This is a genomic window from Allomuricauda sp. ARW1Y1 (genome assembly GCF_013407935.1).
Classification (GTDB): domain Bacteria; phylum Bacteroidota; class Bacteroidia; order Flavobacteriales; family Flavobacteriaceae; genus Flagellimonas.
Map to the genome: position 1 here is coordinate 1 of NZ_JACBZU010000002.1, position 57,671 is coordinate 57,671.

Below are 57,671 nucleotides of genomic sequence, written 5' to 3' on the forward strand. Positions count from 1 at the left end.
GGCTCTCGGTAAACTTGCTTTTTTTCATGTGACAGTTAAAATTTAAAGTTAGAAAATCTGAATTTTAAACTGTCCTATTTTTAGGGAAGGCTACATTTTTAGGGAAGGCTACAATTTCAACGCACGGAATAGTGAAGAAAGTGAGCAAAGTTCCAAAGGCTGAAATTGAAAAAGCAATGAAAATCAAAACCGATTTTTTCAAACAAAAAGACTAAGATTATGGCAGCAAAAAAAGGAAAAATGAAAATGATGACCCTCGACCAACTCAAAGACCAAGACATTGGAAAAGTTGGAACGCCAGAACGTGACAAATATGAATTTGACTTGAGAATGGAATTGCTTGGCGAAATGATAAAATCCGTTCGAAAAGAACGTAACCTTACTCAAGAGCAACTTGGCGAATTAATTGGAGTTCAAAAATCCCAAATCTCAAAACTGGAAAGAAATACCAAAAACGTAACTATAGAAACGATCTTAAAAGTATTCCGAGCATTAAAAACTAACGTCCGATTTAGTGTTGAAATGAACGAATCAGAATTTAAAGTAGCATAGAACACTAACAACACCCCTTTTCCCTTCATGTAACAATTTTGGATTTCATCAGTCTACAAGTAAAACGAACATTCATGAAATCCATCAAAATCCTAGCGCTATGTGTTCTATATAGCGTCATTGCCAGTTGTAACCATCCCCCTAACAAAACGGTGCAAGCCAGCTCGGTAGTAACTTTTACCGAAGGTAAATCGCGCTTTACGCCCGCACAGGAAGAACTCATCCAAGATATTGTACAAACATCGGAACTAAAGGTCAGGGAACTGTTGCCCAACCTGCCCGATAGCATCAACGTAGCGTTGGAAATCGTGGATTGGAACATCGATGTGGTCGGTGGGGTTACCGGCCGAACGGAGACCAACTCCCCTCCCCAAGTGGTGATCCAAATATCCGAGACCTACCCCGGTGGGGTTGTCAAAGCGGCCGAAACGGCCTTGGAGCATACCATTTTTCATGAATTTCACCACCTATACCGAGGTTGGGCCATACAGGACAATAAATTTGGACCAGGTATCGATATCGCGTCGGTGAACGAGGGGCTTGCCGTGGTGTTTTCGGAAGTGTATACCGTCGCCATGGAAGCTGATAGCCCTCCCGAAGCCACAGTGGCCGAGAAATGGGTGACCGAAATTTTGGCCCTGCCCATCAATGCCAATTACCAGCACTGGATGTTCCAGCATCCCGACGGTAGGGAATCCGTGGGTTACCGAACAGGGAATTATATCGTGCGCAAGGCCTTGGCTGCATCGGGCAAGAACATCCTTGAACTCAGCGAGCTCCCTCCCAACGAGATTTTAACATTGGCCGGCTATTAGAAATCGCTAGGCTTTGAGGGTATTGCTGCGTATCTTTGGGATATGTAATGCAAAGATTCCCGACTTCTCGGGAATACAAAATTATGATAGAAGATAAAAAGATAATCCTGTTCGATGGCGTTTGCAATTTGTGCAACAACGCGGTCCAATTTGTCATTAAAAGGGACAAAAAGGATATTTTTCGCTATGCGGCGCTCCAAAGTGAGATTGGACAGGAGTTGGTGGCCCAACGCCAAATCGATACCAGTAAAATCGATTCCATTATTTTGATTGAGCCCGGAGTGGCCTATTATACCAAATCCGATGCTGCCTTGGAAATTGCCCAAGATTTAGGCGGAATCTGGAGACTTTCGGCCATTTTTACTTGGATTCCAACCCCCATCCGCGACCGGATTTATGACTTTGTGGCAAAAAACCGGTACAAGTGGTTCGGCAAGCAAGATGCCTGCATGATCCCGACCCCTGAACTTAAAGCCAAGTTTTTGGATTAACTCTCTTTTTGTTTGCGATAGTTGTCGTCCCAATTCTTCACCTTGGGCTCTCCCAATTTATCTACGGATTTGGCAACCAATAAAGAAACGGTGGCATCACCGGAAACATTCACCACGGTACGGCACATATCCAAAGGTCTATCCACCGCAAAAATCAGCGCAAGTCCCGCTTCGGGAATCCCTGCTTGTGCCAATACGATGACCAACATTACCATTCCGGCACCGGGAACAGCTGCACTCCCTATGGAAGCCAAGGTTGCCGTAACAATGATGCCCAACTGAGCGGAAAGACTCAGGTCCATACCAAAGGCTTGGGCGATAAAAACGGCCGCTACCGCCTGGTACAAACTGGTTCCGTCCATATTGATAGTGGCACCAATGGGCAGCACAAAACTGGTGACCTCTTCCTCAACGCCCAAATGCTCTTCTACCCTTTCCATGGTCACTGGCAAGGTAGCGGCACTCGAACTGGTCGAAAAAGCCAATAATTGTGCAGGGGACATTCCTTTCATAAAAAAGGCGGGGTTGGTTTTGGTGAAAATCCATGCAATCAGCAGATATACACATAGCATAAGCGCCAAACCAAGCAGTACACAGAAGGCATACCATGCCAGGGCTTGGAAAAGGTCCAAACTTGGCGACTCCACCACCAAGGCCGCCAACAGCGCAAATACACCATAAGGTGCGGCCAACATAATAATATCTATCAATTTTAAAATGACCTCGTTAAAGCCATCGAAGAATTTTTTGACGGGTTCTGCGGTTTTCTCTGGAATCAAAATGAGCCCAATCCCAAAGAAAATGGCAAAGAAAATCACCTGAAGCATGTTTCCATTGTCACTCGCGGCCTTAAATATGTTGCTCGGAACCAAATCTTCCAGCGCCTGCAAGGGGCCCGCCTCCTTTTGTTTGTCGGCGGCAGTTTTGATGTTGTCGGCATCTCCTTTGTAGTTCTCCACGAGCTCGTTCCGGGTATCCTCTGTAATGGAACCGCCGGGCTTTACCACGTTCACGACCAGTAAACCTATGGTAACCGCAATAATGGTGGTGACGATGTAAATCCCTATCGTCCGACCGCCCATTTTGGAGAGCTTCGAAATGTCCTTTAAGTCGGACACTCCCTTGATCAACGATGCCAAAATCAAGGGCACCGCAATCAATTTTAGTGAGTTGATGAAAATATTACCAAAAGGTTTGATCCAATCCGAAACAATTTTGGGACCCCAATCAAATTGAACCATTAACAACGCAAACAAAACACCCAAGGCCATCCCGATAAGGATTTGCCAGTGTAATTCCAATTTCTTCATAAAATAAAATTATGGACGGAAAGATACTTTATTGCATGGAAACCACCTAACGGCTCATCAGATTTTGTTGGTACGGGCCAGCAACGTATAGTCTGCCAACACCAATGCCGTCATGGCCTCCACAATGGGTACAGCCCTTGGCACCACGCATGGGTCATGTCTTCCCTTACCTTGGGTGGTCACCTGCTCCCCTTCTTTGTTGATGGTGTCATAGGCTTGCAAAACAGTGGCCACAGGCTTAAAGGCAACACTAAAATAAATGTCCATACCATTGCTGATACCCCCTTGGACACCTCCACTGCGATTGGTCTTTGTGGTGCCATCGGGGTTAAAGGCATCGTTGTGCTCGCTACCCTTCATGGCGACACCAGCGAAGCCGCTTCCGTACTCAAAGCCCTTAACGGCATTGATGGACAGCATGGCTTCCCCCAAACGGGCGTGCAATTTATCAAAAACAGGTTCCCCAAGACCAATGGGAACATTTTGGGCCACACAAGTGATAACCCCGCCAATGGTATCCCCCTGTTTTTTGATGGATTTGATGTATGCTTCCATCTGTTTGGCCATTTCGGTATCCGGACAGCGCACTGCGTTGGATTCTATGTTGGAAAAATCCAATTCTTGATAGGGTTTCTCCAGCTTCATTTCGCCTACTTGAGAAACAAAGGCGTTGATCTTGATATCGTTCAGAAACTGTTTGGCGATGGCTCCCGCCACCACTCGACTGGCCGTTTCCCGTGCGGAACTCCTGCCTCCTCCTCGGTAATCACGGAAACCGTACTTTTTATCGTACACATAGTCCGCATGGGAAGGTCGGTACGAATCCTTGATATGGGAATAGTCCTTGGACTTCTGATTGGTATTGTGAATGGCAAAACCAATGGGCGTTCCCGTAGTTTTTCCCTCGAACACCCCGGAATAGATCTCCACGGTATCCGGCTCCTTGCGTTGCGTGACGATGGCAGATTGCCCCGGCTTTCTGCGGTTCAGTTCTTCTTGTACTTTTTCGAGGTCCAACGTTATCCCAGCGGGACAACCATCAATAATGCCGCCCAGAGCCTTTCCATGGGATTCACCAAAGGTGGTGAGCCTAAAAAGTTGTCCAAAGGAATTTCCTGCCATTCGGTATAAAATTAGATTGCCCCCAAAGGTAGCGGATACAAAGCTAATTCAAAAACAGGCTTTTGGCTTAATGTTATTGTAACATAATTCACTTTAAGGTGATATTATTTTAACAATATCCTCATGAATTAATGATTTGGAATTGATTTCTATTTTATTCTTACCAGTTTATTTTGTACTAAACCCTATTCGATTGAAAAGAAGGAAGATAGAATTGGCAGTTATCTCGGATGTTCACCTAGGAACCTATGGCTGCCATGCGGACGAACTGATCACATACCTCAACAGTATTCAGCCCAAAAAACTGATTTTAAACGGGGACATTATCGATATTTGGCAGTTTAGCAAACGATACTTCCCTCCTTCCCATTTAAAAGTGTTAAGAAAGATCATTGGAATGGCATCGAGAGGTACCGAAGTGTACTATATTACTGGAAATCATGATGAAATGCTCCGTAAGTTCAGTGATACTTCAATGGGCAACTTTAAGATCATGAACAAATTGGTCTTGAACCTCGACGGAAAAAAAGCATGGATCTTTCATGGTGATGTGTTCGATGTCTCCATTCAGAATGCAAAGTGGTTGGCCAAATTGGGAGGATATGGCTATGACCTACTTATTTTGATCAATAGTTTCCTTAATTGGTGCTTGGCCAAGATGGGACGGGAAAAATATTCCTTGTCCAAAAAAATTAAGAACAGCGTAAAGGGCGCGGTCAAATATATCAATGACTTTGAAAAAACCGCTGCAGAACTCGCCATAGAAAACGAGTACGATTATGTGGTCTGTGGACACATCCATCAACCCAAAAAAGAAATCTACGAAAACAAATATGGTCGATGCACCTACCTAAATTCCGGGGATTGGGTGGAAAACCTTACCGCTCTCGAATATTCCTTTAAGCGTTGGAAAATTTACCACTACAATCACGACCGACTCTCCCCTTTCTTTATGGACGAAGACCTAAAGGAAATGGATATGAACGACCTTATTGCATCCATTACGGACAAGGAAGTGAAGATGGAAGACCTTACCGAACAACAATTCAGTGAGAGCGAAGAACACGTCGACCCTGATTTCTTAGACAACAAGGGCCTGTCTCAAGATTGAGACCGGGTGCAATGCCTCCCTTTTCGTCCCATCCTTGATTTGATGCCTACAACTGGTTCCATTGGCAGCGATTATGGTGTCCGTTGAACTTTTCTTCACCGCTGGAAACAATTTGAGCTTCCCAACCTGCATACTCACCTCATAATGTTCCTTTTCGTATCCAAAGGAACCCGCCATGCCACAACAGCCCGATGGGATGATGGTTACTTTGTAATTTTCGGGCAAGTTGAGCACATCAAAGGTCACTTTTTGGTTGCTCAATGCTTTTTGATGGCAATGCCCGTGGATTTTTATGGTCCGTTCCTCTTTGGTGAAACTTTCCGAAGTAATTTGTTTTGCTGCTATTTCCGAAGCCAAAAATTCTTCGATCAAAAAGGATTGCGAAGCCAGTTTGGTCAATTGGCCCTTATCCTCGTGCAACCGTTGGTACTCGTCCCTAAAAGAGAGTATGGCAGAAGGCTCCAGTCCCACAATGGGCGTTCCGGCATCCAAAATGGGCTTGAGACGTTCCAAATTACGGGAGACCAGTTTTTTGGCCTGTTTTAAAAATCCCTTCGATAGATAGGTTCTCCCACTCTCCCCATAAAATAGTTCCACATCGTAACCCAGTCTGCACAGCAATTCGATGGCATCCTTACCGATCTGGATATCCAAATATTGGACAAACTCGTCGATATATAGCACCACCTGCTTTTTGGATAGGTCCGTACGCTCTGCACGCTGCTTTTTAAGGTGATTGTTAAAATTAAAGCGCCCTACTTGAGGCAAACTCCTTTCTGGCGCCACTCCAGCAGCTTTTTTAAGCAAATTCCCAAAAATATTGGACTCGTACATCCAATTGGTTACTCCTGAAACCTTGCTGCCCAAGGCATTCAGTTGGGTGTTGTGAGCAAACAGCTTGCTGCGCAAGGAATAGCCGTTCGCTTCCTGATAATGGTACAAAAACTCCGCCTTCAAGGTAGCCACGTCCACATTGCTGGGACATTCGCTGGCACAGGCCTTACAGCTCAGGCAAAGGTCAAAGACCTCCTTTAGCTCTTGATGGTCGAAGCGGTTCGGTTTTTCGGAATTGGTCAAAAACTCTCGTAGTGCATTGGCCCTGGCCCTTGTCGTATCTTTCTCATTTTTGGTCGCCTGATAACTGGGGCACATGGCACCGCTCATGTGGTGGCTTTTGCGGCAATCACCACTTCCGTTGCATTTTTCCGCAGCCTTTAAGATACCCTCACTATCCGAAAAATCCATTATAGTGGAAACTTCGGGCTCTTTTCGGTCTACCTCGTACCGCAAGGACTCATCCATGGGGTACGCATCCACTATCTTGCCAGGATTCAGGACTCCATTGGGGTCGAAAATCGTTTTTACGCGTTTCAGGAGTTCATAATTGGCCTCTCCAATCATCAATGGAATGAATTCAGCGCGGACGATGCCATCTCCATGTTCGCCACTAAAACTGCCTTGGTATTTTTTGGTGAGTTGGGCCACATCGGTGGTGATGCGCCGGAACAAGACCACATCTTCTGCCTTTTTTAGATTCAGAATGGGCCTCAAATGCAATTCTCCAGCCCCTGCATGGGCGTAGTACACGGCATCCTGCCCATATTCTTTCATGATCTGGGTAAACTCCCCGATAAAATCCTTCAAATCCTCCAAGGCCACTGCAGTATCTTCGATACAGGCTACGGCTTTACGGTCTCCCACCATATTGCCCAGCAATCCCAATCCGGCCTTACGAAGTTCGATGGCCTTGTTGATATCGTCCCCGTACAAAACAGGACTGGCATAGCTCAATCCCGACTTTTCAATGGTTTTGAGCAGGGCTTCCAACTGCTTTTCTAGATCTTCCTTGGAATCGGCCTTTACCTCCAGCATCAATATTCCGGCTGGGTCGCCCTCCACGAAAAAACGGTTGGCCAATTGTGCACGGTTGTTCTTGGTACAGTCCAGAATTACCTTATCCATCATCTCGCATAGGTGCAGGCTGTGCTGCATCACGGGAGCCACATCGCTCAAGCAATCCTCCAAGGTATGGTAATGGGTAGCTACCATGGCCGCAAAGGGAGGCGGTACATCATCAAGCTGAAGGGTCACTTCGGTGGTAAAGGCCAACGTCCCCTCACTGCCCGATAAAAGCTTGCACAAATTGAAATCCTCCTTGTCATCCCCAAAAATCCGGTTATTCAACAGTTCGTCCACCGCATAACCCGTATTGCGTCTGTGAATGCTCGGTTTCGGGAATTCATCGGCAATTTGTTGCTGCGTTTCCGGATTGGAAAGTTCTTCGTAAAGTTTTTGGTATATGTTAGCTTCCAAAGAATCCCCAATCCGCTTTTGGTCAAATGTTTCTTTGGATATATCCGTAAAGTGTGCATCGCTCCCATCGGACAGAATACATTGCATGGCAACCACCTTATCCCGGGTAACACCATATTGTATGGAAGTGGTTCCCGAAGAATTGTTCCCAACCATCCCGCCTATCATACATCGGTTCGACGTAGAGGTGTTTGGGCCAAAAAAGAGGCCAAAAGGTTGTAGGTACTGATTGAGCTCGTCACGAACCATACCGGGCTGAACGGTCACCTGCTTTTTCTCCTTGTCCAAATGGATAATTTTGGTGAAGTGTCGACTCATATCCACCACAATGCCCTCCCCTACGCACTGTCCGGCCAAAGAAGTTCCTGCTGTCCGCGGAATCAGTCCAACCCTATTTTTGTTGGCGAAGGCCAATAATGTTTTAATATCCTGTGGATTTTTGGGATAGGCCACCGCTAAGGGCAGTTTGCGATATACCGAAGCATCTGTAGCGTATATCGCCTTGCTCAATTCGTCGAACAACAACTCCCCTTCCAAGGATTCAGAGAGGTCTTTTAACAATTTTTTATCCAACTTGGAATACTTTTTGGGAACTAAATTGGTTTTTAGAACGTAAATGTATTACAAAACTATCTCTATTTTTTAACTTAACGAGAACCTCATGAAGATTACCACATTATTATCCGTTTTATTTTTGTTTGCAACAGTGAGCTTAAGCGCGCAGAACATCTCAGAGCATGCTTTGGGACTACGATTGGGCGACAGTGACGGCTTTGGGGCCGAGATTTCCTATCAAAAATCGATTGGACGTTACAACCGTGCAGAATTCAACCTAGGCTGGAGGGACAGCCGCGAGTTTGATGCCTTTAAATTGGCAGGGGTTTACCAATGGGTACGACCTTTGGATGGCAACTTTAACTGGTACTACGGCGTCGGTGGTGGACTGGGAAGCGTTGATTTTGATAGGCCAGAACCCGATTTTAACGATGATAACGATGGCTTGTTCGTGTTTGCGGCAGGTAATATCGGTATAGAATACGATTTTGATATTCCACTGCTCCTCTCCTTGGACTTCCGACCTGAATTAGGCCTAGTAGGGTACGACGGTTTCGATAACGATTTTGATTTTGATATCGCATTGGGTATCCGATACCAATTCTAACGATACGATTTTTAAAGACAAGCCCTTAGCTTTTCAATAAGCTAAGGGTTTTTTTATGCCATAAACATTGAATACCTTAGCGTCTTAAACATATTGAAATGAAAAAACTATTTGCCATATCCCTAGGTGCACTTTTGATAAGTGCCTGTAATTCTGAACCCAAAGGATACGTATTGAGCGGAACCATTACCGGAGAACCCGAAAATGGAACCCAAATATTTTTGAAGACCACCGATTCCCTGAACCAATTGGTGGATATCGACACTACCGCCGTCCAAGATGGACTTTTCAGCTTTAGCGGAAACCAAGTGGAGCCCAAAATGTACTATCTTTTTGTGGATAAAATGCGTGGAAACGTTCCGGTAATCGTCGAGAACGGAACAATCGATGTAGAATTCCAAAAAGATAGCATTGGATACGCAAAGCTCAAAGGAACCGAGCAAAACGAAGTCTTCATGGACTTTTTGGAAGAGTCCCGCAGGTTTTCTGAAAGAGCGCAATCTATGCAGAACGATATGCGTACCGCAGCCCAGCAGCAAGATACTGCCACTGTGGCCGCACTTCGCGAGGAATTCATGGAATTTCAGGAAGATGCCAAAAATTTCAACCTTGATTTTGCGAAGAGCCATCCAGATGCCTACATCTCCGTTTTGGTCATCGGTAACCTGTTGGCCACAAAGTCAGCTACCATAGATGAAATCAAAACCATGTTCGAAGCACTTTCACCCGAAATGAAGGAAACCGAACCTGCAAAAAAGATTGCGGAGCAGCTTGAAAATTTAAAGTCTACCGAAGTGGGAGCCACAGCGCCCGACTTTTCAGCACCTACACCTTCTGGTGATGTGCTTGCATTGAGCGATGTGACCAGTAACGCCAAACTTACCTTGGTCGACTTTTGGGCCGCATGGTGCAGACCATGTCGTGCCGAAAACCCGAACATTGTATCGGTCTATAAAAAATACCACGAAAAAGGTTTCGACGTTTTGGGCGTTTCTTTGGATACCCAAGTCGAACAATGGACCGGCGCTATTGAAGCCGATGGATTGGAATGGAACCATATTTCCAACCTTCAGCGTTTTCAGGACCCGATTGCCCGTTTGTACAATATCAACGCTATTCCTGCTGCATTTTTATTGGATGAGAATGGAGTTATCGTAGCAAGAGACCTTAGAGGACCTGCTTTGGAAGAAAAAGTGGCCGAAATACTGGGGAAGAGCTAAGTCAGCCATACCTAATAATATATAAAGGTCTTGAAGTTTCAAGGCCTTTTTTAATGGATTGGGCTGAAACTAGCATGGATGATTGTCATTCCGCGCTTGACAAGCCATTTATACGTATCAAGAAACTGTCATTGCTTATACGAAACAGAGCACACCCTACTAGAGCAACTGTCATTCCGTGCTTGACACGGAATCCATACGAATTGAAAATAATACTTCTAAAAGAAGTATCCATTGCATTTTAGCTTACCAACTCAAGCTAAATCTTGCCCATCTTATCGAGAACAAAAAGGATGATGATGGGAATGGCCAAGAGCACCACAATCAGAGTATCGGTAACAAAAAGCTCCGGTTTGAACAATAAAGTGGTCGCATAACCTCCTATGGCACCTCCAAAGTGCGCGGTGTGTCCAATATTGCCCATTCGGCTTTTCATCCCCCAAATGGAATACAACAAGTAAGCAATCCCCAACACATAGGCCGGTAATGGAATGGGAATGAACATAATGCCCAATTGCATATCAGGGTTGAGCAATATGGCGGCGTACAACACGCCCATAACCGCACCACTGGCCCCTACGGCACTGTAAAATGGCTCATCTTTATGAAAAACCAAGGCCAAAAGGCTTCCTGCCAGCAGACTCACAAAATAGATGATCAAAAATTTGATGGAGCCGAACCAACCAATCACTACCGGAGCAAAAAAATACAGCGTGAACATGTTAAGGAACAGATGGGAGAAATCCACGTGCAAAAAGCCCGAAGTGGCCATCCGCTCCCGCTGGCCAGCTTGTATGGCACTGATACTGAACTTGTATCGGTCAAAAAACGCCATATTATTGAAACCACGTAGTGAAACCAGCACATTGGCAGCCATGATGGCTATCGTAGCGATATGTAAATTGAGCATGTAAATAAAGGTTTGGGTTCAAATATAGCTATATTTGCACACAAGAATAGTCTATGCAGCTGGTAGTTTATATCCTTGTTTATCCTTTGCTCTGGTTGGTTTCCAGACTCCCTTTTAAAATCATTTATTTTATCTCCGATGGAGTCTACATACTCCTGTACTACCTTATTGGGTACCGCAAAAAGGTGGTGCGCAACAATTTGGCCCTTGTTTTTCCTGAAAAATCAGAAGAGGAACGGTTGATAATAGAGAAAAAGTTCTTCAGGCATATGTGCGATATCTTTCTGGAGATGATCAAGACCCTGGGGATTAGCAATAAGGAAGTCCAAAAAAGATTTACGGTCACCAACATGGAGGTGCTTCACGAGCTTGAAGCAAAGGGCATCAACACCATGCTGATGCTGCCACATTATGCCAGCTGGGAGTGGGTGGTTTCCCTTAATCTTCAAATTAAGTCCAAAGGCTACGGCATCTACCAAAAAATACAGAACAAGTATTTCGATAAACTGGTACGGGACCTCAGGGGCAGGTTCAACACCCAACTGATTTCCACACGGGAGTCCCGAAAAATTTTGAAGGACGCCAAGGAAAGTAAACAACTGCTCATGGTGGGTATCATTAGCGATCAATCGCCCATGGTCATCAAAGCCAAATACTGGACAGATTTTATGGGCATAGTGGTACCTGTGCATGTGGGGGGCGAGGAAATTTGCAAAGCAAACGATATTATTCCCGTCTACCTCAAGACACGTAAAATTGGAAGGGGCTATTATGAGGGTACGGTCAAGGTACTTTCCGAAAACCCATCAGAGGTAGAAGACTACAAAATCACCGACGCCTTTTTACGGGAGACCGAAAAGTCCATCCGGGAAGCGCCAGAATATTACTTCTGGACTCATAAACGTTGGAAACACAAGGACAAAGTGCCCGCGGAATTTCAAAAACAACCATTAAAAACGGTCAATTCCTAGATTCCAGCCACTTCCTTGATTTCGGCAATTATCCTATCTGCCAAACTATCGGCCTCTGCCTGTGATTTCGCTTCGGTATAAATTCGGATAATGGGTTCTGTATTTGATTTCCTTAAATGCACCCAATTCTCTGGAAAATCAATCTTTACCCCATCAATGGTCGACACCTCCTCATCCTTGTATTTGAGGTGCATGGCCTCCAACAGCGCATCTACATCCAAGTCGGGCGTCAATTCTATCTTCTTTTTGCTCATAAAATAGCTGGGGTAACTAGCACGAAGTTCGGCCACTGTTCCACCCCGCTCGGCCATCAGCATCAAAAATAAAGCCGTCCCTACCAAGGCATCCCGTCCATAATGGCTCTCAGGATAAATGATACCGCCATTGCCCTCACCGCCAATAATGGTATTATTGGCCTTCATCTTGGTCACTACATTCACCTCCCCCACTGCAGCAGCTTCGTAAGTGCCGCCGTGTTTTTCCGTAATATCGCGCAAAGCACGGGAGGAGGAAAGATTGGATACCGTATTTCCTTTGGTCTTGGATAGCACATAATCGGCGCAAGCCACTAGCGTATATTCTTCACCGAACATTTCCCCATCATTGCTAATAAATGCCAATCGGTCCACGTCCGGGTCCACTACAATGCCAAAATCGGCCTTTTCCTCCACTACTTTCTTGCAAATGTCCCCCAAATGTTCCTTCAAGGGTTCTGGGTTGTGTGGAAAGTGCCCTGTAGGGTCGCAGTATAACTTCACGACTTCAACCCCCAATTCTTCCAGTAATTTGGGAATGGCAATCCCCCCTGTCGAGTTGACGCCATCAACCACTACCTTAAAATTCGCTTTTTTAATGGTGTCGGCATCTACCAACGATAATTCCAGCACTTCATCTATATGGATATCGATGTAGGAATCGTTCTTAATGATTTCACCCAAATCATCGACCTCGGCGAATTCAAAATCCTCTTTCTCGGCCAAGGCCAAAATCTTAGCGCCTTGCTCCGCATCCAAAAACTCCCCTTTTTCGTTCAATAATTTAAGGGCGTTCCACTGTTTGGGGTTATGGCTGGCCGTTAAAATAATGCCTCCATCCGCTTTTTCCAAAGGAACCGCAATCTCTACGGTGGGGGTTGTGGACAATCCCAAATCGATAACATCAATTCCCAATCCCACCAAGGTGGAGACCACCAAATTTTGTATCATCTCTCCAGACAGACGGGCATCTCGACCAATGACTACCTTCAACTTATCCTTAGCAGCGTACGATTGTAACCAAGTACCATAAGCGGCAGCGAATTTTACCGCGTCAACAGGCGTTAAGTTATCGTTTGTGCGCCCTCCGATGGTGCCTCGTATGCCGGAAATGGATTTGATGAGTGTCATAATTGTTAAAAAAGTTTTTGCAAATATAATGGGGTATCCTCGATTCCATGTTTTGAATTTGTAAATTTCGATGGAAAAGGAATTTGCCCCGATGAACTTCTTAGCGCATATTTATTTATCGTTCGATGATAAGGAAATCACTTTGGGCAATTTCTTTGCCGACCATATCCGTGGAAACAAGTACCATCATTTTCCCGACAGAATACAAAAAGGTATCCTGCTGCATCGGGAAATAGACACTTTTACTGATGCCCATCCCATTGCAAGACAAAGCAGCAAACGTTTACACAAAAACTACAGTCACTACAGCCGTGTGATCGTCGATATTTATTATGACCACTTTTTGGCCAAGAATTGGGCGGATTATTCCGATGTTCCCTTGGCCGATTATGTAGAAAACTTCTATGATTTGCTGGAAGACAATTACGATATCCTGCCCATGGCCACCAAACGGATGATGCCCTACATGATTGCCGATAACTGGCTGCTCAACTATGCCAATCTAGCGGGAATCCAACGCGTGCTCAATGGCATGAACCGACGGACCAAGAACAAATCCCGTATGAATTTTGCCATTTTGGACCTGGAGGAACATTACGAGGAATTTGAAAATGAGTTCACCGACTTTTTTAAAGAATTGATTACCTTTTCTAACCAAAAATTTATTGCCCTATGCGAAGACTGATACTCTTTTTGCCCTTGCTCCTATTCATCAATTGTAAGCAGCAACCCGCAACGCCGACCGGACTGGTCACTGAAAAAGCCATGGTCGTTTCCGCACGGGAGGAAGCCTCCCAATTGGCCGCGGACATCATGAAAAAAGGAGGAAATGCCTTTGATGCCATGGTAGCCACCGAACTTAGCTTGGTCATAGCCTACCCTTTTGCCGGTAGTGTTGGCGGAGGCGGTTTTATGGTCTATCGCAAAAGCAATGGCGAAGTCGGCGGTATCGATTATCGGGAAAAAGCACCCCTTGCCGCCCACAAGGATATGTATTTGGACTCCTTGGGCAACGTTATCCCCGGGTTGAGCACGTCGGGCGGCACCGCCGTAGGCGTACCCGGAACCGTAGCAGGTGTGTTGGAAGTCCATAGAAAATTTGGAAAATTACCGCTAAAGGAAATCATTGAACCTATCATTGCATTGGCCAATAAAGGCGTTGTGGTTACGGAGAAGCAGGCAGAACGTCTTGCGGGTTATCGTGAGGATTTCATCAAGGCAAATAGCGATAGTACCAAATTTGCGGGACCTTTTACCGCAGGCGACACCATCAAATATCCGACCTACGCGAAAACACTTCAAAAAATTATGGAAGAAGGGCGCGATGGATTTTATAAAGGTGAAGTGGCCCAAAAATTGGCCAATTTCGTGCAAAAAAACGGTGGTTTGATTACCACTGAAGACCTAGAAAAATATGAGGCCGTTTGGCGCGACCCCATCGTTTTTAACTACAAGGACATTAAGGTGATTTCCATGAGTCCACCGAGCAGCGGTGGCGTCACCATCAATCAAATATTCAAAATGATGGAGCCCTACGAAGTGGCCAAGTACGGGCATAACTCGGCGAAGACCATCCAATTGTTTACCGAGGCCTCACGAAGAGCCTACGCCGACCGTAACTTCTATTTGGGGGACCCTGATTTTGTGGAGATTCCTTACGATATGTTGTTGAACGATGAATATATTCAGGAACGGATGGCCAATTTCTCTTTTGACAAGGCTACCCTGTCCTCTGAGGTAAGCCATGGCGAGGTCGAAATTGTTGAGAGCGCACAGACCACCCATTTTTCCATTGTGGATAGCGAAGGTAATGCGGTCTCGGTCACCTCTACCCTAAACGGAGGCTATGGTTCCAAGCTGTATTGCGAAGAACTTGGTTTCTTTTTGAATAACGAAATGGACGATTTTAGTGCCAAACCAGGGGTTCCGAATATGTTTGGACTCATTGGTGCCGAAGCGAACAGTATTCAACCCGAAAAACGCATGCTCAGCAGCATGACGCCAACCATTGTGGAAAAGGATGGCAAACTGTACATGGTAGTCGGAACTCCAGGAGGTTCCACGATTATTACAGCGGTCGCACAGACCATTCTTAATGTGTACGAATTCAACCTGAGCATGCAAGAAGCCGTAAACGCACCTCGTTTTCACCATCAATGGCTGCCCGATATGGTGATTTTTGAACCCGAAGGTTTTTCGGATGAACTCAAGGAACAACTAAAGTCCAAAGGGTACATCATCAACGAGGAACGTACTCCAATCATTGGTAAGGTAGATGCTATCCGGGTGCTTCCCGATGGAAGACTGGAAGGCGGGGCGGACAAACGTGGCGATGACACCGCCGTAGGATTCTAAATTTCAGCCCTATGCAATTTGATGTTGTGGTATTGACGGACCATAGATATGTGTCCCCAACAAAAAAGACTCCTTACATTGAAAATGTACTTTTGGAGGACCGATTGGTCGTGGAAGCTATGCAAAATGAAGGGTTGACCGTAGGCCGAAAAGCTTGGGACGACCCCGATTTTGATTGGTCCACTACCCGATTTGCGCTATTTCGCACCACTTGGGACTATTTTGACCGCTTCGCTGAATTTTCCAAATGGCTCGAGCACGCTTCACAACAAACACAGTTCATCAACTCCAAGGAACTCATCCATTGGAACATCGATAAGCACTATTTGCAAGACCTGTCCAAGGCCGGGGTGACCATTCCCAAAACGCTTTTCATTGAAAAAGATTCAAGCATTACCCTTTCCGAAGCCGTTGCCAAAGCACAGCTGGAGTATGGATTCGCATCGGGTAGTTTTATTCTAAAGCCTTGTGTTTCGGGGGCTGCCCGCCATACCTATAAAATAGGGAAAGACGAAATTGGCAAACATGAATCCATTTTTAAGGAATTGATTGCGGAAGAAGCATTAATGCTTCAAGAATTTCAGCACCATATTGTATCCGAAGGAGAGATTTCCATGATGCTATTCAACGGAACCTTCACTCATGCCGTATTAAAAATAGCCAAAGCAGGTGATTTTAGGGTACAGGACGATTTTGGGGGAACCGTGCACGAATACCAACCTACTGAAGAGCAGATTGCCTTCGCGCAAACTGTGGTTCACGCGGCTCCACAATTGCCCATGTATGCACGGGTGGATATCTTTAAGGACAATGATGGAAATTGGGCCTTGGCCGAGCTGGAAATTTTTGAACCCGAACTGTGGTTCCGCTTAAAACCTGGAGCTGCAGGTCTGCTGGCAAAAACCATAAAAAATAGCTGTTTGATGCAACAGACCTGATTGGAAAGCCTGATTGAACATGACCTGTGAAAAACAATTTTAAAATGAAAATCCTACAATACGCATTGATGTTTGTGGTATTGGGCTGCATGGCCCAACGGCAAACGACAGGTGAATTGGTGGCTCTGGACGAAGCCTTTTATGATTATGTTGATCAACATGCAACCATTGAAGTGCTGGCCGATGGCTACATCTGGTCCGAAGGACCTGTATGGGTGAAAGATGGCGGCTTCCTACTGTTTTCAGATGTACCACAGAATACCATTTTTAAATGGAAAGAGGGCGAAGGGATTTCGGAATTTTTGAAACCCTCAGGATATACGGGCGTTTTGCCTTATAGTCATGAGCCCGGCAGTAACGGACTCATCATAAACCAACAAGGCGAGTTGGTATCCTGCGAACATGGCGACCGTAGAGTTTCTCGAATGCCTTTGTTAAATGGAGGGAAAATAACCATTGCTGACCATTGGGAAGGCAAGCGGTTCAATAGTCCCAACGATATTGTACAAAGCTCAAATGGCACCTATTATTTTACCGACCCTCCCTATGGACTCCCCGAGCAACAAAATTCCAAAATCCGTGAAATGGATGACTGTGGGGTGTATAAAATTGATACGAATGGGCAGGTGGATAGGGTTGTTGGGAATCTTTCCCGTCCCAATGGGATTGCCTTCTCCCCTGATGAAAAAATTCTATACGTCAATCAATCCGATAATGCAGCACCATATATTATGGCCTACAGGGTTCAGCCTGATGGCACTTTAAAGGAGGGTCGTATATTTTTTGATGCATCTCCCTTGCTGGAAGAAGGATTGATCGGGTCCTTGGATGGTCTCAAAGTTGCCAAAGATGGGACTATATTTTCGACCGGACCGGGAGGTGTATTGATTATCGCGGAAAGCGGTAAGCTTTTGGGGCGCATCGCCACCGGACAACGCACCGCTAACTGTGCTTGGGGCGACGATGGTTCGGTACTGTACATGACCGCCCACTCCTATTTGATGCGAATTCAAACGAAAACCACCGGGGTAGGCTTCTAATTTTACTTGGCAATTTGTCTCTTGAGCTCTTCCATGGACTGCTGTAACTGCTTCAACAAGCCGGTTTCTGTAGTGGCATCCACGTTGAAAGTCAATTTGCTGCTTACCTCCCAAATTTCTTGGATTTGGAAAGGTTTGATTTCGTAGGGCGGATACGTCTCGTTGAGGGAAACCAAGGTAATGTTATTGGAGTTTGGTTTTCGTTCAATCTTTTTCACCATTACCGAATCCTGAAGCACGACAACGTACATTTTATTGGGACTCACATGGTCAATGTGCTCGATGGCGCGTGCCAACACCCAATCGTTAGGCCTTAGATTGGGGAGCATACTATCGCCCTCCACCTGAAAGCCACGATAGGTCGCATTGCGAAATTCAGGAATGGGCATATCAAAAGCTGGTAATTGTCGGTACCAGCTGGTATCGGAAATATTTTGTGGATACCCTGCTGCAGCCTTGGCATTCACCATCACCATGTTGTCGTTATCGGAATTATCCACGGTGACCACCTTGGGAATGACACTGGTTTTTGAAGTGTCCAAATGCTTTTGGTCGCTTTCACCAAATAACCACAATGGGTTGATTTTGAACTGCTTCAAAAGCTCAGTAACCACCTTGCCCGATAACTTGGTCCTCCCCCGCTCGATATCGGCAGTTGTATTTTTCACGCCCAACAATTGGGCGAACTCCGTTTGGGTGTATCCGAGTTCCCTTCGGATATCGGTAAATCGTTTTAGGGTTATTTCATTTTCCATCATCTAGTCAATAATGTCCTGTCGAGCGCAGTCGAGACATTATGCAGTATTTTAATCTCGAAAGCAATGATAAAGACAATCTATTCTCAAATATAGGGTATTTGGATTATTTCCAAAACTTTTTATGGATTATTTCCAATATTTGGATTTTTTCCATATTTTTGATTGGAATATTTCCAAGTTATGAATTTCGACCGATTACGCGAAAAACTGAACATTTTGGCAGACGCTGCTAAATACGATGTGTCCTGTGCCAGTAGTGGAAGTAATAGGACCAACGCAAACAAGGGGTTGGGTAATGCTTCCAAAATGGGAATTTGCCACAGCTATACCGCGGATGGGCGCTGCGTGTCGCTTTTAAAGATTCTGCTCACCAACCATTGCATTTTTGATTGTGCCTATTGTGTAACACGGAAAAGCAATGATGTCCCAAGGGCAGCCTTCAAGGTACAGGAGGTAGTTGACCTAACCATTAATTTTTACAGAAGAAACTATATCGAAGGGCTTTTTTTGAGTTCCGGGATATTTAAAAGTCCCGACCACACCATGGAGCGCTTGATTACGGTGGCCAAAAAGCTTCGCGAAGAGGAAAACTTCAACGGTTACATTCATTTAAAGTCCATTCCAGGGGCAAGTGACGAATTGATGTACGAGGCGGGACTCTATGCAGATAGACTTTCCGTAAATATTGAAGTGCCAACGGTTTCAGGACTTAAACTGTTGGCTCCCGACAAAAAGCACGAGGATTTTACCAAACCCATGGAAAAGGTGAAAAATGAAATCGTTCGCTACACTTCGGAACGTAAAATCATTAAAAGTACACCAAAGTATGCCCCAGCTGGTCAGAGCACCCAAATGATTGTAGGTGCATCAGGTGAATCGGATAAGGACATCATGTATTCGGCCACCTATTATTACAAAACATACAACATGAAACGGGTCTATTATTCGGGTTATGTGCCGGTGACCCACGATTCACGTTTGCCAGCCATTGGGACCCAAGTGCCCATGTTGCGGGAGAACCGACTATATCAAACGGATTGGCTATTGCGCTTTTATGGCTTTTCGGTAAAGGAGTTGCTGAACAAGCAGCATCCTAATCTGGATATGGACGTGGACCCAAAGCTTTCATGGGCCTTGCGCAACCTGCACCACTTTCCTGTGGATGTAAATTCAGCAGATAAACGCTTGCTGGCAAGGATACCCGGTATCGGACTGCAGTCCGTGGACAAAATTGTAAAGGCTAGAAAGTTTCGAAAATTGAACTGGGACCATCTCAAAAAAATGGGAGTGGCCCTCAACCGTGCCCAATATTTTATGGTGTGCGACTCCCGCTACTGGGAACGCCGTGATTTGGATGCGGAGAAGATAAAAGGTATGATTCTGCAACATTCCACGGGGAAATTTCGGAATCAGTACAGTACACAATTGTCCCTATTTAATTAGAAATGGACAATTGATAAATGAGTCAGTTAAAATGACTTCAAAAAACCAAAAAAAGTAGGTGTTATGAACGCTTCAACAACCTTAGTGTACGATGGCAGTTTCAACGGATTCCTGACCGCCGTCTTTGTTGCCTTTGATGAAAAAATCAATGTGGCCGACATTCAAAAGAACCATCAGACCCAAAGCGGGCTGTTTTCGGAAACCGAAACGGTGTTTACCCACGTGGAAAAGGCGAAACGGGTCTGGAACGGTATCCGAAACAAGAGTCACAATGCCATTTCCAATGTGTATTTTGCCTTTTTGAGCGAAACCGAAGGGATAGAGCTGCTGTTGTACAACTATATCCAAAAATTGATGCGCGACAAAAACGGAAAATATATGGATTACTCAGATTCCACGGTGTTGTACATTGCCCAATTGGCCAAAAAAGTAGGGCGCGAAAAGCATCGCATGGAGGCCTTTGTACGGTTTCAGTTGACCAAAGATGGCATCTACTTCGCCAATATTGAACCCGATTTTGACGTATTGCCCTTAATCTCCAAGCACTTTCGTGACCGCTACGCGGACCAAAAGTGGTTGATTTATGACGTAAAGCGCAGCTACGGAATTTATTATGATTTGGATCATATGGAAATGGTATCCCTAAACCTAAAGGACATCCATCACAACAGAACGGTGAAAAGTGCTGCCTTTGCGGATGAAGAATATGAATACCAAACCCTTTGGAACGATTATTTTAAGAGCACCAATATTGCATCGCGCATCAATCCTAAATTGCATGTGCAACATGTGCCCAAAAGGTATTGGAAGTATTTAAGTGAGAAGAAGGAGGCAGTTTGATCAGCCCTTCCCCTTCTCCCCCACAAAATGGTCGCTTTTGGCTTTGAACATCACATTAAAACTGGTCAAGCTACCGTAAATTCGGGTAATGTATTGCTGTAGGTCCACCTTTTCTTGGTCGTCCAAGTTTTTGCTACTATTGATTTTCTGCTCCATCACCCGGATGCGATCGCGCACCATTACAATCTTATGAAAAAAGGTATCTATGGGCATTTCTTTGCTGGCCGTTCCATCCCCAGGGTCCAAAATAAGCTTGCCGCCTTTCCACTTATCCGCCATCGGCACCTTTTCGTGGGTATCGCTCCATTTTTCCAAAATCTTGACCAAGGAGCGTTCCACATCAAAAAAACTGACGCTGTCCACTTCGTCTTCCACACCGTCAATCACTTCAAAATCCGCATCCAAATCAATGGTTTCCAATCCATTTTCCATAAAAGTGACCCAATAGTGCTTGGATGATACATTGGTGACTACACCTTTGCCGTACTCGGGATGCTCTATTCTGGAGCCAATAGCTAGTAATTTCATATTTGTTTCTTTTGATTCTGTCAGGTCGAGCGCAGTCGAGACCCAACATTGGATAAATTAGCACCTCTTGACTGCGCTCAAGGTGATAATGTACACGGTAAAAATAAACCAACTAGGCACAAAAACGAAACCAAAAGGCTACTTCATTTTTACATCCCAAATCGCTACATTTGAAGTTTGCTATGATTTATGATCAATTACGAAGAACATATTGAGGTTAAGGGTGCTCGGGTCCATAACCTTAAAAATATAGATGTCACCATTCCCCGGGAAAAATTAGTAGTGATTACAGGGCTTTCGGGGAGCGGAAAATCATCATTGGCCTTTGATACCATTTATGCGGAGGGACAGCGCCGATACATCGAAACCTTTTCGGCCTACGCCCGTCAGTTCTTGGGTGGACTGGAGCGTCCCGATGTGGACAAAATTGACGGGCTATCGCCTGTTATTGCCATAGAACAAAAGACCACCTCCAAATCCCCGCGCTCCACCGTCGGCACCATCACCGAAGTCTACGATTTTTTAAGATTGCTTTTTGCACGTGCCGGGGACGCCTACAGTTACAACACGGGCGAAAAAATGGTAAGCTACAGCGATGAACAAATCAAGGATTTGATCATTGAGACCTACAAGGACAAAAAAATCAATGTGCTCGCCCCGGTCATCAAATCCAGAAAAGGACATTACCGAGAACTTTTTGAACAGATTGCAAAGCAAGGTTTCGTTAAGGTAAGGGTCGATGGCGAAATAGTGGACATCACCAAAGGCATGAAGGTCGACCGGTACAAAACGCATGATATTGAGATTGTCATCGACCGATTGAAAGTCGGCGACAGTGAGGATTTTCACAAGCGATTGAGCGAAACTATCAACACGGCCATGTACAGCGGCGATAATGTGCTGATGGTCTTGGAAGAGGGCGAAAAAGTGCCACGGTATTTTAGTCGGGATTTAATGTGCCCCACTTCGGGCATCTCCTACCCCACTCCTGAGCCCAACACCTTTTCGTTCAATTCACCCAAGGGAATGTGCCCCGAATGTAGCGGATTGGGTCATGTGTATCAGGTAAATGAGAACAAAATCATCCCCAACAAAAAAATATCCATCAAAGCTGGTGGACTTGCCCCGCTGGGGGAATACAAAAAGTCTTGGGCCTTTAAGCAGTTGGAAACCATAGCCCAACGTTACAATTTTGATCTATCGGATGCCATTGAAAAGATTCCGCAGGAAGCCATGGACGTTATACTGAACGGCGGAAAGGAAAGTTTTGAGGTCGATTCCAAAAGTTTGGGCGTCAAACGGCAGTACAAAATCGATTACGAAGGGATTTCCAATTTCATCAAAACCCAATATGAGGAAGCGAACTCCACTTCCATAAAACGATGGGCCAAAGATTATATGGACAAAGTGAAATGCCCTTCCTGTGAAGGTTCCCGTTTGCGCAAGGAGTCCCTCTATTTTAAAGTGGATGGAAAGAACATTGCGGAGCTGGCCCAAATGGATATCAACGAGTTGGCGGATTTCTTTCAGCATTTGGAGGATACCTTGGAAGGCAACCAGAAAAAAATCGCAGAGGAAATCATCAAGGAAATCAAAGCCCGTGTTGGTTTTTTGTTGGATGTTGGATTGGATTACCTATCGCTCAACCGTAGTTCTAAATCATTATCGGGAGGTGAGGCCCAACGCATACGATTGGCTACACAAATAGGCTCCCAATTGGTGGGAGTACTCTACATTCTGGACGAACCCAGTATTGGTCTGCACCAACGGGACAATGAACGTTTGATCCATTCCTTGGAGTCCTTGCGTGATATTGGCAATTCGGTTATCGTGGTAGAGCATGACCGTGATATGATCGAAAGTGCCGATCACGTCATCGATATTGGCCCCAAAGCGGGAAAGCATGGCGGTGAAATCATATCACAAGGAAAACCAAAGGAACTCATAGACCAACATACGCTCACCGCACAATACATCACCGGAGAATTGGAAATTCAGGTTCCAGAAAAGAGGCGCAAGGGAACGGGCAAAAAAATTACCCTTTCCGGATGCACAGGGAACAATCTTAAGAATGTGACCGTAGATTTCCCTTTGGGAAAACTCATTGGGGTCACGGGTGTTTCGGGAAGTGGAAAATCCACCTTGGTCAACGAAACTCTCTATCCCATTATGAACGCCCACTACTTTAATGGGGTCAAAAAACCGATGCCCTACAAAAAAATCATGGGGCTGGAGCATATCGATAAGGTCATCGATATCAACCAATCCCCTATCGGACGTACCCCGAGGTCCAACCCCGCTACGTATACCGGGGTTTTTGGTGAAATACGATCGCTTTTCGCCAAAACTACGGAGGCCACCATCCGTGGTTATAAACCGGGCCGATTCAGTTTTAATGTGGCCGGTGGTAGGTGCGAAACCTGCCAAGGTGGAGGGCTTAAAGTGATTGAAATGAACTTTTTGCCCGATGTATATGTGGAATGTGAAACCTGCAACGGTAAAAGATTCAACCGGGAAACACTAGAAATCCGTTACAAAGGAAAGTCCATTGCCGACGTGCTGGAAATGACCATTAATGAGGCTGTTGATTTTTTTGAGAACATTCCAAAAATTCATCGTAAGCTCAAAACAATAAAAGATGTAGGTTTGGGTTATATATCATTGGGACAACAGTCCACTACTCTATCCGGAGGAGAAGCACAACGGGTCAAATTGGCCACGGAGCTTTCCAAACGGGATACCGGGAACACGTTTTATATCCTCGACGAACCTACAACCGGCTTGCACTTTGAAGACATTAGGGTACTTATGGAAGTACTCGACCGACTGGTGGACAAAGGAAACACCATTTTGGTCATTGAACACAACATGGATGTCATTAAAATGATGGACCATATTATCGATATTGGATACGAAGGCGGTAAAGGAGGTGGCGAAGTGGTTGCGACCGGTACCCCTGAAGAGGTGGCCAAAGACAAGAAAAGTTACACGGCTCGATTTTTGAAGAAAGAATTGGAGAGCACAAAACAGAACATAAAAAGCGCAGTTTAAACAATAGAAGTACTATGCAAATGCGAAAAGAACAACATTCCAAAGGATGGAATGAGATAAAGACGAACGATTCGTGGGCCATATTTAAGATTATGGGCGAGTTCGTCAATGGATTTGAAAAAATGAGCGTTATTGGGCCATGCGTCTCCATTTTTGGGTCGGCAAGGGTGCGCGAAGGCCATCCTTACTATGATTTGGCCGTGAAAATTGCCAAACGGATTGCCGAAGCAGGCTACGGCGTTATTACCGGTGGAGGGCCTGGAATTATGGAAGCTGGCAACAAAGGGGCCAATTTGGCGGGCGGCACCTCGGTCGGGTTGAACATTGACCTGCCTTTTGAGCAGCATGACAATCCATTCATTGATAGTGATAAAAGTTTGGATTTTGATTACTTTTTCGTCAGAAAGGTAATGTTTGTTAAATATTCGCAAGGTTTTGTGGTAATGCCGGGAGGTTTTGGCACCTTGGATGAGTTTTTTGAGGCTCTTACCCTTATCCAAACACATAAAATCCATACGTTTCCTATTATTTTGGTCGGTACTGAATTCTGGAAAGGATTGATGGACTGGATCAAAAACACCTTGGTCGAAGAGGGCAACATCAGCCCCAAGGATTTGGACTTGATCAAATTGGTGGATACCGAGGATGAAGTTATCGAAATCATTGATGCCTTCTACAAAGGCCGAACGTTAAGTCCCAACTTTTAATCCCGTTTGGTATTGGTCCCATCTAGAATACTATTTTGCGTTTCACTCGTTTTATCACTCCTGTGCCCCCAACTTTGGGGACAGCACACCAACGAGATAGTGGCCACCTTGGACGGCCCAACCAACCAAATACGTATTCGGCAACACTTTACCTACCACAACCAATCGGACAAAGGACTGTCCACCCTTTATTTCAACGATTGGAACCATGCCTACTCCAATAAAAACACGGCCCTTGCCAAACGTTTTGGGGAGGAGTTCAACAGAAGTTTGCACTTGGCAAAGGATAGGGAAAGAGGCTATACCACCATCAAGACCATAGTGGACAACAACTATGTTGGATTGGACTGGAAAAGGGAAGGCAATTCGGATTATATCACCGTCAACCTGAACGAAGTCCTAAAACCCAATGAATCCATACAACTCTTTTTCACCTACACCATCAAACTGCCGAGCGCCAAATTTACCGGGTACGGACATCGGGATGATGGGGGTTACCATTTAAAGGATTGGTATTTTTCCCCTGCTGTTTTTGACGGGGAATGGCATCTGTACAACAACATCAACCTGAACGATATCTATACTGATGTGACCAATACCCGAATCAACTTCACCTTTCCGGAAAACCTGTTTTTGGTGTCAAATTATAGAAAGTCGAGCGTTTCAGGGTTTCCAAATGGGCAATACACGCAATTGATCGGGGACAATCGAAAGAATTGTGAAATCATTCTAAACAGGGATGACCGTTTCACCAAGCACGTCACCGACTTCGTCACCGTTTCCACGGATATCGAATCGAACAAATATGAGGAAATTGCACAGGGCATCTCCATTTTAAAAATTGCGCAGTTCCTTCAAGAAAATTTGGGTTCCTATCCGCACGGAAACCTGTTGGTTTCTGAATTTGACTACAACCGCTCGCCGCTCTACGGCATCAATCAGTTGCCTTCTTTCATCAGACCTTACGAAGAACAGTTCCAGTTTGAGATGAAGTTTCTCAAAACGGCTATCCGAAGCTACTTGAAAGAATCGCTCTATTTGAATCCGAGAAAGGAACGCTGGGTAAACGATGCCATTGGGTATTACTTGATGATCAAATACGTGGAAGAGTTCTATCCCGACCAAAAACTGATAGGGAAGCTTTCCAGAATTTGGGGCGTGAGGAGCTTTCATTTGGCTAAAATGGATTTTAACGAGCAATATGCACTTTTCAGCATGCTTTCGGCCCGAAAGAACATCGACCAGGCATTGACCACTTCGAATGACTCCTTGATCAAGTTCAACGAACGTATTGCCAACGGCTACAAGGCTGGATTGGGAATGTCCTACCTATCGGCCTATTTGGGCGAAAAGAAGATAGACAGTACGGTGTTGGACTTTTATAAAAACTACAAACAACAGCAAAGAGTAAGTGCTGCGGACTTTAGAAAAACCATTGAAAAATATGCGGATAAGGAGGTGGATTGGTTTTTTGAGGAATATGTAGGCTCGGATAAAAAGATTGATTTCAAGATCAAGAGTGTTGAAAAGACCGACGATTCCATCACCTTTATGCTCAAGAACAAGCGGGGAACCAATGTGCCGATATCGCTTTTTGGACTGGAGAACGACTCTGTAGTCTCCCAATACTGGTTTAGCAATATTGACTCTACCAAGAGCTTTACCATTCCGCGAGGAAGTGAAGACCGTTTGGTGTTGAACTACGACCAAAAAATCCCGGAATTCAACCAACGGGATAATTGGAAAACTTTGAATGGATGGTTTTCCAGCAATAAAAAACTAAAGTTTCAATTTTTTAAGGATACCGAAGACCCTTATTACAATCAGGTGTTTTATGTGCCCATCATGAACTTTAACTTGTATGATGGTGTAACCCCAGGGTTGCGATTGTACAACAAAACCTTCTTGGAGCGCCCATTTGAATATGATATAGCCCCCACCTATTCCTTTTTGGAGCGCACCATGGTGGGTAAAGTGGGATTCCGATATCGGAAATACCATAACAAAACAGGTCTTTTTGTGACCAACTACTCCTTCTCGGCCTCCACTTCACATTTTGAGCAAAATTCAAGGTTTTCTACGGTAACGCCGGCCATTAGTTTTGGATGGCGCCCCAACGATTTATTGTCCAACCGAAGGCAATATCTCCTTCTAAGGTACCGGAATGTGTTTAGGAGCATTGATGAGAGTTTACAGGGAGAACTGGAGACCGACCCTGATTATGGGGTGTTGAATGCACGCTTTACCGATGTGGACAACAGCATAATCAATTACTCCTCTTGGTCCATAGATGCACAACATTCCAGTGAGTTCAGCAAGCTGGCGTTCGAATGGGAATACCGAAAACTCTTCCAGAGCAATAGGCAGTTGAACCTTCGCTTCTACGCAGGAAAGTTTTTGCGCAATACCACGAATTCCAACTTTTTTAGCTTTGCACTGGACAGACCTACGGATTATATGTTCGACCTTGCCTATTTGGGTAGGTCGGAAGATTCCGGGATCTACAGTCAACAGGTAATCATTGCTGAAGGAGGATTCAAATCAAAGTTAGAGAATCCATTTGCGAACGATTGGATTGCCACCACCAATGCCAGCACCAACATTTGGCGTTGGATCGAGGCTTATGGGGATCTTGGCTTTATCAAAAACAAAGGAGAGAACACCCGTTTTGTTTACGACTCCGGTATCCGTCTCAACTTGGTCACGGATTACTTTGAACTTTACTTTCCCGTGTATTCCAACAGAGGTTGGGAAATTGCGCAAAACGACTATGGACAACGTATCCGATTTATTGTTACCTTAAGTCCTAGAACACTTACCGGGCTATTTACCCGAAAGTGGTTTTAATTATCAATTTGACAATGCAGTCGCTTATTTTGGGGTGTTTTTTACAAAAAAACCATTTATTGTGATAAATTATTGAGGGTATTTAATTTTATTAACACCGTTCGATATTGCTATTTAGACGGATTTTTAGTAATTTCGCAGAAATCTTAATCAGTCCATGAAACCTAATCCTAGTACAAGCAGCGATATTTCTTTTGACGATTTTAAGTCCCAGATTCTTCAAGATTATGAGACAGCCGTCACCAGCAGGGAATGTAGTGTTCTAGGACGAAGGGAAGTACTTTCAGGCAAAGCCAAATTTGGAATTTTTGGAGACGGAAAAGAACTTCCGCAACTGGCAATGGCCCGTGCATTCCAGGATGGCGATTTTAGGAGCGGATACTACCGCGACCAGACCTTTATGATGGCGTTGGGGCACTTGACACCAAAAGCTTTCTTTCATGGATTGTATGCCACTACCGACCTTGAAAAGGAACCCATGAGTGCTGGAAGGCAAATGGGCGGGCACTTTGTAACGCACAGTTTGAACGAGGACGGGACTTGGAAAAACCTTACCGAACAAAAAAATAGCAGTGCGGATATTTCCTGCACCGCAGGGCAGATGCCACGATTGTTGGGATTGGCCCAAGCCTCCAAAATATATCGCCACGTAGAGGGCATTGACCAGACCAACTTTTCCAAAAACGGAAATGAAGTGGCCTGGGGCACCATTGGAAACGCAAGTACCAGCGAGGGTCATTTTTTTGAGACCTTGAACGCCGCAGGAGTCATGCAGGTTCCCATGGTGATAAGTGTTTGGGACGATGACTACGGTATTTCCGTGCCTTCTGAGTTCCATACCACCAAAGGTGATATCTCAGAAGCACTGAGCGGACTGCAACGGGACGATGAAAACAACGGCTACGAAATCCTCAAGGTGAAGGGATGGGATTATACCGCCCTTATCCATACGTTCGAGAACGCATCGGATATTGCACGTGAAAACCATGTGCCGGTACTCATCCATGTTACTGAACTCACTCAGCCACAGGGCCACTCAACATCTGGGTCCCATGAAAGATATAAATCGGCGGAACGTTTGGAATGGGAACGCGAAAACGATTGTAACAAACGGTTCAGGGAATGGATTCTGGAAAACGGCATCAGTACCGAAGAGGATTTGAAAAAACTGGAACGAGACATCAAACACAAAGTCCGTTCTGCCAAAAAAGAAGCTTGGTCCGAATTTTTAAAGCCGCAACTCGCTGCCAAAAAAGAATTGGTCGCATTGCTCGAAAAAGTCGCCAATCAAAGTGCCAATAGGGCGTTCATCAACAAATTGAAAAATGATTTGATCGCAATTGAAGAGCCCTTAAAAAAGGATTTGGCATCTAAATCCAGACAGGCACTCCGTTATTTGCTGGGTGAATCCTTCGCAGAAAAAAAACAACTTCAACAGTGGGTCAACCAATTTTTGGCCACCAACGAACCACAATACAGCTCACACCTATATAATGAAGTAGGTAACAAGGCTACCAACATTGCCCCTATTCCTCCATCATACGCTGATGATGCCGAAGAAGTGGATGGCAGGATCATATTAAGGGACAATTTTGACTCCCTTTTCTCCCAATATCCAGAAGCTTTGATTTTTGGTGAGGATACGGGTAATATTGGGGACGTTAACCAAGGGCTCGAAGGACTTCAGAAAAAATATGGTGAATTGCGAATTGCCGATACCGGAATCCGTGAAACTACCATTATTGGCCAAGGGATTGGAATGGCCATGCGCGGACTGCGACCCATTGCCGAAATACAATATTTGGATTACATTCTGTATGCCGTACAAACCTTAAGCGATGACCTTGCGACCTTGATGTACCGGACCGTTGGCAAGCAAAAAGCCCCTCTCATCGTTCGTACACGAGGGCACCGCTTGGAAGGTATCTGGCATTCAGGCTCACCTATGGGCGGACTGATTCATTTACTGCGCGGAATGTACATTTTGACGCCAAGGAACATGACGCAGGCCGCAGGTTTTTACAATACCTTGATGAAAAGTGATGAACCAGCCTTGGTCATCGAAAGCCTGAACGGTTACCGCCTCAAAGAAAAGAAACCTTCCAATCTGGGTGAATTTTGCACACCTATCGGAAAGGTGGAAACCTTGAAGGAAGGAAACGATATTACACTGTTATCCTATGGTTCCACACTTCGTATTGTGGAAAAAGTAGCCCAAGACTTGCTGGAGGTTGGTATTGACGCCGAAGTCATCGACGCCCAGTCACTGCTCCCTTTTGATTTGGACCATGATGTGGTAAAAAGCCTCCAAAAAACAAACCGACTGTTGGTCATCGACGAAGATGTACCGGGTGGATGCTCCGCATATCTGCTTCAAGAAGTAGTGGAGAAACAAGGCGGGTATCGTTATTTGGACAGCGCACCACAAACCCTTTCCGCTAAGGCGCACAGACCTGCCTATGCTTCGGATGGGGATTATTTTTCCAAACCCAATGCAGAGGATATTTTTGAGAAAGTGTACCAAATCATGCACGAAGTGGACCCAAAATCATACCCTGAATTGAGGTGATTTTTCTACATCCGTCAACTCAAAGCACCTTTTCATTAATTTATGTTGTTCTATTTAAAACATAATTTATATTTTCACGTGGATTAAATTTCCCCACATGAAAAATAACACTCTGATTCACCTTGGGCTGGCCATACTTCGGATTGTACCATCTGCTTTTATGCTGACCCACGGTTATCCCAAATTGATGAACCTTATCAACGGGAATACGGAATTCGCCAATCCTTTTGGTATTGGACAGGCTCCCTCCCTATTTTTGACGGTTGTAGCCGAATTTGTGTGCCCGTTACTTATCATTATTGGATTTAAAACCAGATGGGCAGCTATTCCAACCGCAATCACCATGTTCGTTGCAGGCTTTATGATCCATGGAGCAGACCCCTTTGGCAAAAAGGAAATGGCATTGCTTTACCTTACCATTTTTGTGGTGATCATACTGCTGGGGCCTGGTAAATACAGTGTGGATAAAAAGTAAGCTTAGAGTATTTCGGACAAGAGTTCTTTCAGCAAATCCGCCTGTGCCATATTGCTGGCTCCCACACCTTTGCCCTTTAAATCCAATTTTCTTAGGCTGGAGATAACCCCGCTCACCCTTTTCATGGGATAGTTTCGCGCCGCTACCACATACTCATTTACAAAGTAAGGGCTCACGCCCAATACCTTGGCCACATTGCCCGGGGAATGATCCTTTAGGCCATGGTACTGTAGCAATTGCGTAAAAAAGGTGTTCAACAAGGTAACCGTCACTATAAAGGGATTGTCCTTAGGGTTTTGTGCAAAATAGTCTATGATTCGCGAGGCCTTTTTAACATCCCGCTCTCCAATGGCCTTTTTCAATTCAAAGTTGTTGAAATCCTTACTGATGCCAATATGCTCCTCGACCAATTCTGGGGTAACCTCTACATTCGGCGGTACGATCAAAGTCAACTTGTCCAGTTCATTGCTGATTTTACTGAGATCTGTTCCCAAAAACTCCACAAGCATAATGCACGCCTTGGGGGAAATTCTGTATTGCTTGCCGCCAAGGGTTCTTCGAATCCAGTCGGCCACCTGATTCTCATAAAGCTTTTTGCTCTCAAACAGCTCTCCCTTTTTCTGAATGGCCTTGTAAAGCTTTTTTCGCTTGTCGAGCTTTTTGTATTTGTAACAGAGTACCAAAATCGTGGTCTGTTGGGGGTTTTCGGCATAAGGTACCAACTGCTCAATGGTACGGGATAGGTGTTGCGCTTCTTTAACGATTACCACCTGATACTGTGCCATCATGGGAAAACGCTTGGCATTGGCCACCACTTCATCGACCGAGGTATCCTTCCCATAAAGCACCATTTGGTTAAAACCACGCTCATCCTCCGTTAGCACGTTTTCGGAAATGAACTGCGAAATACGATCAATGTAATAGGGCTCCTCCCCCATTAAAAAATAAATGGGTTTGGGATTTCCCCGTTTAATTTCCGATACGATCTCCTTTACTTTGTCCATTCAAAATATTTCACCAGTTTTGTCTTATGCAAGACCTTAACTTTCCACCTTATTCATTTCGAATCAAAAATAGCCAAAATAGACAGTACATTTTTGACGGTATCCGTAAAAAGTTTGTGGTACTCCAACCCGAAGAATGGGTAAGGCAGCATGTTTTGCGTTATCTGGTATTTACAAAAAACTACCCCAAGAGCCTTATCAACGTGGAAAAGCAACTGACGGTAAACGAGTTAAGAAAGCGGTATGATGTGGTTGTCTTTAACTCTGACGGTTCCATTTTTTTGTTGATCGAATGCAAGGCCCCAGAAGTAAAGATTACCCAAGCTACCTTTGATCAAATAGCGCGATACAATTACCAATTGAAGGCTAAGCATCTTATGGTTACCAATGGCCTGGACCATTACTACTGCGAAATGGACCATGTGAATGAAAAGTATAGGTTTTTAGAGGATATTCCTGATTTTAGCCGTTAATTTGCCTCCGTTTTGAAAATCGCCGTAGTCATACTCAACTGGAATGGAGAGGCCTTGCTCGAAAGGTTCCTCCCTTCGGTTCTTGAATATTCCAAAGGAACGGATGTTTATGTGGTGGACAATGCCAGCACCGATGGTTCGGTGGACTTTCTGAGAGAACATTACCCAACGATCAAAATTGTTGAGAACAGTTCCAATGGCGGATTTGCCAAAGGGTACAACGAAGGTTTGCAGCACGTAAAGGCAGATGTGTATTGTCTATTGAATTCGGATGTTGAAGTGACCCCTGATTGGCTGGAACCTATCCAAAATACCTTTAGTACCCAACCAGAGGCGGCCATCATTCAACCCAAAATATTGGACTTGATGCGAAAGGATCACTTTGAATATGCCGGGGCCGCAGGCGGGTTTCTGGATAAATTTGGGTATCCGTTCTGTCGGGGACGTATATTTCAGACCATTGAAAAGGATGAGGGGCAATATGACGACATCAGGGAAGTGTTTTGGGCCACAGGAGCTTGCATGTTCATCAAAAGTGATGTGTTTTGGTCACTAGGCGGTTTTGATCAGGATTATTTTGCCCATCAAGAGGAAATCGACCTTTGTTGGCGTGCACAGAATGCCGGGCAAAAAGTGTTTTATGTAGGGCATAGCCATGTATATCACTTAGGGGGCAGCACCCTATCCAACATGAACCCGAAAAAAACCTTCCTCAATTTTAGGAACTCGTTGTATTCCATCACAAAAAATCTACCGAGGAGACAGGCATGGCCCATTGTGTTTATCCGCCTATTGTTAGATGCCATCGCTGCCCTCCGTTTTATCTTCCAATTAAAATTCGACCATTGCTTTGCCATCTTAAGGGCACATTTCAGTTTTTATGGTAACTTTATCAAAATGTACAGAAAGCGGGAAAAAGCTAATTTTATATTAAAATATTATGTGGCGACATCCATAGTGTGGTCCTATTTCGTACATCAAATAAAGAATTTTAACATTTTAGTAAAAGATTAACGATACCGAAATAAGCGAGCCTTGCTTTTTATCTAATTTTGGTTGAGTTTTTCAAATTTGATATATCTAACAATCCTTAAATTATATTCTGAACTATGAAAAAATTTCTTTTAGGAACATTGGCAATGACCGTTCTTTTATCCTCTTGCGTATCGCAGAAGAAATACGCCGAACTGGAGGCCAAACACAAAGAAACCCAAGACCTATTGAACTCTGCAACCGTTAAATTGAACGATTGCTTGGAAGAAAAAGCTACTGCTGACTCTAGGTTGAAAACCCTCGAAGACCAAAACGCATTCCTTAAGGCAAATAACCAAGAGCTCATCAACAACATGGGCAACTTGACCACTTTGACCACAAAAGGTGCCGAAAACCTTGAAAAGTCATTGGAAAGCCTACGTGAAAAAGACCTTACCATCAGAAAGTTGCAAGATGCCGTTACCCGCAGAGACTCTGTCAACCTTGCATTGGTACAGAGCTTGAAAGGTGTATTGGGCAATTTGGACGACGACGATATCGAAATCAGTGTTGAAAAAGGTGTGGTATTCGTTTCCATTTCCGATAAATTGTTGTTCAGAAGCGGAAGCTACAACGTAACCAGCGCTGCAAAAGAAGTACTTGGAAAAGTTGCCAAAGTGGTGAACAACAAACCAGACTTTGAGTTTATGGTAGAAGGTCATACAGACAACGTACCATACAGAAGCGGTGTTTTATTGGACAATTGGGATTTGAGTGCCAAAAGAGCCACATCCGTTGTTCGTATCCTACAAAACGATTTTGGTGTAGATCCTGCTAGAATGACTGCTGCCGGACGTAGCTACTACGTACCATTGGTAAGCAACGATACCTCTGCAAACAGAGCCAAAAACAGAAGAACAAGAATCGTTGTACTTCCAAAAATCGATCAGTTCTATAACATGATCGAAGAAGGAATGAAAGATCCTGCCATCGGAGGTACCGGTAAATAAGTTATAGCAATAGCTAAAAAAGAAAAGCGGCCAATTAGGCCGCTTTTTTTATATACAGTTATCAATAAATTTCCAGACTGCCCTTGCCCTCCCGTATCACTTCGGGTGTATCACCAGAAAGGTCGATTACTGTGGAGGCCACATTGTCGCCATATCCTCCATCGATCACAACATCCACAAGGTTCTGCCATTTTTCAAAGATGAGCTCAGGATCTGTGGTATACTCCAAAATATCATCGTCATCTCGAATAGAAGTGGAAACAATCGGGTGTCCCAGCCCAGTTACCAAAGCTCTGGCAATGGAATTGTCCGGTACACGGATACCCACCGTTTTCTTTTTCTTGAAATCTTTGGGAAGATTATTGTTTCCCGGAAGAATAAACGTATAAGGACCGGGTAGAGTTCTTTTAAGAATCTTGAAAGTAGCGCTATCAATTTGTCGCACATAATCTGACAAATTGCTCAAATCTGCACAAATAAAGGACCAATTTGCTTTTTCCAGTTTCACTCCCTTTATCCGGGCAATGCGTTGTAATGCCTTGGAGTTGGTAATATCGCAACCCAATCCATACACGGTATCTGTTGGATAAATGACCAAGCCGCCCTGCCGAAGCACGTCTACCACCTTCTCAACCTGCTTTGGGTTGGGGTTTTCCTCATAAAGTTTGATCAATTCAGCCATAAAAGCAAAAAATATCCAATCGATTGATAACAAAGATACTACATCTTTCAACTAAATCGGTACCACAAAACTATCAGTTAAACCTTTTATAAGACACCCAACCCAGCAGCATTTAATGCATCCGTCAATTCAAAAGGGGCATTCGTCAATTCAAAAGGGGCATTGATCAATTGGCACCCAAAATATTGATGGAATTGTCACACCTTTAAACCAAAAATTGAACAACAATGAAATCCGTAACAATTAATATCCTTTCCATTGCCATAGTCCTTTCCATGATCAGTTCAAGTTGTGATTTTTCCAAAAAGTCAAAAGAAAACGACTTTAACGCCAGTAATACTTTAGATGAATTGGAGGTGCTATTGACTCAATTAAACCAATTGGACACGATTGATTGCAGAAACATGGATCAAATCGTCAGCATCAACGAAAGTATGCGGAGAATCGTAGAAAACATTCGTTCCGCCGAAAAGTTCGATAAACTGGTAAAAGCCTACAAAACACATCGACCCAATGTCAAATTCGCCATTTCGGAGGATGGGACTTTTGGTGTTTTCTCGTGGCGTACCAAAATGGACTGTTTAGGAAATCAAATCAAGAATATTGCCCTTTATAAAACGGATAATGGCGTGTTGACCTCCTCCTTGTACGGCACGCCCATGATATACCATAGGGTGAGCAGCAATCCAATGAAAAAAGGAAACTACCTTCTGCATTCCAATAGCACCATAAAAGGATATTCCATTTCCAATGGCTATTTGGAAGAGACTTCAATAGACTTAAAAGATGCATCTTTCGCAGACAATCAGCCCTTTGAGGACGAGTAACATTTATTCCTCTGCAGACCTGTTTTTTGAATAAAATCCGATATCATCCAGAACAACAACGCCCAAGCTGTCTTTATCAAACACCAAATTGATGCTCTGCAATTTACCCAATTGCAAACTGTAATTTTGGGACCTAAAGGCAGAAACGGGAATATAACAACTTTTCAACTGAACTTCGGAAGGTTCGCCAACCATATCCTTATCCAGGAACTTGAACTTGGTGAACCTTGTTTTGATAATCCCCGGGAGTCTATTGTTTTGGTCCAATGCAACCGATGCCGAATTTCCCAAACTATCCTTGAGCATAATGCTAAAATTGAACCCTTTTTCCGGTGATTCCAATTGTTCATCATCATCGTTGGATTTCAATTCGGAAATATCGCCCATCGCCATCGAAAGGGCCAGCGTATCGGCCTCGCTAAAATTCTTTAGTGAATCTAAAAGCACTATTTGATAGACGGGAATGGAATCGACAGATGTTGACTTGTCGTATTTCCATCCCAGCACCAAAGCATTGTTTTGCTGACTTCCCCCATCCCTTGATTCCAATTCCGTTTCTCGCCAAACTTTAAAGTTCTTGGCATTCAATGCTATACTATTCGATGCCTTGGTCACATCGATATCCCCTTCAAAATCGACCAATACTTTTTTATGATTGTCCGCATACTGACTGCGATAGGTTTCCTTTGGTAGCCAATTGTTCACCACATCCACGTTTTTGAACATGGGGCGATAATCCGTGTTACCCTTGAGCACGGCCACCGCAAAAGCACTCACATACACCTGGGCCACTTGACGCTGCTCTTCACCTGTGACCAAGGGGTCAAGATTGAGCAACCACTTCATGGGAGCTCCAAAATCCGAACGTCCCCATGTGGAATTGAATTGGCCATGGTTGGCATGGTTCATATATAATCCTGCTTTAAAGCCCTCAAAACCCTCTGAGAACTCCAAACGATGGTATGGCCGCATTCCCCAAAAACTGGTCTCATCCGAATCGAAGGCTCCTTGAATGGACAAATAGTTGATATCCTTAAGGCTTATCTCCCGATTATACCGATAGTCTGTTGGCGCAATCGTCACAATGCCCTTGATCCCAAAACCAAAATCAAAAGTTTCATTGCCATCATCCGGGAACCTGTCCAGTTGGTTAAAGGCAGCCGCAATAGATACGGCCTCTCCTCCTCTTGAGTGTCCCACCAGAACAACATTGTCCAAATCCACTTTTCCATTTAATTCAGGTGAAACGCCATTGTTCCATTCCCTCCATTGTTCCAAATGTTTCAATAACAGCCAACCCCGTGTTGGCATTTCCTTTCCCATAAAATCGCCAGACCAGTGCCCGTTGATAAAGTTCTCATCCACCGAAACCCCAATAATGCCCCTACTTGCCAAGAGCTCTCCTAAATAGGCGTAACCACCATCGGAATAATCGAGCATGCTGTGGTTTCCATGAACCATCATCACCATTGGGAAGGGTCCTTTGCCTTTAGGCATGTACACACGCGCATTCAACGGAAAACTATCCACGCCAAAGCCCCAATATTTTTCGCGCCACTTTTTCTTTTTTCCTTTCCACTCGGGAAGCAATCGTGTTGCATCCACAGTGGGTGTTTTCAGTTTGATAGCTGTGGCATATTCCGAACGTTTTTTATCGGTTCCGCTACCATACGTAAATACCTCCACTTCAAAATTGCCCTTATTGGAGGGATTTTGAACTCCCATATCGGCTAGAGTGGTTACATCTATGTTTTCCTGTTTTGATAAATCAGGTGCAGAAGGGTCACCGTCGAGACCGTTAAAACCATAAAACCCGAAAACTGTTAGCAAAACACCCACTACAGCGAGGACAGCCCCCAATGTTTTTTTGTTATTTAGAAAGATGTTCCACATACCGAAAACCAATAATGCCGTACAGATAAATCCGAATACTACCAAGGCATAAAACAGCTGTGAAGGCCACCTAAAGGCAAATTCCCTCAATAAATAGAATGAAATTAAACCGCCCAATAGCGAAGTAAGCAGCGGTAATGGTATTTTTTTGATAATAGGAAGAATCCATGTGAGCAACAACTTAAGGGCAATCACCAAAATTGAACCAATCAGGATTCCAGTCGCCATCATTACCCATGCAGGATAACCGACATCATAATGATATCCAGCTACACCAAAAAGAATGATGACAAGAATGGCAACGGCAATAAAAACAGGTTTGAGCAGAAGATTTTTCATAAAGGGAGGTTGGTTTGGTCAAAATTTCTAAATCTAGCTCTGAATTTAAACAATTTTGTCCACCCAAACCGACTTACTCCTTTTATTTAGGGAGTTCTCAAAACAGCTAGGTTTCAATTATTGGAAAATAAAAATTAGCCTAGGCATTGTCCAAAACCTCCAGCTTGGCGAAACGCAACAACAGTTTTTTTATCCCCCCTTGGTCAAAATGGATTTCTGCCTTTTTGTCGTTGCCCGCTCCTTCTATGTTGAGTATTTTCCCAATCCCAAATCGTGTGTGGTTTACTCGTGCCCCAATAGTAATGCCAGGATCGAGCTCCATAGGTTTGTCGGGGGCAGACATCTCAGGTTTTAGCTTTCTCAATTTCCGTAGCTGATTTTCATTAGGTTGATGCACACTGGGAGGTGTCCCGTTTTTGGGCTTCACTTGCCTGAGTTTGCTTTTGTCCACTTCACCAAAGATGTTTTTATCGATTATCGATTTGTAACGATAGCCATCATTTACCGGGGTAAGGTTCTCCACATATCGCTCTTCAATTTCCTCCAAAAAACGGCTGGGTTCGGCATCAATCAATTTTCCCCAACGATATCTGTTTTGGGTATAGGTGAGGTATGCCTGTTTTTCGGCCCGGGTCAGGGCAACATAAAACAGTCTTCGCTCCTCCTCCAGTTCGCTTCGGGTGTTCATGCTCATGGCCGATGGGAACAAATCCTCTTCCATACCCACGATATATACATACGGAAACTCGAGGCCCTTGGCCAAGTGAATGGTCATCAAAGCGACCCTGTCATCATCGCCAACATCCTTATCCATGTCCGTGGCAAGCGCCACATCTTCCAAAAATTCCGTCAAACTGCCCGTTGCATCCACAACCTCTTTTTGACCTTCCACAAAGTCCTTGATACCGTTCAAGAGTTCCTCAATATTCTCCATGCGGGCTATCCCTTCTGGAGTACCATCTTTTTTGAACTCCAATAAAAGTCCCGTTTTCTTGGCCACGTGCTCCGCTAGGGTAAAGGCATCCGAACCTTCGTTCATGATTTGGAAACTCTTGATCATAGTAACGAAGTCCGCGAGTTTGCGTTTGGTCCCTGCATTGATGTTCAAATTGAGTTTGTCCAGATTGTCCATTACCTCATAAATGGAGCGGCCATAATGGTTCGCTGCCACCACTAGCCTATCAATGGTCGTCTGGCCAATTCCCCTGGTTGGGAAGTTGATCACCCGCTTTAGTGCCTCTTCATCTTTCGGGTTGATAATCAAACGCAAATAGGCCAAGACATCCTTTATTTCCTTTCTTTGGTAGAAGGACAAACCTCCATAAATCCGATAAGGAATATCCCGTTTACGAAGTGCATCCTCAATGGCTCTGGATTGGGAGTTGGTGCGGTACAACACGGCAAAATCCCCGTTCTGCATCTGCTGTTGCATCTTGTTCTCAAAAATGGAACCCGCCACATAACGCCCTTCCTCTGCATCGGTTACGCTTCGATGTATTTTTATAAGTCCCCCATCGTCGTTTGAAGTCCAAACATTTTTCTCCAGCTGATTTTTGTTGTTGGCAATGATGGAATTGGCTGCGTTTACAATATTCTTGGTGGAACGATAATTTTGTTCCAAACGGTAAACGGCCACATCGTCGTAATCCCTTTGAAAATTGAGGATATTGCTGATGTTCGCCCCTCGGAAGGAATAGATACTTTGGGCATCGTCACCCACCACACAAATGTTTTGGTAGCGGTCGGACAATGCCTTCACAATCAAATACTGGGAATGATTGGTATCCTGATACTCATCCACCAAAATATATCGGAAACGGTCCTGATATTTCATCAACACCTCAGGAAATCGGGTCAAAAGCTCATTGGTGCGCAACAAAAGGTCGTCAAAATCCATCGCACCTGCCTTAAAGCAGCGGTCCACGTAGTTTTGATAGATTTCACCCAATCGAGGTCGCTTGGCCATGGCATCGGCCTCCATCAATTCTGGATTTTGAAAATATGCCTTAACGGTAATCAAACTGTTTTTGTAGGATGAAATTCGGTTCTGCACCTGTTTATACTTGTACACATCCTTGTCCAGTCCCATTTCCTTGATGATGGATGCAATCAAGCGTTGCGAATCTTGGGTGTCGTAAATCGTAAAGTTGCTCGGAAACCCCAGTTTATCGCCATCAAAACGAAGCAATTTGGCAAAAACGGAGTGGAACGTACCCATCCAAAGATTTTTCGCTTCGGAATTCCCAACAATAGTGGCAATACGCTTTTTCATCTCGCGCGCCGCCTTATTGGTAAAGGTAAGGGCCAAAATATTGAAGGAATCCACGCCCTGTTCCATCAAATGGGCAATCCTGTAGGTCAAAACACGGGTCTTGCCAGAACCGGCACCGGCAATCACCATTAGGGGTCCATCCTTGTGCAGCACGGGAGCGCGCTGCGCATCATTCAATTCATCCAAAAAAGTACTCAAGGGCTCGAAGCTTTTAAAGTAGGCGTGAAATTAGCCATTATTGCTCTTTTGTTGAAATCAAGCTTTCAATATTTATAAACAGCGAAGGTGGAATTAGCCTGTTTTTTAAATATATTTAACATCTCAACTAAAATAACCAATGAAATTTCAACAATTTTCGGTATTCCTTCTTTTTTTTACAGGATTTTATGCGTTTTCGCAGCAGACCCAAACAGGTCCCATTATTCAGGACTATGGTGCCGTTTGGGAAATTGAAAATCCCGACTTTGCAACGGACAAATCGCAGGAGTTCAAAGTGGTTTTTGATGTAAAGGTTGGTCCGGAATCCGATACCGAGGTCAACAGAAACCTAAACACCGTTGCCCGCTTTTTAAACATGCATGCACAGCATGGTGTGCCAGCCTCTCAACTAAAGGTAGCCCTAATCGTTCATGGGACGGCTGCCAGAAACCTGTTGACCGATGAAGGCCATCAACAACGTTATGGTGTTCCCAATCCCAACCGCGAGCTTGTGGAGCAATTAATGGAAGCCAATGTGGAGGTGATCATGTGCGGGCAGTCCTCAAAAACCAGGGACCTACCCAAGGAAGAACTCATTCCAGGGGTGAAAATAGCCCTATCGGCCATGACGGCCAACATTCAGCTACAAAACCAAGGATACCGACCTATTAACCTTTAAACCAACACAATTATGAAGAAATTTTTAGCACTTGCCTTATGTTTCGCAAGTATGGGTATATATGCCCAAGACCATGGACTTGAAAATGATATTGCCGCCGTGGAATCGAAAGTCATCGAATGGCGACGCGACATCCACCAACATCCAGAGCTCAGTAACCGCGAGTTCAAGACCGCTGAAAAAATTGCAGCTCACCTAAAATCTTTGGGGATGGAAGTGCAAACAGGAGTTGCACATACCGGCGTGGTAGGTTTGCTCAAGGGAGACCATCCTGGAAAAGTGGTTGCACTAAGGGCTGACATTGATGCGCTACCCGTTACCGAACGTAACGATTTGCCATTTAAATCAGAAGTGAAATCTGAATACTTGGGTGAAGAGGTGGGCGTTATGCACGCCTGTGGGCATGATACCCATATCGCCATTTTGATGGGCACTGCCGAGGTATTGGCCAAAAACAAGGACAAAATCCATGGAACCGTCAAATTCATTTTCCAGCCTGCCGAGGAAGGCGCACCTCCTGGAGAGGAAGGCGGTGCTGCACTCATGGTCAAGGAAGGAGTGCTTGAAAATCCCAAAGTGGATGCCATTTATGGGCTTCATATTGGTTCCTATCTTCCTGTGGGACATATTGCCTATAAACCAGGGGGTGCTCTGGCAGCTGCCCAGCGGTTTGTGGTAAAAATCAAAGGAAAGCAGTCGCACGGTTCCCAACCTTGGGGCGGTGTTGACCCGATTTACGTAGCTTCCAAAATTGTGGATGGATTCCAGTCCATCATTAGTCGTGAATTGGAACTGACCAAGGAGGCCGCAGTAATCACCGTTGGAAAAATAAGTGGAGGGGTCCGAAACAATATCATTCCGGAAAGTGCCGAACTCATCGGAACCATTCGAACCTTGGATTACGATATGCAAAAGCAGGTTAACGAGCGAATGAAAGAAATGGCATCCACCATTGCCAAAGCTTACCGTGCCGAGGCCACTGTGGAAATCGACAAAGGGGTGCCTATCACTTACAATGATGTAGACCTTACAGCTGCTTCACTGCCCAGTTTACAACAAGTGGCAGGAGAAGACAATGTGCATTTGATCAAGGCCATAACCGGAGCAGAGGATTTTTCGTTTTATCAGGAGAAAATTCCGGGCTTCTTTTATATTTTGGGGGGAAAGGACCCCAATGCTGGCCCAGATGACCATTTTCCGCACCATACTCCTGACTTTAAAATTGATGATAGTGGCCTGCAGCTAGGGGTAAAAGCCATGACGGAAATCGCATTGGATTATCTGGATAGAAGCAAATAGACCAACTTTAAGATACCTAATGAGCCCCAATATCCCTATCCGTTTGGAATTTGGATATTGGGGCTTGATATTTGTAGGTAATCCTTCAAACCATATAAATGCATTCATTCCTTGATTTTATCGGTTACATTCCCTGGTGGGCCTGGGTTTTGATTTTTTTGTTCTCGGTCGCCATACGTGATATCTTTTTTCAAAAGGCACATACGATATCACATAATTATCCTATTGTGGGACATCTTAGGTACTGGCTGGAAAGTATAGGCCCCGAAATGCGCCAGTACTTCGTAGCTAATAATCGGGAGGAGCTTCCATTCAACCGTATTGAGCGAAGTTGGATTTATGCATCAGCAAAAAAAGAGAACAATTATGAAGGTTTCGGAACGGATAGGGATATTTACAAGCACCAGCATATTTTTATAAAAAATGCAATGATCGGATTCCAAATGCCCGAAACGCACCCTAACAAAAAGAAACCTTATTTCTTGCCCTGCGCCAAAGTAATGGGTGCTTATAACCAGCGTAGAAAACCATATCGCCCGGCTTCTATTATCAATGTTTCGGCCATGAGTTTTGGGTCGCTATCCGCTGCTGCCATTGAATCGTTGAACAAAGGGGTAGAACAATGTGGAGCTTATCACAATACAGGAGAAGGAGGACTTTCTCCTTACCACAAACAAGGCGGTGACGTTATTTTTCATTTTGGTACAGGCTATTTTGGTGTTCGCTCAAGGGAAGGTGGCTTTTCCATGGACAAATTAAAAGTGCTGGTAGATGAAAATCCTTGTATCAAGGCCATTGAGATCAAACTTTCCCAAGGTGCAAAACCGGGTAAGGGCGGAGTACTTCCCGGTTCCAAAATCACCCATGAACTCGCTGAGATACGAGGAGTAGAGGTAGGTAAAGATGTAATCTCCCCTCCTACCCACAAAGCATTTAGCAATATTCCCGAGCTTTTGGAATTGATTGAATCCATTGCCGAAGAAACTGGTCTTCCAGTTGGAATAAAGGCGGCTATTGGTAAAATTGAGCAATGGGAGGAGCTAGCAGATTTGATGAAAAAGAAAGGGAAAGGACCTGATTTCATCACGATTGATGGTGGCGAAGGAGGAACCGGAGCCGCACCTCCAAGCTTTGCAGACCATGTCTCATTACCGTGGACGTACGGGTTTTCCAAAGTGTACAGCCTTTTCATGGAGCATGGACTAACGGAGCGCATCGTATTTATAGGTAGCGGTAAATTGGGGTTCCCAGGGAAAGCCGCAATGGCGTTTGCCATGGGAGCAGATTGTATCAATGTAGCACGAGAGGCCATGATGAGCATTGGCTGTATTCAGGCGCAAGTATGCCATACCAATAGATGCCCCACCGGTGTTGCGACCCAAAACAAATGGCTGCAAAAGGGCATCAATGTACCTCTAAAATCCGATAGGTTGGCGCAATACTTCAAAACCTTTCGAAAGGAGTTGTTGGAGATTACCCATGCCGCAGGTTATGAACATCCCTGCCAATTTAATATGGATGATGTGCAAGTAAATGTGGATGATGATTATCTTAGCAGCGATTTAAAGTCTGTTTATGGTTATCAAAAGGAAAAAGTGAATTTTAATTCAATGCAACAACTTTTTGATTGCGAACATTTAGGCGGAAAAAAAGCTTTGGAAAAAACGTTTTAATTTAAACCCAAATATTCAACAAGTAACTATACTACTTATGAAAAGAAATTTACTCCTACTCCTATGTTTGACAATGGTCACAAGTGCTTTTGCGCAGCGTAAAAGCGAGCTTTTTGCTGAGATAGACACCTTAAAATCCAGGATTTCGCAAGTGGAGCAAGAATTGGCCAAGGCCAAACGTGAAATATCTTCCAGCAGTGCGGAGGCAGAAGCGCTAAGGGCCGAAAATGTGAGCCTACGCGATGCCAACGCTACGCTTTTGGGGAATTTGAGCAACTTCTCGGAACTCTCCAAACAGAATTCCGAAAACGTCAATAAGGCGATGGCAGCTTTGGCCCGAAAAGAAAAACAGTTGAGCGGAATCAACGATATGATTTCGGCCAACGATTCCACTGCCATTGTGTCCTTAACACGTATTAAACAGACGTTGGGAGAAAACGCCAATGTTGCCGTGGAAGGTGGAGTCATTGTCATCAGCAATAGCTTGAACGGACTATTTGGTTCGGATACGGCTACCGAACTCACCGAAGAGGGCAAGACATGGTTGGCAGGAGTAGCAAAAGTGATCAAATCCAATCCGAATTTTAAGACAGAAGTCCAAGGTTTGAACATCACTGGTGAATTTGGTCCTACATTCAATCAAGTTGTTTCCGTAGCATCGGAATTGGTCACCAATTTGGAAATTCCTGCGGAGCGTATCGCGGTTTCGGCCAAGGATGGGAACTTTAAGGAAGGGGTAAACATCAGACTACAGCCCGATTATAAAGGTTTTTATGCACAAGCCAAAGAAAGTGCCAAAGCGGCCCAATAAGGCAAAAGTCAATATACTTTTTGCGGTTTTGATGCGTTCTTGGTAGTGTAAAATCAACAAAAAAAACCAGACTACCTTATGAGTGGAGATCAAATCCTTCAGCTATTTGCCTTTTTATTGCCAGCCGTAGTTACCGGAGCAGTGGCCTTTTATTTTTTCAGACTGCATACGCGCAACGAAGATGGCCGCAGACGTTTTTTATTGCACAAAGATTCGCAAAAGGAAACCCTGCCCATTCGGTTGCAAGCCTATGAGCGCATGGCCCTGTTCTTGGAACGCATTACACTGAACAATCTTGTAGTTCGTGTGGCTCCTACCAGCAAAAATAAAAGTGACTACGAAAATTTGTTGATCAAACAGATTGAAACGGAATTTGAACATAATCTTTCCCAGCAGATTTATATGTCGGATGCTTGTTGGAGCATCATCAAAACAGCCAAGAACACCACCATACAGATTATTCGTTCGGCCGGCATGAGCGAAACGGATTCGCCCGATAAATTGCGAGAGGACATCCTGAACCAAACCATGGAGCGGGAGTCGCCATCGAGCGCGGCCCTAGCGTATGTTAAAAAAGAGGTGAGCGAACTCTGGAAGTAGGCTATTCCTGCTTTTCGGGCTCAATGGGGCTTGTTTCCTCATTTTTGTTTTTGGCGTACAAATAGCCCCGTTTCCACCACAGCGTCATGCGTTCCTTATTAAAAATGAGGGAATTGGTCGTGAGCACCGTTGGGGTGTAATAAAAATTAATGATGGCATCCTTTTGGTTGGCCACCAGTTTTCCGATTCGGATATTTTGGTTTTCGATACGGTCCAGCATAAAGCCAAATATCGTTGTAATCAAATCAAACGGGTTTTTGGAAGACAGCCGGTTCAGGTGGTTGACTTCGGTATGGAGCACCACTACGTCCACTTCGGTCGCCCCTCTTAAAAGTGCTTCCTCAATGGGCACCAAAGTTCCCAGTCCACCGTCGGCATACTCGCAACCGTTCCTTTTGGCCAAACTCATAAATGGGGTATAGTTGGACGAAATCCATATCCAATCGCAGAACTCCTCATAGGTGCAATCGTTGATGGACTTGTATTCCACTTGGTTCAAAGAGAGATTGGAGACCGTGACCACCACATCCATTTTGCTTTCTTTCAACTCGTTGAACTCCTCAACAGTAATGGAGTTTCGAATGAGTTTCCGGAGGTTTTCGCTCTCCCCAAAGGTCTTTTTCCCTTTCAAAAAGTTTCGAAGCACATTCCAGTGATTGATGGCAATGGTTTCAACACCATGCTTCTTTTTGATGATGAAAGGACAGTTATTGAAAATGCTATCCTGATTCACATTGGAGTAAATATCCTTGATCTTGTCCAATTTATTTAAGGCCAAGTGGGAAATCAAAAGGCTTCCCGTAGAGGTTCCCACAAACAAATCGTAGTCCCGTTTGGCTTCTTGTATCAAAAATTGGGCAACGCCGCCCGCAAAGGCACCCTTGCTACCTCCTCCCGAAATGACCAATGCCCTCATTCACCTAAAGTTTTCTCCAAATATTGTTTTTCTTCCTGACTTAACAAAGGGTAAAGTCCCCTAATACGGGCTGTGTTCCCTTCGGATTGCAAAAAGCCATTCAATATTTCCCGGGCCGATTTTTTAAAGTGCCATACATGATGCCTACAGGCTTCCACTAGGTTTTTTAAGGTGGTATCGGTAAAGCCACCTATATTTTTGAGGTATTCAAATGCGAGCAATCGGGTTTCAAAATGATGTTCGGAGCTGGTGTAACCGCTCAGTTCATCAAAATACGAAGCTTTGAAATCAGGATTGTACTCTGGGGTCACCAAAGCCAATGTCAACCAAAGCAAGCGAATATTCTTGTTGGGAAAACCAGTGATATTATCTGTTTCATTGAGATACCTGCTTCTGTTCTGTGGAAAATCCGACCATAACCGGTATAAAGCAGCTTCGATGGTTGTATAGCTGTCATCCCTCAATAGGCTTTCCATTTGTAATCTTAGCTCAGCTGGAATTTTAGCTTGGGAAAGCACCACGGCCTGCCTTACCTTTACATCTTCAGAATCAAGGATAGAACTTAGAAACTCCGACGATAACTTGGAGCCATAATCCAAAACCAGATTTTCCTTTAGTTGGGTGGACTTCAATTTTTTCCAGGCTCTCTTCAAAACGGACTCCACTTGTTCCGGCTCCTCCCCAATCCTATCCTTTAGCTCGAAATAGGTTTTAATGGAAGTGTTTTTCTTCTTTAAAAAGGAAACGACCTCGTCATACGGAAAATGGGTGCTTTCCAGCCAGACTGTTTCAAAATCGGCAAGAGCCATATTCGAAGCCTTCTCCATTTCATCCATAAAATAGGGAATGGTCACATTTTTAAAGGCGTAGGTGTTCAAATAGTTCTGAATCCCTTTTTTAAAAGCTTCCTCCCCTATCCTATCCTCGAGCATCACTAAGGCCCATGCCCCTTTTTCGTAGAAGGTCAGGCTCCCGGCATTGGGATTGCGCAATGCCTCGCCATTATCATCCCCCGAAAAACGTTCCAAAGCATTGGCCGTTTCCAATAACCTCCAATAAAAATAATCCTCTCCAAAAATGTCTTTTTCCGCCAAATAGGCATAAAAGGTAGCGAAGCCCTCGTGCAGCCAGTGGTGCTCGCTACTGGTTTCGGTAACCAGATTGCCAAACCATTGGTGCGCGAGTTCGTGGGCGTTGATGTTGACGTAATTTTTGTCCACAAAAGCAGTAGAGTCCACCACATACTGATTGGAAAAAATGGTGCAGGTGGTGTTCTCCATCCCTGCATATAAAAAATCCTGCACAGGTACTTGTTTATAGTTTTGCCAAGGGTACGGTATCCCGATTTCGTTTTCCAGAAAATCGAAAATAGTTTCTGTATACCGGTAGGTAGGCTCCACCTTTTCAACATCTGTAGGTTCGTAATAAAGCTCAATGGGTATGGATGAGGAGGATTCGACCGTTTTTTTGTTGTAGTTGCCAATAGCGAAGCCCACCAAATAACTGCTCATCGGTTTTTCCATATCAAATTGCCAAGTATACCCATTGGAGTCGGGCAAAGGCTCTTTTTTTATCAGTTTACCATTGGTAATTACGGTATATGCTTGTTCCAGCGTAATTTCAAGGTCGAACTCGACCTTTTCGGTCATGTCGTCAAAACTTGGCAACCAGTGGCTGGTGTATTTGCCCTGTCCTTGGGTCCAGACCTGCTCATTGTTCCTAACAGCATCGTCCCACCCTAAAAAATATACCGTTTGTTTTGGTTTTGCCACATACGCCAAGGATAAATCATGTTGTCCTCCTTTTTTGAGGTCCGTTTTGATGGTAATTTTTTTACCATCATACACGTAGTCCATTTTTTTTCCATCAATAAAAACCTTGGTAAAATCCATGTTTACCGCATCCAGAAAAACGGAATCTACATCCTTGATTACTTCAAACCGATAAGTAACAGTGCCGTGAATACGGTTTTCAACGGGTTCGGGTTCAATCCAAACTTGGGCATGTAAAAAGTCCACCTTATCCTGAATTTGGGCGGGCATTGATTGCACAAGCAGTAAAAAAATAACTATGGGGCTCAGCTTCATACCATCATCTTATCAAAAGTCCTTCCAAATTACATATTTTAGTTCGATGAATCCCAATTTTCTACAAACTCCCATAGCCTATTTAAAGGGTGTTGGCCCCAATAGGGCCGATGTGCTCAAGGCCGAACTGGGCATTGAGACCTTTAGGGACCTATTGCACCTCTTCCCCAATCGCTATCTGGACCGGACAAGCTATTATAAGATCAACCAGCTTCAACCCAGCGGTGCCGATGTGCAAGTGATAGGAAAAATAGTCCACATAAAAATGGTGGAACAGAAAAGAGGCAAGCGTTTGGTGGCCACTTTTGTGGATGAAACGGGACAAATGGACCTCGTTTGGTTTAGAGGGCACAAATGGATCAAGGAAAGTTTAAAATTGAACGAACCCTATGTAGTATTTGGTCGGGTGAACAAATACGGAAGTACCTTCTCCATGCCCCATCCAGAAATGGAAACGCTGCAAAAGCATCAACAGGGATTAAAAATGGTCATGCAGCCTATTTATCCATCTACGGAAAAGTTGAGCAACAAGGGAATCACCAATCGGGTCATCAGTAAAATGATACAACAGTTGTTTTTGGAGTGCAAGGGAAAGTTTCCGGAATCACTTTCTCCTGCGATCATGGAGGAATTACGGTTGATTTCGAAGAGTTCTGCGCTCTTCAACATCCATTTTCCGAAGAATCAAGAATTGTTGGCAAAAGCACAGTTTAGATTAAAGTTTGAGGAATTGTTCTTTGTGCAATTGCGACTCATATCACAAAATTTAAGGCGCAAACAAAAGATCAAGGGAATGCCTTTTGGGGCCGTGGGCGAAAAATTCACTGAATTCTTTGAAAACCACCTTCCGTTTGAGCTCACCGACGCACAAAAACGGGTCATTAAGGAAATCCGGAACGATTTGGGCAGCAATGCCCAAATGAACCGTTTGCTTCAGGGTGATGTGGGCTCGGGCAAGACCATTGTTGCCTTAATGTGCATGTTACTGGCGATTGACAACGGGTTTCAAGCCTGTTTGATGGCACCGACTGAAATTTTGGCCACTCAGCATTTTAATGGGCTCAAGGAGCTGTTGGTAAACATGGATGTAAAGATTGCCCTATTGACGGGTTCCACGAAAAAATCCGAACGCACCCTTCTCCATAATCAACTGGAAAATGGGAACTTGAACATTTTGGTAGGTACACATGCCCTTCTGGAGGATAAAGTCCAGTTTCAGAATCTAGGCTTGGCCATTGTGGACGAGCAACATCGATTTGGTGTGGCACAGCGGTCAAAGTTATGGCACAAAAATCAGACTCCCCCCCATGTTTTGGTGATGACGGCCACCCCAATTCCCAGAACCCTTGCCATGAGCCTCTACGGAGACTTGGATGTTTCGGTTATCGATGAGCTCCCGCCAGGGAGAAAGCCCGTTAAAACGGTGCATCGATACGATAGTAACCGTTTGAAAGTATTTCGGTTCATCAAAGATGAAATCAAAAAAGGGAGACAGATCTATATTGTGTATCCGCTCATCCAAGAATCGGAAGCATTGGACTATAAAGACCTAATGGATGGCTATGAAAGTATTGTACGTGATTTTCCGCAGCCCGAGTATCAGATTTCCATTGTGCACGGAAAAATGAAGCCGGCCGACAAGGATTATGAAATGGAACGCTTTGTAAAAGGCGAAACCCAAATCATGATTGCGACCACAGTGATAGAAGTGGGCGTAAATGTCCCCAATGCCTCTGTAATGATCATTGAAAGTGCCGAACGGTTTGGGCTGTCCCAATTGCATCAGCTACGCGGACGTGTGGGCCGAGGCGCCGAACAAAGTTTTTGTATCCTCATGACGGGCCATAAACTGTCCGAAGATGCCAAAACCCGATTGCAGACCATGGTGCGCACCAACGATGGTTTTGAAATTGCGGAGGTGGACCTGAAGCTTCGAGGTCCCGGAGACCTTATGGGCACACAACAAAGCGGTATGCTCAATCTAAAAATCGCGGATATTGTAAAGGATAATCAAATCTTGAAAACCGCACGCTACCACGCCATTCAATTGCTAAAAGATGACCCCCGTTTGGAAAAAGTGGAAAACGCACCCATTTTAAGTGCCTATTCCAAAATGATGGCCAACACTACCATTTGGAATTACATTAGTTGATGCAGATAAGGTTTGTAATTGATAGCATACACCCGTATCCATAAATACGTCATTACTGGTTGACAATCAACCCTTACCCCTACTTTATTTTCAAAATAATGGCTTGAAATTGCCGTTGAACATCGTAATTTTATAAAGGACCGAAAATCGGTTTGACATACAATTTTTAACTTCGTAGGCTTACAAATTATGGAAGATACAATGAGCAAGACACTATTTGATAAAGTTTGGGATTCCCACGTAGTAAAGCATATCGACAATGGTCCGGATGTACTCTTCATCGATAGGCATTTGGTACACGAAGTCACGAGTCCCGTAGCTTTTTTGGGATTGAAGAACAGAGGAATTAAGGTATTGTACCCAGAGCGCACCTTTGCCACCGCGGACCACAATACCCCTACACGAAACCAGCACTTGCCCATTAAGGACCCCTTGTCCGCCAATCAATTAAAGGCTTTGGAAGAGAACGCCAATGCACACAACATACCTTATTGGGGACTTGGCCATGAGAAAAATGGGATTGTGCACGTGATTGGCCCGGAAAACGGAATCACCGTGCCTGGGGCAACCATCGTTTGTGGCGACTCACATACCTCTACCCACGGTGCCTTTGGGGCCATTGCATTTGGCATCGGAACCAGCGAGGTAGAAATGGTGCTATCCACCCAATGTATTATGCAGCCCAAGCCGAAACGCCTGCGCATCAACGTGAACGGTGAATTGAACAAGGCGGTAACACCAAAAGATGTGGCTTTGTTCATTATTTCAAAACTGTCCACCTCTGGAGCCACAGGCTACTTCGTGGAATATGCAGGGGATGTGTTCAAAAATATGTCCATGGAAGGCCGAATGACGGTCTGTAACCTTAGTATTGAAATGGGAGCCCGTGGCGGAATGATCGCCCCAGACGAGAAAACCTTCGAATACATCAAAGGAAGGGAATATACCCCCAAAGGAAAGGATTGGGATGCGGCCATGGAGTACTGGAAAACCCTCTATTCCGATGAAGATGCCGTTTTTGATAAAGAAGTAACTTTTGATGCCAACGAGATCGAACCCATGATCACATTTGGAACCAATCCGGGAATGGGCATCGGAATCAGCAAGGATATTCCATTGGCGGAAACCATCGATGGTTCTCCTGCCACGTACAAAAAATCCTTGGAATACATGGATTACAACGAAGGAGAGGCCATGGTGGGCAAACCTATAGATTTTGTATTCTTGGGAAGCTGTACCAATGGTCGAATCGAGGATTTTAGGGCTTTTGCATCCATCATCAAAGGAAGAAAAAAAGCCGACAATGTAACCGCTTGGTTGGTACCCGGTTCCCACAAGGTTGAAGAAGCCATTAAGAGTGAAGGTATTTTGGATATTTTGACCGAGGCCGGTTTTGAATTGAGAGAGCCCGGCTGTTCCGCTTGCCTGGCCATGAACGATGATAAAATTCCAGCAGGCAAATATGCGGTGAGTACATCCAACAGAAATTTTGAAGGACGTCAAGGACCTGGGGCACGCACGCTGTTGGCAAGTCCATTGGTGGCCGCTGCGGCTGCCGTTACCGGAAAGGTGACCGACCCAAGGGAACTGATGCAAGAAGAAGTTTTAGCTTAACAATAAATAATGCACAATAAGAAATTAGCAATTCATTGTTAATTGAACATTGATAACTGAAAATTGAAAACAAGATGGCTTACGATAAATTCAACATACTAACCAGTTCAGCGGTACCCTTACCTATCGAAAATGTGGACACCGATCAAATCATCCCGGCCCGATTCCTTAAAGCGACGGAGCGGAAAGGTTTCGGGGACAACCTGTTCCGCGATTGGCGCTATAATTCGGATGGCACACCAAAAGAGCAATTTGTACTGAACAATCCCATCTACTCCGGAAAAATATTGGTGGGGGGTAAAAATTTTGGTTCAGGTTCCTCCCGGGAGCATGCAGCTTGGGCCGTGTACGATTACGGCTTTCGATGTGTGGTATCCAGTTTTTTTGCAGATATTTTCAGAAATAACTGTTTGAACATCGGAGTTTTGCCCGTTCAGGTAAGCCCTGAGTTCTTGGACAAAATTTTTAAGGCCATTGAAGCTGACCCAAAAGCAGAGTTTGAAGTCAACCTGCCCGAAGAAAAAATCACCATTTTGGCCACGGGCGAAAGCGAAGGTTTTGAGATCAACGGGTATAAAAAAGATAACATGCTCAATGGTTTTGATGATATCGACTACCTGTTGAACATTCAGGACGATATTGAGAAATACGCCGAAAACACGCCCCTTTAAGCCACAGCTCGGAACACTACGGCACAACAAATGAAAAAACGCACCATAGAAATTATGGACACCACCCTTCGGGATGGTGAACAGACCTCTGGGGTTTCCTTTTCCGCTTCGGAAAAGCTTACCTTGGCCAAGCTATTGTTGGAAGAGCTCAAAGTAGACCGCATCGAAGTGGCATCCGCACGGGTTTCGGATGGGGAATTGCAAGCCGTCAAAAATATTACGGAGTGGGCCGCTGCGGAAGGGTATTTATCCAAAGTAGAGGTATTGACCTTTGTGGATAATGGTGTTTCCTTAAAATGGATGCAAGATGCCGGAGCCAAGGTCCAAAACCTATTGACCAAGGGTTCGTTAAATCATTTAACCCATCAGCTCAAAAAGACTCCTGAACAGCACTTTACAGAAATTGAAAAAGTTATTTCCGAAGCCCATCAACTTGGGATGGACACCAATGTGTATTTGGAAGACTGGAGCAATGGAATGCGCAATTCCAAAGACTACGTTTTTAAGTTTTTGGATTTTCTGACCCAACAGCCTATCAAACGTATTTTGCTTCCGGACACTTTGGGCGTACTAACCCATACCGAGACAGGTGCATTTTTCAAGGAAATCATCCAAAGATACCCTAACACCCATTTTGATTTTCACGGTCACAACGATTATGATTTGAGCGTAGCCAACGTGATGGAGGCTTTGAAAGCCGGTGTACATGGATTGCATCTTACCGTAAATGGAATGGGCGAACGCGCAGGGAATGCGCCTTTGGCCAGTGCAGTGGCCGTTATCAACGATTTTTTACCAGAAATAAAGATTGGCGTCAAAGAATCTTCCCTTTACAAAGTAAGTAAGCTGGTGTCCGCCTTTACGGGTATAAGCATTCCGGACAATAAACCCATTGTCGGGGATAATGTTTTCACCCAAACCGCTGGAATACATGCAGATGGAGACAGTAAAAAGAATCTTTACTTTAATGACCTTTTACCTGAAAGATTTGGAAGAAAACGCAAATATGCCTTAGGTAAAACCTCGGGCAAGGCCAATATTCAGAAGAATCTTCAGGAGCTAGGGTTGACCCTTAACGATGATGAACTAAAAAAGGTTACCGAACGTATCATCGAGCTAGGAGATAAAAAAGAGCGTGTCACCAAAGATGACCTACCCTATATTATTTCCGATGTGCTGGACAGCAACCTACATCAACAAAAGGTCTTTGTCAAATCATATGTGTTGACGCATTCCAAAGGTTTGAAGCCCTCCACTACCCTTTCCATTGAAATCGATGGGAAAACGTATGAGGAAAATGCCCAAGGTGACGGTCAGTTTGACGCCTTCATCAACGCTTTGAAAAAAGTGTACAAAAAAGAAGGTCGCGAATTGCCCAAACTGGTAGATTATGCCGTTCGGATACCGCCAGGCAGTACCTCCGACGCACTTTGCGAGACGGTTATTACTTGGCAAACCAAAGAAAAGGACTTTACCACACGAGGTTTGGATTCAGACCAAACGGTATCCGCCATTAAGGCCACGGAAAAAATGCTGAATCTCGTATAACCGAACATTGAGAATTGTTCATTGAAAACTGATAATTGATAATTGAAAAAATGAAACTAAACATAGCGCTCTTGGCCGGAGATGGAATTGGCCCCGAAGTAATTGATCAAGCCGTAAAAGTATCTGATGCCGTAGCCGCGAAGTTCGGTCATGAAATTAGCTGGACTCCTGCACTGACAGGTGCTGCTGCCATTGATGCTGTGGGAGAGCCCTATCCCGACGAAACCCATGAAGTATGTGTAGCCGCTGATGCCGTTCTTTTTGGCGCCATTGGCCATCCCCGATTTGACAATGACCCCTCGGCCAAAGTGCGCCCCGAACAAGGCCTATTGAAAATGCGTCAAAAATTGGGGCTTTTTGCCAATGTTCGACCTACCTTTACTTTCCCGTCCTTGATTGAAAAATCACCCTTGAAAAGAGAGCGTATTGAAGGAACTGACTTGGTTTTCTTACGTGAGCTGACAGGAGGTATCTATTTTGGAAAAAGAGGTCGTGAGGATAATGACAATACCGCCTACGATACCTGCACCTACACCCGTGCAGAAGTGGAGCGATTGGCCAGAAAAGGTTTTGAAATGGCGATGCAGCGTTCCAAAAAACTCTGCTGTGTGGATAAGGCCAACGTTTTGGAAACTTCCCGTTTATGGAGGGAAACGGTTCAAAAACTGGAAAAAGAATATCCTGAAGTAGAAGTTTCCTACGAATTTGTGGATGCCGTAGCCATGCGCTTGGTACAATGGCCCAGCGCCTACGATGTTTTGATTACCGAGAACCTGTTCGGGGACATTCTAACCGATGAAGCTTCGGTGATTTCAGGTTCTATGGGGTTGATGCCCTCCGCTTCCTTAGGAGAGGAAACCTCACTGTTTGAGCCCATCCACGGTTCATATCCGCAAGCGGCCGGAAAAGACATCGCTAACCCGTTGGCAACAGTTTTATCCGCAGCCATGATGTTCGAAACGGCATTTGGTCTTAAAGATGAGGCAGAAGCCATCCGTGAGGTGGTCAATAAGTCTTTGGCCGAAGGAGTGGTTACCGAGGATCTAGCCGAGGGCGGGAAAGCCTACAAGACCAGTGAAGTTGGGGACTGGTTGGCAAAACATATTTGATTAACCCCACATAAAAACCTAAAAAAAGCCCCGAAAATCGGGGCTTTTTTTATTCCGATTCCAAAATGGTTTTATGAATAGAAATTCGTCAATTCGAGTGTTTTGAGTGAAACGAAAAATGTATCGAGAATCAAAAATTCATCGTTTTAAATCTTGTTCTCGGCCTGCCTGCCGGTAGGCAGGTACTTTTTCCTTTGGAAAAAACTCAAACTGACACTTTTTTTACAAAATGTAGTCCGTACTCAAGAAGTTGCTCACCTTAGCCTCCAACAATTGCTCCACCGTCTGATTGTTCAAGTTGTTGTCCTTGAACGCAACGAATGTTCGAATGGAGAAGGAACGCAACGCGTCGTGCACACTTAAAGTGGACTGGGCAGAGTCCTTTCTACCCGTGAACGGGTACACATCCGGTCCACGCTGACAAGAGCTGTTCAGGTTCACACGGCATACCAGGTTCGCTAAGGTATCAATCAGCGGCGATAAGCTATATACATCCTTTCCGAACAGGCTCACTTGCTGTCCGTAGTTAGATTCTGCCATATCATCCAAAGGCTCTTCGATATCCTGAAAGGAAAGTACCGGTATAATGGGGCCAAATTGCTCCTCTTGGTAGACCCGCATATCTTTGGTGACGGGATACAGCACTGCTGGCCAGATATAATTGTCGAAATGCTTCCCTCCTTTTTTATTGATGATCTTGGCTCCTTTTGCCAAAGCATCATCCAAGAGCTCTTGGATGTAAGCTGGTTTGTCGGGTTCAGGTAGCGGTGTCAACTGTACGCCATCATCCCAAGGATTTCCGAATTTTAATCCATCCACTTTTTCCGAAAAGCGCTTTAAGAACTCATCTTTCACTTCGTCATGAACGTAAACCACCTTCAAGGCGGTGCAACGCTGACCGTTAAAAGACAAGGTTCCGGAAATACACTCATTAATGGTCAAATCCAACTCGGCATCGGGCAGCACAATGGCCGGATTCTTGGCTTCCAAGCCCAAGACCAATCGCAATCGGTTACTTTTGGGATGCTGATCCTGCAATGCATTGGCGGATTTACTGTTGCCAATCAAGGCCAACACATCCACCTTACCCGTTTTCATTATAGGCGCCGCTACAGCTCTTCCGCGACCAAAAAGTATATTTACCACTCCCTTTGGAAAACTGCTCTGAAAAGCCTCCAAAAGAGGTGTGATTAAAAGAACGCCATGCTTCGCTGGCTTAAAAATGGTAGTGTTCCCCATAATAATGGCGGGAATCAACAAGGCAAAGGTTTCATTTAAGGGGTAATTGTATGGTCCAAGGCACAATACCACCCCGAGAGGTCCACGACGGATATGGGCGTAGACCCCGTCATGTTTCTGGAATTTGGCACAATCACGGTCCAATTGCTTGTAATCTTCAATGGTGTCATAGATATATTCCACGGTTCGGTCAAACTCTTTGTAGGAATCCGGTTTGGACTTCCCAATTTCCCACATCAACAGCTTTACGACCTGCTCGCGCTTTTGCTCCATTTTCTTTACGAAGGTCTCCATACACTCAATCCGGTCCTTCACCTTCATGGTAGGCCAAAGCCCCTGACCCTTGTCATAAGCCGCCAAAGCGGCATCCAAAGCCTCCATGGCCTCTTCTTCGCCCATATCGGGAATACTTCCCAATGGGGTGGGTGCGTATTCATCCGTTGAGGAAATGGTAGAAACCACTGGACTAGTAGCTCCGTCCCATTTACGGAGTTCCCCGTTTACTAAATATGTTCTTTGATGTATCTCTTCAGTGATTTGAAAAGCTTCTGGTATTGCTGGTTTCGTTTTCGCCATGAGTTATTGATTTTAAGCGATTAGTGTTCATAAATGGTCACCTGTACTACACAAAGCTAACACAAAAACCATTGAAAATGATGTCCGTTTTGTACAAACGGCTGTGTGCATAGA

46 protein-coding genes are annotated in these 57,671 nt (G+C 44.6%); 32 read left to right on the top strand and 14 right to left on the bottom strand.

The features are described 5' to 3' along the window. The first annotated feature begins 219 nt into the window (after positions 1-219). From GGE08_RS04750 to GGE08_RS04760, 3 genes are all read left to right on the top strand, one after another. Positions 220-552: a helix-turn-helix domain-containing protein gene (locus GGE08_RS04750; protein WP_179383769.1), complete on the top strand. Its 333-nt coding sequence runs from the start codon at positions 220-222 to the stop codon at positions 550-552. A gap of 74 nt (positions 553-626) precedes the next feature. Further along, positions 627-1,367, top strand: a complete 741-nt coding sequence (locus GGE08_RS04755) for a DUF2268 domain-containing putative Zn-dependent protease (protein WP_179383770.1) — start codon at positions 627-629, stop codon at positions 1,365-1,367. A gap of 83 nt (positions 1,368-1,450) precedes the next feature. Continuing rightward, the gene (locus GGE08_RS04760) at positions 1,451-1,858 is read left to right on the top strand and encodes a thiol-disulfide oxidoreductase DCC family protein (protein ID WP_179383771.1); all 408 of its coding nucleotides are present in this window, start codon (positions 1,451-1,453) and stop codon (positions 1,856-1,858) included. On the opposite strand, the gene GGE08_RS04765 is transcribed toward GGE08_RS04760, so the two are convergent. Further along, entirely contained in the window at positions 1,855-3,168 is a 1,314-nt protein-coding gene (locus GGE08_RS04765) for a dicarboxylate/amino acid:cation symporter (RefSeq protein ID WP_179383772.1), read from the bottom strand. The genes GGE08_RS04760 and GGE08_RS04765 overlap by 4 nt on opposite strands. Positions 3,169-3,225: 57 nt before the next feature. After that, a complete protein-coding gene (gene aroC / locus GGE08_RS04770) occupies positions 3,226-4,290 on the bottom strand; it encodes a chorismate synthase (RefSeq protein ID WP_179383773.1) in 1,065 nt (354 codons plus the stop codon). A 193-nt stretch (positions 4,291-4,483) separates the two neighbouring features. Here aroC and GGE08_RS04775 point away from each other — a divergent pair, with 193 nt between their 5' ends. Further along, positions 4,484-5,401 carry a UDP-2,3-diacylglucosamine diphosphatase gene (locus tag GGE08_RS04775; RefSeq protein ID WP_179383774.1) on the top strand — a complete coding sequence of 306 codons (918 nt, stop codon included), beginning with the start codon at positions 4,484-4,486 and terminating at the stop codon, positions 5,399-5,401. Here the strand turns inward: GGE08_RS04775 and GGE08_RS04780 are convergent. Further along, positions 5,372-8,287, bottom strand: coding sequence for an FAD-binding and (Fe-S)-binding domain-containing protein (locus GGE08_RS04780; protein ID WP_179383775.1), 2,916 nt, complete (start codon positions 8,285-8,287; stop codon positions 5,372-5,374). The two genes, GGE08_RS04775 and GGE08_RS04780, sit on opposite strands and share 30 nt — an antisense overlap. A gap of 88 nt (positions 8,288-8,375) precedes the next feature. Between GGE08_RS04780 and GGE08_RS04785 the strand changes: the two genes are divergently transcribed. Both GGE08_RS04785 and GGE08_RS04790 read left to right on the top strand, forming a co-directional pair. After that, complete coding sequence (locus GGE08_RS04785) at positions 8,376-8,876, top strand: hypothetical protein (protein ID WP_179383776.1); 501 nt, start codon at positions 8,376-8,378, stop codon at positions 8,874-8,876. A 98-nt stretch (positions 8,877-8,974) separates the two neighbouring features. Then, a complete protein-coding gene (locus GGE08_RS04790; RefSeq protein WP_179383777.1) occupies positions 8,975-10,096 on the top strand; it encodes a TlpA disulfide reductase family protein in 1,122 nt (373 codons plus the stop codon). A gap of 259 nt (positions 10,097-10,355) precedes the next feature. On the opposite strand, the gene GGE08_RS04795 is transcribed toward GGE08_RS04790, so the two are convergent. Then, positions 10,356-11,006: a rhomboid family intramembrane serine protease gene (locus GGE08_RS04795; RefSeq protein ID WP_127141826.1), complete on the bottom strand. Its 651-nt coding sequence runs from the start codon at positions 11,004-11,006 to the stop codon at positions 10,356-10,358. A gap of 53 nt (positions 11,007-11,059) precedes the next feature. On the opposite strand from GGE08_RS04795, the gene GGE08_RS04800 reads away from it, so the two are divergent. Then, the gene (locus GGE08_RS04800) at positions 11,060-11,977 is read left to right on the top strand and encodes a lysophospholipid acyltransferase family protein (protein ID WP_179383778.1); all 918 of its coding nucleotides are present in this window, start codon (positions 11,060-11,062) and stop codon (positions 11,975-11,977) included. Here the strand turns inward: GGE08_RS04800 and glmM are convergent. Continuing rightward, positions 11,974-13,362, bottom strand: coding sequence for a phosphoglucosamine mutase (gene glmM / locus GGE08_RS04805; RefSeq protein WP_179383779.1), 1,389 nt, complete (start codon positions 13,360-13,362; stop codon positions 11,974-11,976). The two genes, GGE08_RS04800 and glmM, sit on opposite strands and share 4 nt — an antisense overlap. A gap of 91 nt (positions 13,363-13,453) precedes the next feature. On the opposite strand from glmM, the gene GGE08_RS04810 reads away from it, so the two are divergent. From GGE08_RS04810 to GGE08_RS04825, 4 genes are read left to right on the top strand one after another with little or no spacing between them, the layout of a single operon-like run. Continuing rightward, the gene (locus GGE08_RS04810; RefSeq protein WP_179384557.1) at positions 13,454-14,047 is read left to right on the top strand and encodes an ACP phosphodiesterase; all 594 of its coding nucleotides are present in this window, start codon (positions 13,454-13,456) and stop codon (positions 14,045-14,047) included. Then, a complete protein-coding gene (gene ggt / locus GGE08_RS04815) occupies positions 14,035-15,717 on the top strand; it encodes a gamma-glutamyltransferase (RefSeq protein WP_179383780.1) in 1,683 nt (560 codons plus the stop codon). The genes GGE08_RS04810 and ggt overlap by 13 nt, the downstream gene beginning before the upstream one ends. 11 nt (positions 15,718-15,728) lie before the next feature. Next, complete coding sequence (locus tag GGE08_RS04820) at positions 15,729-16,655, top strand: RimK family alpha-L-glutamate ligase (protein ID WP_179383781.1); 927 nt, start codon at positions 15,729-15,731, stop codon at positions 16,653-16,655. 44 nt (positions 16,656-16,699) lie between these two features. Beyond that, a complete protein-coding gene (locus GGE08_RS04825) occupies positions 16,700-17,695 on the top strand; it encodes an SMP-30/gluconolactonase/LRE family protein (RefSeq protein WP_218847509.1) in 996 nt (331 codons plus the stop codon). 2 nt (positions 17,696-17,697) lie between these two features. On the opposite strand, the gene GGE08_RS04830 is transcribed toward GGE08_RS04825, so the two are convergent. After that, positions 17,698-18,450 carry an XRE family transcriptional regulator gene (locus GGE08_RS04830; protein ID WP_179384559.1) on the bottom strand — a complete coding sequence of 251 codons (753 nt, stop codon included), beginning with the start codon at positions 18,448-18,450 and terminating at the stop codon, positions 17,698-17,700. Positions 18,451-18,633: 183 nt separating this feature from the next. Between GGE08_RS04830 and GGE08_RS04835 the strand changes: the two genes are divergently transcribed. Together GGE08_RS04835 and GGE08_RS04840 are read left to right on the top strand one after the other, a co-directional pair. Then, positions 18,634-19,896 carry a putative DNA modification/repair radical SAM protein gene (locus tag GGE08_RS04835; protein WP_179383782.1) on the top strand — a complete coding sequence of 421 codons (1,263 nt, stop codon included), beginning with the start codon at positions 18,634-18,636 and terminating at the stop codon, positions 19,894-19,896. Positions 19,897-19,959: 63 nt separating this feature from the next. Beyond that, entirely contained in the window at positions 19,960-20,736 is a 777-nt protein-coding gene (locus tag GGE08_RS04840) for a TIGR03915 family putative DNA repair protein (protein ID WP_179383783.1), read from the top strand. On the opposite strand, the gene GGE08_RS04845 is transcribed toward GGE08_RS04840, so the two are convergent. Further along, positions 20,737-21,264: a hypothetical protein gene (locus GGE08_RS04845; RefSeq protein WP_179383784.1), complete on the bottom strand. Its 528-nt coding sequence runs from the start codon at positions 21,262-21,264 to the stop codon at positions 20,737-20,739. It lies immediately after the preceding gene. A 189-nt stretch (positions 21,265-21,453) separates the two neighbouring features. Here GGE08_RS04845 and uvrA point away from each other — a divergent pair, with 189 nt between their 5' ends. The 5 genes from uvrA to GGE08_RS04870 all read left to right on the top strand — a co-directional run bounded on the left by uvrA (position 21,454) and on the right by GGE08_RS04870 (position 30,913). Then, entirely contained in the window at positions 21,454-24,315 is a 2,862-nt protein-coding gene (gene uvrA / locus GGE08_RS04850; RefSeq protein ID WP_179383785.1) for an excinuclease ABC subunit UvrA, read from the top strand. A gap of 20 nt (positions 24,316-24,335) precedes the next feature. Continuing rightward, positions 24,336-25,022, top strand: coding sequence for a TIGR00730 family Rossman fold protein (locus tag GGE08_RS04855; protein ID WP_179383786.1), 687 nt, complete (start codon positions 24,336-24,338; stop codon positions 25,020-25,022). Between the two features lie 6 nt (positions 25,023-25,028). Beyond that, positions 25,029-27,869 (top strand): metalloprotease, encoded by a 2,841-nt coding sequence (locus tag GGE08_RS04860; protein ID WP_257023958.1) that lies wholly within the window; start codon positions 25,029-25,031, stop codon positions 27,867-27,869. 157 nt (positions 27,870-28,026) lie between these two features. After that, entirely contained in the window at positions 28,027-30,438 is a 2,412-nt protein-coding gene (locus GGE08_RS04865; protein WP_179383787.1) for a thiamine pyrophosphate-dependent enzyme, read from the top strand. A gap of 97 nt (positions 30,439-30,535) precedes the next feature. Beyond that, positions 30,536-30,913: a DoxX family protein gene (locus GGE08_RS04870; RefSeq protein WP_179383788.1), complete on the top strand. Its 378-nt coding sequence runs from the start codon at positions 30,536-30,538 to the stop codon at positions 30,911-30,913. Positions 30,914-30,915: 2 nt separating this feature from the next. Here GGE08_RS04870 and holA read toward each other — a convergent pair whose 3' ends face one another. After that, positions 30,916-31,917 carry a DNA polymerase III subunit delta gene (holA, locus tag GGE08_RS04875; protein WP_179383789.1) on the bottom strand — a complete coding sequence of 334 codons (1,002 nt, stop codon included), beginning with the start codon at positions 31,915-31,917 and terminating at the stop codon, positions 30,916-30,918. A 26-nt stretch (positions 31,918-31,943) separates the two neighbouring features. Between holA and GGE08_RS04880 the strand changes: the two genes are divergently transcribed. The 3 genes from GGE08_RS04880 to GGE08_RS04890 all read left to right on the top strand — a co-directional run bounded on the left by GGE08_RS04880 (position 31,944) and on the right by GGE08_RS04890 (position 34,372). Then, a complete protein-coding gene (locus GGE08_RS04880) occupies positions 31,944-32,390 on the top strand; it encodes a type I restriction enzyme HsdR N-terminal domain-containing protein (protein ID WP_179383790.1) in 447 nt (148 codons plus the stop codon). A 12-nt stretch (positions 32,391-32,402) separates the two neighbouring features. Next, a complete protein-coding gene (locus GGE08_RS04885) occupies positions 32,403-33,404 on the top strand; it encodes a glycosyltransferase family 2 protein (RefSeq protein WP_179383791.1) in 1,002 nt (333 codons plus the stop codon). A 95-nt stretch (positions 33,405-33,499) separates the two neighbouring features. Further along, positions 33,500-34,372, top strand: a complete 873-nt coding sequence (locus GGE08_RS04890) for a flagellar motor protein MotB (protein ID WP_179383792.1) — start codon at positions 33,500-33,502, stop codon at positions 34,370-34,372. A 61-nt stretch (positions 34,373-34,433) separates the two neighbouring features. On the opposite strand, the gene GGE08_RS04895 is transcribed toward GGE08_RS04890, so the two are convergent. Continuing rightward, positions 34,434-35,054, bottom strand: a complete 621-nt coding sequence (locus GGE08_RS04895) for an L-threonylcarbamoyladenylate synthase (protein WP_179383793.1) — start codon at positions 35,052-35,054, stop codon at positions 34,434-34,436. 227 nt (positions 35,055-35,281) lie between these two features. Between GGE08_RS04895 and GGE08_RS04900 the strand changes: the two genes are divergently transcribed. Beyond that, positions 35,282-35,881 carry a hypothetical protein gene (locus GGE08_RS04900; protein ID WP_179383794.1) on the top strand — a complete coding sequence of 200 codons (600 nt, stop codon included), beginning with the start codon at positions 35,282-35,284 and terminating at the stop codon, positions 35,879-35,881. Between the two features lie 3 nt (positions 35,882-35,884). On the opposite strand, the gene GGE08_RS04905 is transcribed toward GGE08_RS04900, so the two are convergent. After that, on the bottom strand, positions 35,885-38,113 hold the full coding sequence (locus GGE08_RS04905; protein ID WP_179383795.1) for a hypothetical protein: 2,229 nt from the start codon (positions 38,111-38,113) through the stop codon (positions 35,885-35,887). Between the two features lie 139 nt (positions 38,114-38,252). Then, a complete protein-coding gene (locus GGE08_RS04910; protein WP_179383796.1) occupies positions 38,253-40,583 on the bottom strand; it encodes an ATP-dependent helicase in 2,331 nt (776 codons plus the stop codon). Positions 40,584-40,722: 139 nt separating this feature from the next. Here GGE08_RS04910 and GGE08_RS04915 point away from each other — a divergent pair, with 139 nt between their 5' ends. The 5 genes from GGE08_RS04915 (at position 40,723) to GGE08_RS04935 (ending at position 45,645) form a co-directional block, all read left to right on the top strand. Continuing rightward, entirely contained in the window at positions 40,723-41,262 is a 540-nt protein-coding gene (locus GGE08_RS04915; protein ID WP_179383797.1) for a DsrE family protein, read from the top strand. 12 nt (positions 41,263-41,274) lie between these two features. Further along, entirely contained in the window at positions 41,275-42,561 is a 1,287-nt protein-coding gene (locus tag GGE08_RS04920) for an amidohydrolase (RefSeq protein WP_179383798.1), read from the top strand. A 98-nt stretch (positions 42,562-42,659) separates the two neighbouring features. After that, the gene (locus tag GGE08_RS04925; RefSeq protein ID WP_179383799.1) at positions 42,660-44,234 is read left to right on the top strand and encodes an FMN-binding glutamate synthase family protein; all 1,575 of its coding nucleotides are present in this window, start codon (positions 42,660-42,662) and stop codon (positions 44,232-44,234) included. Positions 44,235-44,271: 37 nt separating this feature from the next. Further along, positions 44,272-45,045, top strand: a complete 774-nt coding sequence (locus GGE08_RS04930; RefSeq protein ID WP_179383800.1) for a hypothetical protein — start codon at positions 44,272-44,274, stop codon at positions 45,043-45,045. Positions 45,046-45,123: 78 nt separating this feature from the next. Beyond that, on the top strand, positions 45,124-45,645 hold the full coding sequence (locus GGE08_RS04935) for a hypothetical protein (protein WP_179383801.1): 522 nt from the start codon (positions 45,124-45,126) through the stop codon (positions 45,643-45,645). 1 nt (position 45,646) lies between these two features. Here GGE08_RS04935 and GGE08_RS04940 read toward each other — a convergent pair whose 3' ends face one another. Next, a complete protein-coding gene (locus GGE08_RS04940) occupies positions 45,647-46,561 on the bottom strand; it encodes a patatin family protein (RefSeq protein WP_179383802.1) in 915 nt (304 codons plus the stop codon). Beyond that, positions 46,558-48,603 (bottom strand): M1 family metallopeptidase, encoded by a 2,046-nt coding sequence (locus tag GGE08_RS04945; RefSeq protein ID WP_257023959.1) that lies wholly within the window; start codon positions 48,601-48,603, stop codon positions 46,558-46,560. The genes GGE08_RS04940 and GGE08_RS04945 overlap by 4 nt, the downstream gene beginning before the upstream one ends. A 91-nt stretch (positions 48,604-48,694) precedes the next feature. On the opposite strand from GGE08_RS04945, the gene recG reads away from it, so the two are divergent. From recG to leuB, 5 genes are all read left to right on the top strand, one after another. Continuing rightward, entirely contained in the window at positions 48,695-50,800 is a 2,106-nt protein-coding gene (recG, locus tag GGE08_RS04950) for an ATP-dependent DNA helicase RecG (RefSeq protein WP_179383804.1), read from the top strand. 201 nt (positions 50,801-51,001) lie between these two features. Further along, the gene (gene leuC, locus GGE08_RS04955) at positions 51,002-52,414 is read left to right on the top strand and encodes a 3-isopropylmalate dehydratase large subunit (protein ID WP_179383805.1); all 1,413 of its coding nucleotides are present in this window, start codon (positions 51,002-51,004) and stop codon (positions 52,412-52,414) included. Positions 52,415-52,488: 74 nt separating this feature from the next. After that, complete coding sequence (leuD, locus tag GGE08_RS04960; RefSeq protein ID WP_179383806.1) at positions 52,489-53,085, top strand: 3-isopropylmalate dehydratase small subunit; 597 nt, start codon at positions 52,489-52,491, stop codon at positions 53,083-53,085. Between the two features lie 30 nt (positions 53,086-53,115). Beyond that, positions 53,116-54,633 (top strand): alpha-isopropylmalate synthase regulatory domain-containing protein, encoded by a 1,518-nt coding sequence (locus GGE08_RS04965; protein WP_179383807.1) that lies wholly within the window; start codon positions 53,116-53,118, stop codon positions 54,631-54,633. 50 nt (positions 54,634-54,683) lie between these two features. Then, complete coding sequence (gene leuB / locus GGE08_RS04970; protein WP_179383808.1) at positions 54,684-55,742, top strand: 3-isopropylmalate dehydrogenase; 1,059 nt, start codon at positions 54,684-54,686, stop codon at positions 55,740-55,742. A 222-nt stretch (positions 55,743-55,964) separates the two neighbouring features. Here leuB and GGE08_RS04975 read toward each other — a convergent pair whose 3' ends face one another. Further along, a complete protein-coding gene (locus tag GGE08_RS04975) occupies positions 55,965-57,557 on the bottom strand; it encodes an NADP-dependent glyceraldehyde-3-phosphate dehydrogenase (protein WP_179383809.1) in 1,593 nt (530 codons plus the stop codon). Between the last annotated feature and the right edge of the window lie 114 nt (positions 57,558-57,671).

Bases quoted from the DNA above. Each gene is read 5' to 3' on its own strand.
- GGE08_RS04900 (WP_179383794.1), top strand. From the start codon at position 35,282: ATGAAATCCGTAACAATTAATATCCTTTCCATTGCCATAGTCCTTTCC.
- GGE08_RS04755 (WP_179383770.1), top strand. From the start codon at position 627: ATGAAATCCATCAAAATCCTAGCGCTATGTGTTCTATATAGCGTCATT.
- GGE08_RS04835 (WP_179383782.1), top strand. From the start codon at position 18,634: ATGAATTTCGACCGATTACGCGAAAAACTGAACATTTTGGCAGACGCT.
- ggt (WP_179383780.1), top strand. From the start codon at position 14,035: ATGCGAAGACTGATACTCTTTTTGCCCTTGCTCCTATTCATCAATTGT.
- GGE08_RS04945 (WP_257023959.1), bottom strand. From the start codon at position 48,603: ATGCCCGCCCAAATTCAGGATAAGGTGGACTTTTTACATGCCCAAGTT.
- GGE08_RS04765 (WP_179383772.1), bottom strand. From the start codon at position 3,168: ATGAAGAAATTGGAATTACACTGGCAAATCCTTATCGGGATGGCCTTG.
- GGE08_RS04880 (WP_179383790.1), top strand. From the start codon at position 31,944: ATGCAAGACCTTAACTTTCCACCTTATTCATTTCGAATCAAAAATAGC.
- GGE08_RS04915 (WP_179383797.1), top strand. From the start codon at position 40,723: ATGAAATTTCAACAATTTTCGGTATTCCTTCTTTTTTTTACAGGATTT.
- aroC (WP_179383773.1), bottom strand. From the start codon at position 4,290: ATGGCAGGAAATTCCTTTGGACAACTTTTTAGGCTCACCACCTTTGGT.
- GGE08_RS04800 (WP_179383778.1), top strand. From the start codon at position 11,060: ATGCAGCTGGTAGTTTATATCCTTGTTTATCCTTTGCTCTGGTTGGTT.
- GGE08_RS04940 (WP_179383802.1), bottom strand. From the start codon at position 46,561: ATGAGGGCATTGGTCATTTCGGGAGGAGGTAGCAAGGGTGCCTTTGCG.
- GGE08_RS04920 (WP_179383798.1), top strand. From the start codon at position 41,275: ATGAAGAAATTTTTAGCACTTGCCTTATGTTTCGCAAGTATGGGTATA.
- GGE08_RS04930 (WP_179383800.1), top strand. From the start codon at position 44,272: ATGAAAAGAAATTTACTCCTACTCCTATGTTTGACAATGGTCACAAGT.
- GGE08_RS04895 (WP_179383793.1), bottom strand. From the start codon at position 35,054: ATGGCTGAATTGATCAAACTTTATGAGGAAAACCCCAACCCAAAGCAG.
- GGE08_RS04935 (WP_179383801.1), top strand. From the start codon at position 45,124: ATGAGTGGAGATCAAATCCTTCAGCTATTTGCCTTTTTATTGCCAGCC.
- GGE08_RS04975 (WP_179383809.1), bottom strand. From the start codon at position 57,557: ATGGCGAAAACGAAACCAGCAATACCAGAAGCTTTTCAAATCACTGAA.
- GGE08_RS04820 (WP_179383781.1), top strand. From the start codon at position 15,729: ATGCAATTTGATGTTGTGGTATTGACGGACCATAGATATGTGTCCCCA.
- GGE08_RS04825 (WP_218847509.1), top strand. From the start codon at position 16,700: ATGAAAATCCTACAATACGCATTGATGTTTGTGGTATTGGGCTGCATG.
- GGE08_RS04905 (WP_179383795.1), bottom strand. From the start codon at position 38,113: ATGAAAAATCTTCTGCTCAAACCTGTTTTTATTGCCGTTGCCATTCTT.
- GGE08_RS04790 (WP_179383777.1), top strand. From the start codon at position 8,975: ATGAAAAAACTATTTGCCATATCCCTAGGTGCACTTTTGATAAGTGCC.
- GGE08_RS04925 (WP_179383799.1), top strand. From the start codon at position 42,660: ATGCATTCATTCCTTGATTTTATCGGTTACATTCCCTGGTGGGCCTGG.
- GGE08_RS04890 (WP_179383792.1), top strand. From the start codon at position 33,500: ATGAAAAAATTTCTTTTAGGAACATTGGCAATGACCGTTCTTTTATCC.
- recG (WP_179383804.1), top strand. From the start codon at position 48,695: ATGAATCCCAATTTTCTACAAACTCCCATAGCCTATTTAAAGGGTGTT.
- GGE08_RS04870 (WP_179383788.1), top strand. From the start codon at position 30,536: ATGAAAAATAACACTCTGATTCACCTTGGGCTGGCCATACTTCGGATT.
- holA (WP_179383789.1), bottom strand. From the start codon at position 31,917: ATGGACAAAGTAAAGGAGATCGTATCGGAAATTAAACGGGGAAATCCC.
- GGE08_RS04760 (WP_179383771.1), top strand. From the start codon at position 1,451: ATGATAGAAGATAAAAAGATAATCCTGTTCGATGGCGTTTGCAATTTG.
- leuD (WP_179383806.1), top strand. From the start codon at position 52,489: ATGGCTTACGATAAATTCAACATACTAACCAGTTCAGCGGTACCCTTA.
- leuC (WP_179383805.1), top strand. From the start codon at position 51,002: ATGAGCAAGACACTATTTGATAAAGTTTGGGATTCCCACGTAGTAAAG.
- GGE08_RS04810 (WP_179384557.1), top strand. From the start codon at position 13,454: ATGAACTTCTTAGCGCATATTTATTTATCGTTCGATGATAAGGAAATC.
- GGE08_RS04865 (WP_179383787.1), top strand. From the start codon at position 28,027: ATGAAACCTAATCCTAGTACAAGCAGCGATATTTCTTTTGACGATTTT.
- GGE08_RS04830 (WP_179384559.1), bottom strand. From the start codon at position 18,450: ATGGAAAATGAAATAACCCTAAAACGATTTACCGATATCCGAAGGGAA.
- GGE08_RS04965 (WP_179383807.1), top strand. From the start codon at position 53,116: ATGAAAAAACGCACCATAGAAATTATGGACACCACCCTTCGGGATGGT.
- uvrA (WP_179383785.1), top strand. From the start codon at position 21,454: ATGATCAATTACGAAGAACATATTGAGGTTAAGGGTGCTCGGGTCCAT.
- GGE08_RS04845 (WP_179383784.1), bottom strand. From the start codon at position 21,264: ATGAAATTACTAGCTATTGGCTCCAGAATAGAGCATCCCGAGTACGGC.
- GGE08_RS04840 (WP_179383783.1), top strand. From the start codon at position 19,960: ATGAACGCTTCAACAACCTTAGTGTACGATGGCAGTTTCAACGGATTC.
- GGE08_RS04750 (WP_179383769.1), top strand. From the start codon at position 220: ATGGCAGCAAAAAAAGGAAAAATGAAAATGATGACCCTCGACCAACTC.
- GGE08_RS04795 (WP_127141826.1), bottom strand. From the start codon at position 11,006: ATGCTCAATTTACATATCGCTACGATAGCCATCATGGCTGCCAATGTG.
- GGE08_RS04855 (WP_179383786.1), top strand. From the start codon at position 24,336: ATGCGAAAAGAACAACATTCCAAAGGATGGAATGAGATAAAGACGAAC.
- leuB (WP_179383808.1), top strand. From the start codon at position 54,684: ATGAAACTAAACATAGCGCTCTTGGCCGGAGATGGAATTGGCCCCGAA.
- glmM (WP_179383779.1), bottom strand. From the start codon at position 13,362: ATGACACTCATCAAATCCATTTCCGGCATACGAGGCACCATCGGAGGG.
- GGE08_RS04785 (WP_179383776.1), top strand. From the start codon at position 8,376: ATGAAGATTACCACATTATTATCCGTTTTATTTTTGTTTGCAACAGTG.